Genomic DNA, 40,895 nt, shown 5'->3' with positions numbered 1-40,895 from the left:
CTTCATACACGCGGCATGGCTGCATCAGGCTTTCGCCCATTGTGCAATATTCCCCACTGCTGCCTCCCGTAGGAGTCTGGACCGTGTCTCAGTTCCAGTGTGGCTGATCATCCTCTCAGACCAGCTAGAGATCGTCGCCTTGGTGAGCTCTTACCCCACCAACTAGCTAATCTCACCTGGGCTAATCTTGACGCGAGAGGTCCGAAGATCCCCCTCTTTGGTCCGAAGACATTATGCGGTATTAGCTATCGTTTCCAATAGTTATCCCCCACATCAAGGCATATTCCCAGGCATTACTCACCCGTCCGCCGCTCGTCAGCAAATTAGCAAGCTAATTTCTGTTACCGCTCGACTTGCATGTGTTAGGCCTGCCGCCAGCGTTCAATCTGAGCCATGATCAAACTCTTCAATTAAAGTTTTTTGATACCTTTCAGCAGAAAGGATATCGACTCAATGATTAATACTGATTGTTACATAAAAGTAATTTTGTGTAGTCACTCAGTTCATTGATTATTTTGTTTGTATTCACTTCGAAAAGTAAAAGCAAACTAGTGATTATCAACTCACAAGTGCCCACACAGATTAATAGGTTCAAATTGTTAAAGAGCTTTTCTTCTACTTTCAAAGCGTTTTCGCTTTTCTGTGAAGAGGACGGTCATTTTATCGAATCAAGTCTCAGTGTCAAGCACTTATTTGAAACTTAATTTCTAAACCATCTTACTAACTCTGATTGCTAATCCCTTATGGGATGGGCTCTCCGTGTCAGTGAGGTCGCATTATAGAGAGTTCGATCACATTGGCAAGCTCTTTTTTAAGATTATTTGATATTTATGTTTTTATGGTTAAAGTACGTACAAATCAATGCTAAATTAGCTTTTTAGGCTCATTCTATTAACAGTAACTTATCATTTTTAAGTGAGATCATATGAAATCGTCATTACGTCGCTATAAATCGACCTTTCCTGCTATTAGTTCTAATGTTTATATAGATTCATCGAGTGTTTTAATTGGTGACATTACCATTGGTGAAGACTCAAGTGTTTGGCCGTTAGTTGTCGCTAGAGGAGATGTTAATCATATTTCAATTGGTGAGAGAACAAATATTCAAGATGGCTCTATTCTTCACGTTACTCACAAAAATACAGACAATCCAAAAGGTGCGCCTTTAATCATTGGCAATGATGTCACTATCGGTCACAAGGTTATGCTTCATGGCTGCATCATTGAAGATCGCGTACTAGTAGGTATGGGAAGTATCATTTTAGACAACGCACGAATTGAAGAAGATGTCATGATTGGGGCCGGTAGCTTAGTTCCGCCAAATAAAACATTAAAAAAAGGCTACCTTTATATAGGTAGCCCAGTAAAACAGGTTCGTCCTCTATCTATAGAGGAAATAGCATCACTTAAAAAATCAGCAATGAATTATGTCTCATTTAAGAATGACTATATAGAAGAAGAAACTATCTGATATCTATACCACCAGAAGCATTGAACTCTTCATCTTCAATCAATGCTTCTGCTTTATCTTCTATATCAAAACGCAATTGAAGAAATGCCTCTTCTGCTTGCTGACTTGTACTTACTGTCTCTCCACTTTCTTCCGTTAACCACAAGAAGGATACCGAGCACTTAATTAGACTTCCCATTTGCTGAGCAGAAAAAACCACTTGTTGCTTTTCTTTCTCTACCAATAAGTCATCAGAGAAAATAATAGATTGATTCATTACATACCTTCTAAGTTCTTTCTTAATTCTCGTAAGATTTGCTTACTTCCAGGGCGCAATCCTCTCCAAACAGTAAAGCTCTCCGCAGCTTGGCCAACTAACATACCTAAACCGTCATAAGCCTGATAAGCATTATTGTCCAATGCCCACTGACTAAAGACCGTTTTCCCTGAACCATACATCATGTCATAACTAATCGTATTATTAGAAAAGATACTTGAACTGATTAGAGGAAGCTGACCAGTAAGGCTCGCTGATGTCGAATTAATAACGATATCAAATGAGCGATTAACCTCACTCATCATCATCGCTTCTATCTCACCATATGGAGAGAATAATTCAACAAGCTCTTGAGCTTTTTCATAAGTACGGTTAACGATAGTAATAGATGCAGGGTTTTGCTTTAATAAAGGATGAATGACACCTCGAGCCGCTCCACCAGCACCTAAAAGTAAAATTCGCTTATCTTTAAGTAATACTTGGTATTGCAGTAAGTCTTGAACTAACCCTTCGCCATCGGTGTTATCTCCCAGAATAATTCCATCATCCAGTTTTTTTAGCGTATTAACAGCGCCTGCCAATTTTGCTCTTTCTGTAAGCTGATCTGCAAAACGAAATGCCTCTTCTTTAAAAGGCACAGTGACATTGCATCCTTTCCCTTGGTGGCTGAAAAAGGCAGTTACTGTCTCAATAAAGTTATCAACTGGTGCTTCAATCGCTTCATATTCTAAATTTTGCATTGTTTGACGAGCAAATAAGGTATGAATAAATGGAGATTTACTCTGCTTTATCGGGTTACCAAAAACCGCATACTTATCCATGTTGCAATTCCCTCTAAAAATAATGACGAAAGTAAAAATTAATCTCACCTTACCTCAAAGAAAGAGTTGATGCATTAGCCTTGGCGTAAGGTATTACCTGTTCTAGCATCTCGAATTTCTGTTGGTTGAGTTCTATTACCAACCTCACCTTGAAAAATAACAACTCCGCTATCACCTAATTGATATTCCACTTCATCAACGCTGCGACAAGGCTCAAGTCCGGATAAATTTGCACTGGTTGATGTGATCGGTTTTCCAAAAGCAGAGCAAATCGCTTTCACTTGCGGATGATTTGTTACTCGCACAGCGATGCTATTAAATTGTCCCGTCACTAGAGGCAAAGTTTTAGAGCTAACAGGGACAATCCAAGTAACCGGTCCCGGCCATGATTCTTTAATTGCATTCACTTGCTCTAAACTAAGATCACCTAGCTCGATATATGGCTCAAGTTGCTCCATAGATCCTGCAATTAAAATCAACCCTTTTTCTTGTGGTCTCTTTTTTACCTCTAATAACTTTAAAAGAGCTTGCTCATTATCTGGATCACAACCGACCCCAAAAACCCCTTCGGTAGGATAAGCAATCACATCACCACGTTTTAGAGCTTCTACGACTTGATTTAGATTCTTCACATTTACACCACTCTTCTATCTATATAGCTTCTATTCTATTGATCTACTCAAATCACACAACTGCTTTCCTTTTTTGAATTGTCAACAATCGTGAATAACTTGTATTTTTACCGACGCAAACGTTTTCCTTAACAAAAAATAACCGTATAATGCCTGCAACTTTTTCTATATTGCCAATATCTTTATCCAAGGAGTTCACAATGAAAGTCGGTATTATCATGGGTTCAAAATCAGACTGGCCTACAATGAAACTAGCCGCAGAGATGCTTGAGCGCTTTAATGTTCCTTATGAAACAAAAGTGGTTTCGGCTCACAGAACTCCACAACTGCTTGCTGACTATGCTACACAAGCAAAAGATCGTGGTATTAAAGTAATTATTGCAGGTGCAGGCGGTGCGGCTCATCTTCCTGGAATGGCGGCTGCATTTACAAGTATTCCTGTTCTTGGTGTTCCAGTGCAATCTCGTGCTTTAAAAGGTATGGATTCACTTCTTTCAATTGTACAAATGCCAAAAGGTATTGCTGTTGGTACGCTTGCTATTGGTGAAGCGGGCGCTGCAAATGCCGGTATTCTTGCTGCTCAAATTCTTGGTACATACAATGAAGATGTCATGGCAGCAGTAGAAGCGTTCCGTAAAGAACAGACTGAAATGGTATTAGAAAATCCAGATCCATCAGAGGATTAATCATGAAAGTTCTTGTTTTAGGCTCAGGACAATTAGCTCGAATGATGTCACTGGCTAGCGCCCCATTAAATATTGATATTATTGCTTATGATGTGAATAACAAACAAATTGTTCACCCTCTAACTCAGCAGGTAATTGGTTTATCATTAGAACAAGCGATTAATGACGTTGATGTCATTACTGCTGAGTTCGAACACATCCCACATGATATTTTAAATACATGCAGTCAAAGTGGTAAGTTCCAACCAAACCCTAATGCAATTAAAGCAGGGGGAGATCGCCGATTAGAGAAGTCTCTGTTAGATAATGCTGAAGTAAGCAATGCGAAATACCACATCATAAATTCAAAACAAGATTTCCTAGATGCAATCGATACTGTTGGGATCCCAATGGTATTAAAAAGTGCACTCGGTGGTTACGATGGCAAAGGGCAATGGCGCTTAAAAGATAAATCTCAAATAGAACAAATTTGGGAAGAAATGAATGAATTAATCCAGAGCACACCAAATCAAGCCATGGTTGCCGAACAATTTATTCCTTTTAATCGTGAAGTGTCTCTCATTGGCGCACGCAATAAAAATGGGGAACTTGTAACTTATCCTCTTACTGAAAACGTTCATGTTGATGGCGTACTTGCACTCTCTACTGCATTAGAAGGCACGAGTGAGTTACAAGAACAAGCTGATCGCATGTTTTCAGCAATTGCTGGTGAGTTAGATTATATCGGTGTGCTGGCTATTGAGTTTTTCGACGTCGAAGGTAAGTTGCTGGTTAATGAAATTGCTCCACGCGTTCATAATTCAGGTCACTGGACACAACAAGGTGCAGATGTATGTCAATTCGAAATGCATATTCGTGCGGTTTGTAATCTTCCATTGATAGGCTCTACATTATTACGCTCTACGGCAATGATTAATATCTTAGGTGAAGATACTTTACCTTCTGAGCTATTAACCATGCCTAACTGCCATATTCATTGGTACGGAAAAGAAAAAAGAGCAGGTAGAAAAATGGGCCACATTAATGTGTGTGCCTCATCTCCTGAGGAGTTACAAAAAGAGCTAATCAAACTATCTAGCATATTAGATAGTGAGGTTTTTCGAGTTCTTTCGTAAGAGTTGTAAACTTAAAGAGTAACTCACTCTATTTTAATGAATCGAGTTCGAGTTACTCTTTATTCTCTTGCGTTGCGCCACATTTTTTATCCGCACAAACAATCTTAGTGCCTGAAGCCATTTCTTTTTTTAGTAATAAAGAAAAATTGCATTTCTGGCAGCTCCCTTTTACTGGTTCTTGATTAACAGCAAACCGGCAAATAGGGTAGCCATCACACGCATAAAAAACCTTTCCAAAACGTGATTTTTTCTCATGTAATAAGCCTTTTTTACAGCTAGGGCACTCAATTAATTCTTTCGATACGTCTTCTTTTTTTTGCTCTAAAGATTCAATATGTGAACATTCAGGGTAAGAGGAACAACCAATAAACATTCCATAACGACCTTGCCTTAGTACTAATTCATTTTCACACTCAGGACAAGGGATCCCTAATTCTTTAACAATGTGCCCGTCATTACTTTTTAATGGTCGAATATAATCGCATGCAGGATAATTTTGACAGCCTAAAAACGGACCTCTTTTGCCATAGCGAATAGTCAATTCACCACTGCATTGAGGACAGCTTTCATGTTCTAAAGCGTGCTCATGAGCTTTAAATAATTGTTTATCAATCTTTCCAGACATTCAATGAAACCTTAATGCGTTATACCAACATCTGCAGTATAAAGTAATTCTTCCATCTGCGTATAAGCACTCTCTTGACCAGGAACGTTAAATAACACCATCAGCACAACCCATTTCAGGTCATCTAATGATAATTCTTCCGTTTCTAAGGCCATCACTTGCTCGATAACCATTTCTCGAGTTTCACTCGTCAGTACTTTAATTTGCTCTAAGAAAAGTAAAAAACCACGACAATCTGTATCGATCCCATCAATTTCTTGTTGCGTATATACACGCATTGACGTTGATGTACTTTGCTCTACGTGCGTATAAGAATCATCTTCTTGTAAGCGTGCTAAATCTTCCAGCCAATCTAATGCTTTATATACTGCATCTTGATGAAAGCCAGCTTTAAGTAATTCGTCTTCTAATTTCTCTTGGTCTACACTCAGTTCAACATCACTATGGATATATGTTTCAAATAGATACATAAGAACATCCATCATGGCTAGCCCCTCCGCTTTTTAATGTAACCCCCTGGGACTGCAGCGATGAAACCTTGCAACTCTAATTCAAGCAATTGCATCATGATTTCATGTACAGGCGTCTGACATCGCTCTGCGATTATATCAACAGGCGTCGCCTCACTGCCTACGGTAGCGAACACTTCGGGAAATGGCAATTGTTCTGTGATAACTTCTTGCTCAAACAACGATGGTTGATGAGATATTGCACACTCCGTTAAGGCTCCAATTTCATCAAAAATATCATCAGGAGAAGAGACTAACTTTGCTCCCGCCTTTATTAACCCATTTGTTCCTTTCGCCGTCGGATTTTGTATCGAGCCAGGAAGCGCAAAAACTTCTCGCCCTTGTTCGTTTGCATATCTTGCTGTAATCAAAGAACCTGACCGCTCCGCCGCTTCGACCACAAGAACCCCGGTCGATAATCCACTAATAATACGATTTCTTCTTGGAAAGTTATCCGCTCTTGGCTGGGCATCTGGTCGAAACTCAGAAACCAAAGCACCGTTATCTATGACTCGATGAGCAAGAGTACGATGTTTGGCAGGATAGAGTTTCTCCAACCCGGAACCAAGCACTGCAATTGTTTTTCCTTTCGCTTCAATGGCTCCATGATGCGCATACCCATCAACACCTAATGCTAAACCACTCGTCACCACATAATTATGCTGAACAATCGCGCCTGCAAATTGCTTCGCACAATCAAGCGCTTCCAAACTGGCATTGCGACTACCAACAATGGCAACTTGAGGCTCTGATAACGTAAGCGGATCTCCTTTCACAAATAGTACCGGCGGTGGGGCGCTTATTTCTGAAAGTAGCTTGGGGTACAAAGAACTAGTTAGTGGCAAGATGACATTAATATCACTTTCATTTTGCCACTCTAAACACTTTTCAACCTCTGCATTCATTGGCTGTTGTAGATAAGAAATTTGGGCTAAAGACAAGCCAAGAGAGCGAAGTTTATCGTTGCTGTATTGCAGTATATTTTCAGGAGAATCAACAGCGAGTAGGCGGGTCATAATTTTCCCTCCAACTCGTGGGCAAAAACAGAGTGTTAGCCAAGCCGATAAATGCGCTTCAGAGTTATTCATAATCGATTCCTTTTCTTGGTGAGATCACCAACGTATTTTTATTTATTGGCCTTTCACCTCGAGTAATCAATGCCAAGCTAAATTGCTTATAAGGTCTAATAACAATCAGTTCCCCGATCTCTATTTTTGGTAATTGAAATCCTTCTTTCTCAATATTATTAGAATCATAGTAATACTCCCCCCGATGGCCATTAACCTCGCGTCCTTCTTCTTTTAAAAGATACCTACTTCCTTGCTGTAACCCATCATCACTTCCTCTATCAATAATCGTAACTTGATTAACCGCGAGATAATCTCCGCCATGAATAGAACCTAATATTGATATATTAATGTCTGCCGGCCCAGGCTGCGGATAGAATGTAGTTTTAAGCTTGCTGTTAACGTCATCAGCAGGAATAGGGAGCCCAACGTCATTCATTAATATTTCTTGTTGCTGTTTAGTCACTCTTAAACCACTTATTTTGTCATTATTTTCAGCAAGCTCAGCAACTGCTATCAATCGAAGTGCATGAGCATTTTTTTTATGGCCATGTCTAGAGAACACCTTCACGGACCGATAAATGCCCCATTCTTTATCTATTAATTTAGCATCCACATAGACGCGTTCATTGCGACTCAAAAACTGCCTACCATCACTCGTACCAAGCACCCGATATGCATGCAAATAATCCTCTTCGTCAATTAACCTATCTGATTGCAAATAATGAGCGACTAAACTAGCGGGGACTGCTGGGGCTGGTTCTTTAACGATAATATGGACTTTAGGCGACAGTTTTTTTAATGGTTTGAGATCATTATTGGTTGGGGAATCCTTTTTTAACATCAACTTATCATCAGATGAAAGAGACGCTGACGAATAGGTAATAAAACTCAATAACGAGCTAAACAAGAATAATTTTTTAAACACGGTCCGCTTTCCTTGTCAGACATTTAAACCGATGCTGTCATTTGCCTAATAAAATGTCTAGAATTGGAACTATTAGGTTCATGCCGTTTTCGGCGCAGTTCAACATTTAGAGTAATTATGGCTTTATTAGAAGTATTAACGTTCCCGGACGATCGTCTACGTACCGTAGCAAAACCGGTAGAAGCAGTAACACCTGAAATCCAAAAATTCATCGATGACATGATTGAAACCATGTACGACGAAGAAGGTATTGGCCTTGCTGCTACACAAGTTGATTTCCACCAGCGTATTGTTGTGATCGATGTTTCTGACACTCGTGACGAACCAATGGTATTAATCAACCCTGTTATCACACAAAAAAGTGGCGATGATGGCATTGAAGAAGGTTGTTTATCTGTTCCTGGCGCAAAAGGAATGGTTCCTCGTTCTGCTGAAGTATCAGTAACGGCTCTTGATCGCGATGGTAAAGAATTTAGCTTTGATGCTGATGACTTATTAGCTATCTGCGTTCAGCACGAATTAGATCACCTTGATGGCAAACTTTTTGTTGATTACTTATCGCCGTTAAAGCGTAAACGTATCAAAGAAAAGTTAGAGAAGATCAAAAAATTCAACGCTAAAAACTAGCCATAACAATCCAAATAATTACTACGCTACTTATTTGGATTGATATTAGAGATACCGAGGTCAACTTGAATAAACCATTACGCATTATTTTTGCGGGCACGCCCGATTTTGCCGCTCGCCATTTATCAGCACTTATCGACTCTCACCATGAAGTGATAGGCGTATATACTCAACCGGATCGTCCTGCGGGCCGTGGTAAAAAGCTGACGGCAAGCCCAGTAAAAGAGCTGGCTCTTGAACACAACATTCCCGTGTTCCAACCAGAAAACTTTAAAACTGACGAAGCAAAGCAAGAACTTGCCGATCAAAATGCAGATTTAATGGTTGTGGTTGCCTATGGGCTGCTATTACCACAAGCGGTACTTGATACACCTAAATTAGGTTGTATTAACGTTCATGGTTCAATTTTACCTCGCTGGCGTGGCGCTGCTCCAATTCAACGCTCAATCTGGGCTGGCGATGCCGAAACTGGCGTAACCATTATGCAAATGGATATCGGTTTAGATACTGGTGACATGCTAAGTATTGCAACGTTACCAATTGAAGCAACAGATACCAGCGCATCAATGTACAACAAGCTAGCTGAACTTGGTCCAGTTGCTTTAGTTGAATGTTTATCAACAATTGCGAATGGCACTGCGGTTGCACAAAAGCAAAACGATGAACTGGCTAATTACGCGAAGAAACTGAGCAAAGAAGAAGCTAAAATTGATTGGACTATGGATGCAGATGCTATTGAACGTTGTGTTCGAGCTTTTAATCCTTGGCCGATGAGCCATTTCTCTGTTGAAGATAAAGCGATTAAAGTATGGCAATCTCGTGTAGAAACCTACACAGGGAACGCAACGCCAGGCACTATTATTCAAGCAGATAAAACAGGGATCTATGTGGCAACTGGTTCAAACGCGATAGTATTTGAACAACTGCAAGTTCCTGGAAAAAAAGCGATGGGCGTTCAAGATATCTTGAATTCTCGTAAAGAATGGTTCGAAGTGGGTAATACACTTAACTAATTCTTCAAAACATAAAAAGGTGGCATAATTGCTACCGTTATTTTTTAAATGGCAAATATCATATTTGCCATTTTATTTTTGCCAATCATATTTTAGGTGATGACATGAACGTTCGTGCTGCGGCAGCAAAAGTTATTTATCAAGTTGTCGATCAGGGTCATTCTCTCTCTTCTGCACTTCCAAAAGCTCAAGCCGAGATAAAACCTCGTGATCAGGCTTTACTGCAAGAGATTTGTTATGGCGTATTGCGCTTTCTTCCTCGTTTGGAATCGGTTGCTCAATCTCTTATGGATAAACCGCTAAAAGGGAAGCAACGTGTTTTTCACCACCTGATCTTAGTCGGTATTTACCAATTAAGCTTCATGCGTATCCCTGCTCATGCCGCGGTTGGCGAAACGGTTGAAGGCACGAAAAACCTAAAGGGCCCAAAATTGCGTGGCTTAATTAATGGCGTTCTTCGTAGCTATCAACGTAATCAAGAAGAGTTGGATGCCAAATCTATCAGCCACGACTCTGGTAAATATGGTCACCCTGGTTGGTTACTAAAAATGCTAAAAGAAGCGTACCCAGACCAATGGGAATCGATTGTTGAAGCCAACAACAACAAAGCACCAATGTGGTTACGCGTAAACAGTCAGCACCATACTCGTGATGAATACATCGCTCTACTTGAAAAAGAAGAGATCGAAGTAACCCCACACAGCCAAGCAACCGACGCATTATTATTAGATAAAGCGCGTGATGTATTTACCTTGCCTGGTTTTGAGCAAGGTTGGGTGTCAGTTCAAGATGCTGCCGCTCAATTATCGGCTGAGTACTTACAGCCACAAGATGGCGAACTAATCCTTGATTGCTGTGCTGCTCCTGGTGGCAAAACTGCACATATTTTAGAGCGAACAAAAGACACAAACGTTGTTGCTATCGATTGTGATGAAACACGCTTAACTCGCGTGTACGAAAACTTAGAACGCCTTAACTTAACAGCAAAAGTTATTTGTGGTGATGCTCGTTATCCTGAACAATGGTGGAAAGGCGAACAGTTTGACCGCATTTTATTAGATGCACCTTGTTCTGCTACTGGTGTTATTCGTCGTCATCCAGACATCAAATGGTTGCGTCGTTCAGAAGATATTAAAGCGCTTGCTGAACTGCAAAGTGAAATCTTTGATGCAATGTGGCTACAGTTAAAATCTGGCGGCACCATGGTGTATGCGACGTGTTCAATCACACCGCAAGAAAACTGCGATCAAGTAAAAGCCTTTTTAGAGCGCACAGAAAATGCCTCTTTGGTAGATAATACTGATCCAGCAAAACCTGGGCGTCAAATTCTTCCTGGTGAAGAAAATATGGACGGCTTCTATTACGCTGTTCTACAAAAAGCATAATCTATATACGAGCGAGCAAGCGGTATGAAAATCATAATCTTAGGTGCAGGGCAGGTTGGCGGCACATTAGCTGAAAACTTGGTTGGCGAAAACAACGACATTACGGTTGTTGATAAGAGTTCAGAGCGACTGCGTGAGTTACAAGATAAATACGACTTACGCGTAGTTCAAGGATTTGCAAGTCACCCAGATACCTTAAGAGAGGCAGGAGCACAAGATGCTGATATGTTGGTTGCCGTAACCAACTCTGACGAAACCAATATGATTGCTTGTCAGATAGCCTTTACTATTTTTAATACTCCTAACCGTATTGCTCGTATTCGTTCACCTGAATACCTAAAAGAAAAAGAGCGTTTATTTCAATCAGATGCTATTCCTGTTGATCATCTCATCGCACCAGAAGAGTTAGTTACGGGCTATATCGAGCGTCTAATTGAATACCCTGGCGCACTCCAAGTGGCGAGTTTTGCTGAGAAAAAAGTTAGCTTGGTAGCAGTAAAAGCCTACTATGGCGGCCCACTTGTCGGAAACGCACTATCTGCACTTCGTGATCATATGCCTCATATTGATACTCGTGTTGCGGCAATTTTCCGTCAAGGTCGTCCTATTCGACCTCAAGGAACAACTGTTATTGAAGCCGATGATGAGGTTTTCTTTGTTGCAGCAAGTAATCACATTCGTTCAGTAATGAGTGAACTGCAACGTTTAGAGCGTCCATACAAACGAATTATGATTGTTGGTGGCGGTAATATCGGTGCAGGTCTTGCGAGACGTTTAGAGCAAAACTACAGCGTTAAGCTCATTGAACGTAACATGAAACGCGCAGAGCAATTATCAGAACTACTTGAAGAAAGTATTGTCTTCTGTGGCGATGCAGCCGATCAAGAGTTACTTAGTGAAGAGCATATCGATCAAGTTGATGTCTTCATTGCGGTAACCAACGAAGATGAAGCCAACATCATGTCGGCCATGCTTGCGAAACGCATGGGTGCCAAAAAGGTAATGGTACTGATCCAACGTGGTGCTTATGTCGATTTAGTTCAAGGAGGCGTGATTGATGTTGCTATTTCTCCGCAACAAGCAACGATCTCAGCACTATTAACTCATGTTCGCCGTGCTGATATCGTAAATGTCTCTTCTCTTCGTCGTGGCGCAGCTGAAGCGATTGAGGCAATTGCTCATGGTGATGAAACGACCTCTAAAGTGGTTGGTAAAGAAGTACAACACATCAAGCTACCACCAGGTACAACTATTGGTGCGATTGTTCGTGGTGAAGAGGTTCTCATCGCACACGATAAAACTGTGATCGAACAGGATGATCACGTTGTTATGTTCCTAGTGGATAAAAAATACGTTCAGGATGTTGAACGTTTATTCCAACCGAGTCCGTTCTTCTTGTAATTATGGTTAACTACAAACCGATCTTATTTGTTATAGGGCTTGTGCTGTCTAAGCTAGCCCTATTCATGTATATCCCAACCCTTGTTGCCTTATTTACTGGTACTGGTGGTTTTATCGAATTTGCACAAGCGGTTGCTATTACACACATAGTGGCATTTGCTTGTTTAACTTTGGGCCGCAGTAAGCAGTTTAAAATGAACGTACGGGATATGTTTCTTATCACTACACTCGTATGGACAATAGCCAGCGCCTTTGCTGCACTGCCTTTTGTGTTTATCAACCACATTAGCTTTACTGACGCTTACTTTGAAACCATGTCAGGGATAACAACGACAGGTTCAACGGTTCTCAGTGGCTTAGATGATATGGCACCAAGTATTCTACTGTGGCGCTCGACTCTGCAGTGGCTTGGTGGTGTCGGCTTTATCGTAATGGCAGTAGCTATTTTGCCGATGTTAAATGTAGGTGGCATGCGATTGTTCCAAACAGAATCCTCTGATTGGTCAGAAAAAAGCGCCCCAAGAACCAAATACGTAGCCAAATACATAGTCAGTGTCTATTTAAGCTTAACGCTCTTATGTTTTTTAAGTTACTTGGTTACAGGGATGACACCGTTTGAGGCAATAAACCACGCTTTTACCACGTTATCCACGGGGGGTTACTCAACATCAGACAGCTCTATGAATCGATTTTCCAATAGTACTCATTGGGTCGCTTCTTTCTTCATGTTTGCTGGTGGTTTGCCTTTCTTGTTATTTATTCAGGTTCTTAAAAAGCGCGATCCTAAAGTTCTATTTAAAGATGCTCAAGTCGTAGGCTATTTAAAGCTCGTTTTAATCACGAGTTTATTTGTGGCGACATGGTTAGTCATTCATAACGATTACGAGGTTATGGATGCATTACGAGTGTCTGTGTTTAATATTATTTCGGTAATCACGACCACTGGATTTGGCTTAGACGACTTCACCGCATGGGGCGCATTCCCAGCGATTATTTTTGCGTTTGTCATGATGGCAGGGGCTTGTTCAGGTTCAACTGCTGGTGGGATTAAAATCTTCCGTTTTCAAATTGCAGCAACCATGCTCAATAAACAGATGATGAAACTCATTCATCCATCAGGTATTTTTGTTCAGCGTTATAATGGCCGCCCAGTAACCGATGATATTGCACGTTCAGTGGTTGCTTTGGTGTTTACCTTTTTCTTAACCATCATCGTTATCTCTGCATTGCTAGGCAGTTTAGGTCTTGATCCTGTCACAAGCATTACCAGTGCAATAACAGCCGTCGCCAACGTAGGTCCGGGAATGGGTCACATTGTCGGGCCAACCGGAAACTTTGCCACATTACCTGATAGTGCTAAATGGATATTAAGTATTGGTATGTTGATGGGGCGCTTAGAAATACTGACGGTATTAGTTCTGTTCTTCCCTGCATTTTGGAAAGGGTAATACCTATTATCGTAATAGAAAAAATGGCCTAGTGTTTACGCACTAGGCCATTTTTTTGTGATCAGAAAATCGTATTTAAACGGGTTTTACGTAGTAATAGATAGATAAAAACTGGGTAACACAACCACCGAGTACAAACAGATGCCAAATTGCATGGTTATATGGGATCTTCTTCGCGACATAAAAAATAACCCCTAAAGAATAAATTACCCCACCAAGTCCTAACAAAATAACGCCATTAATATCAATATGTATCACTAATTGATAAACCGCAATCACCGACAACCATCCCATGATCAGATAAGTAATCAGCGACAATTTTTTAAATCGATACACAAAGATAATCTTGCCAATAATACCGATTAACGCAATCGCCCAAATAACCCCCATTAACCAATAAGCTAATGGTGTACGTAAACTAACAAGAAGATAGGGGGTGTAACTGCCAGCGATTAGCAAAAAAATGGCACAGTGATCAAGCGTTTTTAATACCCGTTTTGCTTTAGGTGCGGCAATTGAATGGTATAGCGTCGAAGCGAGAAACAGCAAAATAATACTGGCGCCATAAACAGACATACTTGTTATTGTTAACCAATCAGCATCAACCGAATTTGCTTTTACTAATAATAGTATTAAAGCAACGACACCAAAAATCATACCTAACGCATGACTTAAACTATTGGCTAATTCTTCTTTTTTTGAATATGTAGTAGAGGTAGACATCATTATCTCATAAAGTGATTACTCGATAAGGGAAGTATGCCACATTTAAGCGTACACTTGTAAGCTTAAATGTGAGGTTTTTTATTTACTCGTACTTAGCTATGTCGTTTGATTTAAAAAATCAATTACTTGCTGTCCAGCATCTTCAGGACTCAGTGTAGACGACAAAGAAAGAGTCCGCTTTAGTTCACCGCTTCCTAGCAAGTTTGATAGTAAACCAGAAATCCCTTTTTGCTGCCTATCAATCTCAAACCATAGCTGTAATTTCTCAGCATCTCGATAAGCAATAATTTCTAGCTCACGCCAACGACCATGGTAAGGGCCATCAAAAGGAACAAATTCAAACTCTTGCACGAAAGGGAGTTCAAAGTTTTTTGCATACTCACATTCAACTTGTCGAATTCGTAGCCCCTCAGTCTCTAATGCAGTTAATACTCCATCAAGTAACGGTTCAGGCCTTACCGTAATAGGGTCTTTATCTGTAGGGTCTAATCCAAGAGCAATATCTAGCCCAGTTTGAACCCAGACTTTTGCATCACCAATCGTAACTGGCGTGTTTAATGGCAGATCTAACTCAACCTCAAACTTTCTCTCTTGCCTAGGCTCTATCGTGAAGGCATAAGGCAAACTCCAATCCGCTAAGACATGAGTTTGTTTGATGACTTCAGTCCGGGAACCATTGTCACGATTACGCTTAACCTCTTTTTTATACTGGCAGCACAAAGTTAAATCGATATTATCTATGTTTTGCGCCGTGGCTCCACCTGTTACCTCTATAGTGACATTAACCTTTTGGCCTGGGATCAAAACTTCGTGATGAATAATCGTATCAACATTTGCAGAACCAATGCCTAATGATGCCAATGTTTTCTTAAAAAAAGACATTTTTACTCTCCTGAGTCATCCATGTTTCATCGTTATAGTATTGCTTAATAATTAAAATTACGCTGAGATGCACCTCGACTAATTGACAGTTTATGATACTCTTAATGGGTGTTTTATGAACACATCCCCTGACTATTTATTTGGATTGGCGAAAGCTAAAAAGAGTCTCATCTCGATGTAACTCATAGATAGTTAGGTCATTAATTTGGCCAAGGAAGTGCCTGACTATAGAGATAACCAATGCGTCCTATGACTGTCAGGTTTTCACGCTCTGCTTCAACGCATAGTGTGGATCGTCGTCGCAGCCACTTTGTAAAAGTAGCCGTAGCGAAAAAAAACGTACCAGAAATGACTCTAGTAGTTTCAGAAAAAACTGAAGCCCCAGCTGAAGTTTCTTGTGCGGCATAATTTAAAAGCGTGGCCTTTGGGTTGCGCTTTTTCTTTTAATATCCGATATAACTTCGATATACTTGCCCTTAATAATAATAGGGAGAATGCTCAATGAAATGCCATCGCGTTAATGAACTTATCGAATTAATCCATCCAGAATGGAAAAAAGAACCTGAACTTAATCTTATGCAGTTCATAGTGAAACTTGCAGAAGAGACCAAGTATGAAGGTAAATTAGAAGATCTTACGGATGATGTTCTTATCTATCATCTAAAAATGCGCAACAGCGAAAAAGATGAAATGATCCCTGGTTTAGCAAAGGATCAAGAAAACGATTTTAAAACCGCTATTCTAAAAGCACGCGGACTTCTATAAAAATCAACAATAGCGATCTGATTTATAATGAATCAGATCGATTTACCCTCAAATAAAACACACTTTTTTAACTAACTTTGAACCTTCCTACGTATTCTAACGACTCATCAAGCTATAATTCAGCCGACAATGTCTTATATTACCAACCACTAAATGGTTCAGCTCAATAAAACCATCGTTGGGATACCTCATAAAAATAATTAGGAAGAATAATGAGTCAGGATAAGATCGACATCAAAGATGTGACTCCAAAACAATTTAACCCAAAAACACACAAATCCAGCAGTGATCGTTTTAATCCGAACTCAGGAATTTATGTTCGTCAAAGCAAAGGAACGTTCCAAAAACTACGCCGCTATGGTGGGTGGTTTTTATTAGCGTTATTTGTTCTTACCCCATGGATTTCATTTGGCGACAGACAAGCGATTTTATTAGATATTGGTAGTCAGCAATTTAATTTCTTTGCCACCACTTTATTTCCTCAAGATCTCACCTTATTGGCACTTCTTTTTGTCATCGCCGCATTCGGACTCTTTTTTATTACGACCTTTTTAGGCCGAGTATGGTGTGGTTATCTTTGCCCTCAAACCGTTTGGACATTTATGTACATCTGGTTTGAAGAAAAACTAGAAGGTCCGGCAAACAAACGTCGCAAGCAAGATCAGCTAAAGATGACATCAAACTTACTTGCCAGAAAAGCCTTAAAACATCTCGCTTGGGTTGCGATTGCCATTGCTACAGGCCTCACCTTTGTTGGTTATTTTGTCCCAGTGAAAGAATTAGTGGTCGATGTCTTCACTTTTAATAGTGAGTTCTTACCTGCATTTTGGGTGCTATTTTTTGCTGGCTGTACTTATGCGAATGCTGGATGGATGCGATCTATTGTTTGTTTGCATATGTGCCCTTATGCTCGCTTCCAATCTGCGATGTTTGATAAAGATACCTACATTGTTGGCTATGACACAAAACGAGGAGAGTCTCGCGGTCCAAGATCTCGCAAAAAAGATCCTAAAGAGCTCGGATTAGGCGACTGTATTGACTGTAATTTATGTGTTCAAGTGTGTCCAACAGGGATTGATATTCGTGATGGCCTACAATACGAATGTATTAACTGTGGTGCTTGTATTGATGCTTGTAATGAAACCATGGACAAAATGGGCTATGAAAAGAATTTAATCAGTTACACAACAGAGCATAAATTAGCGGGTCATAAAACTCATATCATGCGCCCTAAACTCATCGGTTATGGCATTGTAATGGTCTTAATGATAGGTCTGTTCATTGCTCAAATAGCCACAGTTGAACCAATGGGACTTGATGTACTACGAGATAGAAACCAATTATCACGTATCAACAATACTGGCCTTATTGAAAATACGTACACTTTGAAAATCATCAATAAAACACAACAAGAGCAAAACTACCTATTATCGGTAACTGGCCTTGAAGAGGTTACTTGGTATGGCGCTCAAGATGTAAATGTAGATCCTGGTGAAGTATTAAGTTTACCAATTAGCCTAGGCGCAAATGGTGATGAGTTATCCGCACCAATTACCACCATTACTTTTGAAATTAAAAATAATGACCAACAAGTGATAAAAGCAGAAAGCCGTTTCTTTAAACCGCTATAATCACTCTATTATTGACTCAAAGGGCTCATAATGAGCCCTTTTTATTTGAGAAAACATTATGTCTGAATACGCCTTTAACTTCAGTACGCTTACCCCTGACTTATTGTGGCATGCCCTTGCTGAGATAGGCGTAAGAGCAGAGTCTGGATTTCTAGCGCTAAATAGCTATGAGAACCGTGTTTATCAATTCAGTGACGAAGAAAAACGCCGCTATGTTGTGAAGTTCTATCGTCCTCAACGTTGGTCTGAGGTTCAAATCTTAGAAGAGCACTTATTTGCTAAACAGCTTGTACAACAAGATATCCCAGTAGCTGCGCCAGTAGAAATAAACGGTAAAACACTTCACTTTGCTAAAGGCTATTGGTTTGCGCTGTTTGACAGTTTAGGTGGCCGCACATTTGAAGTAGATAATTTTGATCAACTTGAATGGGTCGGGCGCTACTTAGGTAGAATACATAAGGTCGGGGAGTCTGAGTTATTCACTCATCGTCCAACTGTCGGACTGGACGAATACTTATATCAACCAAGAAAACTATTAGAAAACAGTTCATTCATCCCGTCTTATTTAGAGAATAGTTTTTTCTCTGATCTTGATATGTTGATTGGAAAAATCGAGCAGCACTGGCAGCCAAGTAAAGCGATTCGTTTACATGGCGATTGTCATCCAAGTAATATTTTATGGCGTGATGGCCCATTATTCGTCGATTTAGATGACGCGAGAAACGGTCCTGCAGCGCAAGATATCTGGATGCTTTTGAATGGTGACCGTCAAGATAAGTTGGTTCAACTCGATATTCTGGTTGAAGCTTATTCTGAATATTGCGATTTTGACCACAATCAACTGAAACTAATTGAGCCATTGCGTGGTCTACGAATGGTACACTACATGGCATGGCTAGCAAAACGTTGGCAAGATCCTGCGTTTCCTATTGCATTCCCATGGTTTGCCGACGCAAAATACTGGGAAAGCCAAGTGCTTGGGTTTAAAGAACAAATAGCCGCTTTAAACGAAGCACCTTTAGAATTAATGCCTCAATGGTAATAACAATAAAACAAACACAAATGGATTGGAGAAAGTTACACATGATGAAGAAAATGATGGCACTGTTTGGTGCTTTAGTTCTAAGTTTTTCTGTCAACGCAGCAAACTTTACGGAAGGGGATTACTATAAAGTTTTAAACCTTCCTGAATCAAAAACACCAACAGTAAACGAGTTCTTCTCTTTCTACTGCCCACACTGTAATAGCTTTGAACCTCTAATTCAGGGCTTAAAGAAAACATTACCTGAGAATGCAACCTTTAAGAAAACACACGTTTCATTCATGGGCGGAAAAATGGGCCTATCAATGAGTAAAGCTTACGCTACGATGGTGTCTCTTGGTGTTGAAGATAAACTGGTTCCTGTTTTTTTCAATCGTATTCATACCATGAACAAGCCACCACGTAATGAGCAAGAAATTCGTCAAATCTTCCTAGATGAAGGCGTTAACGCTGATGAATTTGATGGTACTTACAATAGTTTTGCGATTAACTCTATGGTTAACCGCTTTGATAAAGCATTCCAAGACAGCGGCCTAACAGGCGTTCCTGCTCTTATCGTTAATAACAAATATCTTGTTGAAACAGGTAAGATTCAAAGTGCTGAAGAGTACTACGAACTCGTTAACTGGTTACTTAAGAAGTAATAAAACGGTCTCGCTTTAAAAGCAATAGATACTAAAAGGGAGCGATTATTCGCTCCCTTTTTATATCACTTATTTAATATGCCTTGCAGATATTCATCTTTCTCTTTCCACAAATCATTTATCCATTTATGAAAACCACGCTTAAAGGCTTTATCACCAAAATAGTCGCCATTAACCTGCTCATCATTAGGATGAAGGTTTATCCGTACCACTACCTTAGTTAACTTACCCTGTAGCATATCGATAAATGGCGATGTTTGATTCTCAGGATATGCCAAAGTCACATCAACAATCCCATCAAACAATTCACCCATCGCAGACAACGTAAAAGCAATACCACCAATCTTTGGTTTAAACAGGTGCTGATAAGGTGTGCGAGCTTCTTTTAGTTTTTCAGGCGTTGCACGAGTACCTTCAACGAAGTTAACCACGGTTGTTGGCACTGCTCGAAAGTTTTCACACGATTTTTGAATCGCTTTAAAATCATCATCACGACGCTCAGGATCTCGGCGCATGAATGGCATATCAGCGCCCCAACAGGCTAAACCGACAAAGGGAACGAAAAGTAACTCATACTTCAAAAAGAACTTCGTCATTGGTATTTTATCTTTCATTACCGAAGATAAAATAACAATATCAGCCCAACTTACGTGGTTAGAAAGCAGCAAATACCAATTCTCTTGAGAAAGCTCATCTCCCCCCTCAATTTCCCATTCAATGCTGTTATTTAGGTTTAACATCCAAAGGTTCAGCGTTGCCCATCCCCATAGTGTTTTATTTGCCATTGAAACGGTGATCTTTTTTATCACCGCAAAAGGGAGAATAAGCTTAATTACAGCAAAAAAACTGATAATTAAAGAGGTCAATGCCGTATTGAGCATCACAAGCAAAACGCTAGCAACCAGTCGGATATTCGCAAACATAGGGGGTCTTCATTCGTTAACAGGGTGAAAATTGCCCATATAATAACAAGCCTGACCTTTTTTTGTTAAGAAACTTTATTTCCGTCTATATAAAAAGACACTAAATCGCTTGAGCGGTTAATTGCTTTAAGAGACGATCCATTGCCCTATAACCCACGGCTTCTGCTAGATGAATGCGTTGGATGTTATCTTCACCATTCAGATCAGCAATGGTTCTTGCGACCTTAATAATCCGATGATAAGCCCGAATAGAAAGACCTAGTTGATGAAGCGTGTTCTCCAAGAAAGCAGCATCTTCTTTCGCTAACGGACAATACTTATCTATTTCTCTGCTGCCTAACAATGCATTAATTTTGCCATTTCTTTCCAGCATCCGTGAGCGAGCTAATAAGACTCTTTCTTTTACTTCTTGGGTTGATTCCCCTCTATCTCCTCCTTCCGTTAGAGTACCTTTGGGCAGTAAGGGGATCTCTAAAGACATATCAAATCGATCCAACAATGGCCCTGAAATTCGGCTCAAATACCGCAGAATCAGTTGAGGATTGGTTCTGGTATTATTACCTTCGTAATATCCAGTAGGGCTTGGGTTTAAGGCACCAACCAATTGGAAACGAGCTGGGAATCGAGTTTTACTCGCTGCTCTAGAAATGACAATTTCTCCTGACTCTAATGGCTCTCGTAGTGAATCGAGTACTTTTCTTTCAAACTCAGGCATTTCATCTAAAAAAAGAATGCCATTATGAGCAAGAGAAATCTCTCCGGGTCTAGGTATCGAACCACCACCGACTAATGCAGCCATAGAGCTAGAATGGTGAGGTGAACGAAAAGGGCGAGAGCGCCAATTAGATTCATCTATATGCTGATGGGTTAGGGAAGCGACTGCCGCGGTTTCAAGCGCTTCATCGTTCGTCATTTTGGGTAATAAATCACTCATACGAGAGGCCAGCATAGTCTTTCCTGTTCCAGGGGGACCTAGATACAATAAATTGTGTCCACCAGCCGCAGCTATTTCTAACGCACGCTTACCTTGTTGCTGACCAATAATGTCTTGCAGATCTCGCTCGATTGAAACAACGTCTTGCTCTACTTTTTTCGACGTTAATAACCCCAGTTGCTGCTGGCCACATAAAAACCCGCACACCGCCAACAAGTGAGGTGCGGATTTATGAATATCTTTGCCTACTAATGCCGCTTGATCGCCATTTTCATCAGGCACCACTAAGCATCGATTAGACTTTAATGAGGCTAATGCTGCGGGTAACACACCTTTCACTTTGCGAAGCTCTCCCGAAAGGGCAAGCTCTCCCACAAACTCATGCCCTGACAATTTTATTTCTGGGATCTGATCAGATGCAGCCAAAATACCAAGAGCGATTGGTAGATCAAAACGGCCTCCTTCTTTAGGTAAATCCGCCGGAGCTAGATTCACAGTGATCCGCTTTGATGGAAATTCAAAGTTCGCATTAATAATGGCGCTTCTTACTCTATCTTTAGCTTCTTTAACTGTGGTTTCTGGTAACCCAACAAGACTAAACCCCGGCATCCCATTGCTGATATGAACCTCAACGGTTACTTCTGGTGCCTCAACTCCTACGCACGCTCGACTGTGTATGATTGCTAATCCCATTTCCCTACCCAATGATTTATAAAGCGACTATTTCTGCGCTTTTTATTGATTTGTTATATATAAGCGCTAAATGAACGAGAATTGTGAATAAAATGAGAGTTTTTTCTTGTCATGAGAGCCATGTCTGTGTTACCACTAAGTTAATGTAACGAATTATCAAAAAAAACACGATTACGGACAGATTAAATGACCTTGCTTGCTCAACTGAATATTCTAATTATTAACATTCTCGTGGTGATTCTAGTCACCGCGCGGGGATGAGTGAGCAAAAAGTCGCAATAGCAACGCACACTTAAAACCCCCAAGCTCATCAGCAAGGGGGTTTTTTTATGAATTCAGGAAGAAATGGGAGCGCATGATGTGCAAGAATAGACAAATAATCACTCACGCAGGGAGCGACAGTGTATGAATGGCTCACAGTTAGTAGTTAAAGCCTTAAGAGATGAAGGAATTAAAACTGTTTTTGGTTATCCTGGCGGGGCAATCATGCCTATCTATGATGCCTTGTATGATGGTGGTGTTGAGCATATCCTCTGCCGCCACGAACAAGGTGCAGCCATGGCCGCTATCGGGATGGCCCGAGCAAGTAAAGATGTTGCCGTTTGTCTTGCAACATCAGGTCCTGGAGCAACCAATCTAATTACTGGTCTTGCTGATGCCATGCTTGATTCCATTCCTCTTGTTGCTATCACAGGTCAAGTCGCAAGTCATTTAATCGGTACTGATGCCTTCCAGGAAATGGATGTCATTGGTATGTCTCTCTCTTGTACTAAACACAGCTACCTTGTTACTGACATCAACGAACTTGCTCCAGTGATTGCTGAAGCTTTTGAAGTAGCAAAATCAGGTCGTCCAGGCCCTGTATTAATTGATATAGCTAAAGACGTACAAGTTGCTGAAGCACCAGTAACGACCCTCCCATACTTTGAACCACCAGCTATTCCTGTAGCCTCTCAAGAAAGTATTGAAGCCGCTGAGGCCATTCTAAAAAACAGCGCTAAACCTGTTCTATATGTCGGTGGTGGTGTGCAGCTTGCCCATGCTACGGATTCAGTTCGTGAGTTTTTACGTAATAATCCAATGCCGTCAGTAAGTACACTTAAAGGCCTAGGTTCGATAGAAAGGCACGACCCACATTATTTAGGCATGGTCGGGATGCACGGTACTAAGGCCGCCAACCTTATCGTTCAAGAGTCAGATCTATTGATTGTGGTTGGTGCTCGTTTTGATGATCGTGTAACAGGAAAGCTAGAAAGTTTCGCCCCACATGCCAAAGTCATTCATATCGATATTGATGCTGCTGAGTTCAATAAGCTTCGTCATGCTCACTCGACATTGCGTGGTGATATCAATTTTATTTTACCGCAACTGAATACCACTCAAGACCTAACACCTTGGTTAGAACATGTGTCAGCACTACGTACTGAATTTAAATGGCGTTATGACCATCCTGGAGATCTAATCTATGCTCCTCTGCTACTAAAGCAATTATCAGACATGATGCCAGACAGCTCCATTGTTGCGACTGACGTTGGTCAACATCAAATGTGGGCAGCTCAGCATATTCAACCTCGCGCGCCAGAAAATTATTTAACCTCTGCAGGTCTTGGCACGATGGGCTTTGGTTTGCCTGCTGCAATAGGAGCTAAAGTTGCTCGCCCTGATGATGAATCGGTTCTTATTACTGGTGATGGCTCATTTATGATGAACGTTCAGGAGCTGGGCACAATAAAGCGTAAACAAATTCCTGTAAAAATGGTGCTACTTAATAACCAGCGTTTAGGTATGGTTCGTCAATGGCAATCTCTATTCTTTGATGGTCGCCACAGCGAAACGATTTTAGACGACAACCCTGATTTTGTTGCATTGGCTGCTGCCTTTAACATTCCAGGAAAAACCATTACTCGTAAAGAAGAAGTTCAGCCAGCATTACAAGAGATGTTAGAAAGCAAAACCGCTTATATGCTGCATGTACTTATTTCTGAAGAAGAAAACGTATGGCCACTTGTTCCACCAGGGGCTGCAAACCAAGACATGGTGGAGGGTGAATAATGCAACGTTATATTTTAGAAATTGAAGCAACTGACAAACCGGTATTATTAGAACGCGTATTACGAGTGATCCGTCACCGCGGTTTTGCCATCAAACAGGTACTTGCGACTCAAAACCAAGCAAGTGGTATCGCTGCGGTTGAGATTATCGTCGAAAGTGATCGTCCTATCAGCCTGCTTACGAATCAAATTGAAAAACTTTGGGATATTACCGCCGTTCATGTCTCTACATTGAATCGCGCATAAGATTAAAATTTAAAGGATTAATAACAATGCCTACAGCACCTAAAAACAGATACCGTTCAGCCACCACAACTCATGGTCGTAACATGGCTGGAGCTCGCGCACTATGGCGCGCAACTGGCGTAAAAGAAGAAGATTTTGGTAAACCTATCATTGCCGTGGTTAACTCATTTACCCAATTTGTTCCGGGTCATGTTCATCTAAAAGACATGGGACAATTGGTTGCTGGTGAAATTGAAAAAGCAGGCGGTATCGCTAAAGAATTTAATACCATTGCGGTTGATGATGGTATTGCAATGGGTCACGGTGGCATGCTTTATTCTCTACCATCACGTGAACTTATTGCTGATTCAGTTGAATACATGGTTAATGCTCACTGTGCCGATGCAATGGTATGTATCTCTAACTGTGACAAAATCACTCCGGGAATGATGATGGCAGCAATGCGCCTTAACATTCCGGTGATCTTTGTTTCTGGTGGCCCAATGGAAGCAGGTAAGACTAAGCTTTCAGATCAAATCATCAAGCTTGATCTAGTCGATGCGATGATCCAAGGCGCCGATCCAACGATTTCAGATGAACAAAGTGAACAAGTAGAGCGTTCTGCGTGTCCAACCTGTGGTTCATGTTCAGGTATGTTTACTGCTAACTCAATGAACTGTTTAACCGAGGCACTAGGATTATCTCAACCAGGTAACGGCTCAATGCTTGCTACTCACGCCGATCGAGAGGAACTGTTTATCAATGCAGGTAGACGTATCGTGACTCTAACTAAACGCTATTACGAGCAAGGTGATGATTCCGCTCTGCCACGCAATATTGCCAACAAAGCAGCATTTGAAAATGCAATGGCGCTAGATATTGCGATGGGTGGTTCAAGTAATACGGTTCTTCACCTAATCGCATCCGCTCAAGAAGGCGAAATAGATTTTGATATGGATGATATTGATGAGATGTCTCGTCGAGTACCTCATCTATGTAAAGTAGCCCCTTCAACACCAAAATATCACATGGAAGACGTTCACCGTGCAGGTGGAGTAATGGCTATCCTTGGCGAGCTAGATCGAGCAAATCTACTTAATAGTGATACCAATACCGTGCTTGGCTTAACGATGAAAGAGCAACTGGCTCAATACGACATCATGCAAACCGAAGATGAAGCGGTACTTAAATTTTTCCGTGCTGGTCCTGCTGGCATTCGAACCACTAAAGCTTTCTCACAAGATTGTCGTTGGGATCGTCTTGATGATGACCGTGAAAATGGCTGTATTCGCACCAAAGAAAATGCCTTTAGCCAAGAGGGTGGTCTAGCCGTTCTTTCTGGTAATATCGCTGTTGATGGATGTATTGTAAAAACAGCTGGTGTTGATGAAGATAACCTTAAATTCCAAGGTCCAGCCATTGTATTTGAAAGCCAAGACAGTGCAGTAGAAAGCATCTTAGGTGGCAAAGTAAAAGCCGGTGATGTTGTCGTTATTCGCTATGAAGGCCCTAAAGGTGGTCCGGGAATGCAAGAAATGCTGTACCCAACCACTTATTTAAAATCCATGGGATTAGGCAAAGCTTGTGCACTTCTTACTGATGGCCGATTCTCTGGTGGCACATCAGGTCTCTCTATTGGTCACGCCTCACCAGAAGCAGCCAGTGGTGGTACTATTGGTTTAGTAAATACTGGCGACATCATTACCATCGATATCCCAAGTCGCTCTATTACTCTTGATGTTTCAGAATCTGAACTGGCTGATCGTCGAGTGAAACAAGACCAATTAGGCTGGAAACCAGTAAATCGCCAACGTGAAGTTTCTTTTGCACTAAAAGCGTACGCAAGTATGGCAACCAGTGCAGACAAAGGCGCAGTACGTGATAAATCTAAGTTAGAAGGATAAGGCTTATGACAACACCTTCTAATCAAACTGGCGCAGAATATCTGCGTCAGATCTTACGAGCCCCCATCTATGAAGTTGCCACTGTTACGCCACTTCAAGGGATGCCACGTTTATCGGAACGACTTAATAATCACGTACAGTTAAAGCGAGAGGATCGCCAACCGGTTCACTCATTTAAGCTTCGTGGTGCTTACAATATGGTGGCAAACTTAACTGAAGAACAGAAGCAAGCTGGCGTTATTGCAGCTTCTGCAGGTAATCATGCTCAAGGTATGGCGCTTTCAGGCACTAAGCTTGGGATCCAAACCACCATCGTTATGCCAAAAACAACCCCTGACATCAAAGTAGAAGCGGTGAAAGGGTTTGGTGGCCGAGTCATTCTTCACGGCCGTAACTTCGATGAAGCAAAAGCCGAAGCAGAGCGTTTATCTGAGCTTCACGGCTATACCTTTGTTCCTCCATTTGATCATCCTTTAGTGATTGCAGGGCAGGGAACGATAGGAATGGAAATGCTGCAACAAAATGGGCATTTAGATTATATTTTTGTTCCTGTCGGTGGTGGTGGCTTAGCCGCTGGTGTTGCCGTTCTTATCAAACAATTAATGCCAGAAATTAAAGTAATCGCCGTTGAACCTGAAGACTCAGCCTGCTTAAAAGCCGCATTAGATGCAGGAGAACCAGTAATACTGGATCAAGTAAGTATGTTCGCCGATGGTGTTGCCGTTAAACGTATTGGTGATGAAACCTTCCGTTTATGCCAAAAATATCTTGATGGCCATATCACCGTTTCTAGCGATGAAATCTGTGCCGCCGTCAAAGATATTTTTGAAGACACTCGTGCGATTGCTGAACCATCAGGTGCATTAGCATTAGCAGGTTTGAAAAAATTTGCTGATAAAAACCAACTTAACAACAAGCAACTTGGGGCTGTACTTTCTGGTGCAAACACTAACTTCCATGGCTTACGCTACGTTTCTGAACGTTGTGAACTTGGTGAGAAAAGAGAAGGTTTATTAGCTGTCACGATCCCTGAACGCCAAGGTGCTTTTTTTGAATTCTGCAATTTAATTGGTGGCCGAGCCGTTACTGAGTTTAACTATCGATACAACGACAATAAACTAGCAAACATCTTTGTTGGTGTCCGCTTACAAGAGGGACAAGAAGAGCTCAATAACATTATTAATGACTTACAACAGAATGAATACCCTGTTGTTGATCTCTCTGATAATGAAATGGCAAAGCTTCATATTCGCTACATGATAGGAGGTAAACCCTCTAAGCCATTGAAAGAACGATTATACAGTTTTGAATTTCCAGAATATCCTGGTGCCCTAGTCAAATTTCTCAGTACATTAGGCACTCATTGGAATATCAGTTTATTCAATTACCGAAATCACGGGGCTGATTATGGACGTGTTTTGTGTGGCTTTGAATTAGATGATTCTGATCTCCTTGTTTTCTCTAAACATCTAGAGGAATTAGGTTATCGATGCAAAGATGAAACTGATAATCCAGCTTATAAGTTCTTTTTATCTTAATAGCGTATGGCATTTGTAAGGCTACTATTTTTTTAGCCTTATTTTCATTCATTTTTGAAATTCTGCTATACAATCGTTTAAAAAATGCTATTATTTTTCTCGGCCTGTAAACAGACCTATTTATCTGTAATATTATGCTTTTGAAACCTTCGTTATACTGCTTTACCAGTTATGCTTGAAGCTTTTTATACATATGTTTTACCTCAATAAATAATTCTTTATGGCTACAACTTCGCATTATGCGAATTATTTAATTAAAAAAAATTAGGATTTATTATGTCTAAATCAACTGGTATCGTTAAGTGGTTCAACGAAGAGAAAGGTTTCGGTTTCATTACTCAAGATAACGGCGGCGCTGACGTATTCGTTCACTTCCGTGCTATCGCAACTGAAGGTTTCAAAACTCTGAAAGAAGGCCAAGCGGTAACTTTCACTGTTGAACAAGGTCAAAAAGGCCCACAAGCTGCAGACGTTACTCCAGCTTAATTCGAATTTTCGAATAAAATTTTTAAATGCTGACTTCGGTCGGCATTTTTTTTGCCTGTCATTTGTAGTATCAAATTTCAGATACAAAAAAAGAAGCTATAATCGCTTCTTTTTTTATGAATAAATCCCTATAAAAATAGGAATAAGCATTTAAATATTAACTATTTTTTTGTTGGACGCTGCCAATTAGCAATACGACGATCTTTAGCTCGGCTAATGTAAAGTTCATTTTCAGCCACATCTTTCGTCACTGTAGAGCCCGCGCCAACCGTCGCGCCATTCGCTATCGAAATTGGAGCAATAAGCTGGCTATCAGAGCCAACAAACACATCATCACCAATTACAGTCTTGAACTTATTTGCACCATCGTAATTACACGTAATCACACCAGCGCCTACATTGACACGCTTACCAATCTCAGCATCACCAAGGTAAGTTAAATGATTCGCTTTAGACCCTTCCCCAAGGCGAACATTCTTCACTTCAACAAAGTTACCTACGTGAGCATCATTGCAAAGCTCAGCGCCTGGGCGTAAGCGAGTAAATGGACCAACCGTACAATCTTCACCTACAGTAGCCCCTTCAATCACACTGTAAGGACGAATAATCGTGTTATCATCAATCTCACAGTCTTTCAGTACACAACCAGCTCCGATAACGACGTTATCACCAATCGTTACATTACCTTCAATGATCACGTTTACGTCGATCTCAATATCCATACCACACTGCAGAGATCCTCTAAGATCAAAGCGGCTTGGATCACGAAGCATTACACCTTGCTCTAATAGTTTTTGTGCTTGTGCTGATTGATAAGCTCTTTCTAAACGAGCTAATTGAGCGCGATCATTCACACCTTCAACTTCAATCGGACTAACAGGATGTACCGCTTCTACAGCACGACCTTCATCATGTGCAGCTGCGATGATATCTGTTAGATAATATTCACCTTGTGCATTTTCATTCTTTAATGCAGCTAACCAACGCTTTAAATCACCACCAGTAGCAACCATTACGCCGGTGTTTATTTCTTTAATAAGCTTCTGCTCTTCCGTTGCATCTTTCTGCTCTACAATCGCGATTACAGGGCCATTACGACGGATAATACGGCCATAACCCATAGGGTTATCAAGAACAACGGTCAGTAGTGCAATACCACCTGTTGGTTGAGAGTCTAGTAAATTTTCGACCGTTTCAGCACTGATCAAAGGTACGTCACCATATAGAACTAGCACTTTCTCATCATCAGAAAATTCAGGTGCTGCTTGGTTAACCGCATGGCCTGTACCTAGTTGATCGGCTTGAAGTACCCAAGTTACTCGCTCTTCACCTAGTTCAGCTTTCATTTGATCACCACCGTGACCATAAACTAGGTGGATATTTTGAGCACCAAGACCTTCGCATGTATCAATTACATGCTTTGCCATTGGCTTGCCCGCTAAAGTATGAAGCACTTTAGGTTTGTTTGAGTACATACGGGTGCCTTTACCCGCTGCTAAAATTACTGCACTGAATTTCATGAAAAGCCCATTCTATTATTATGCTAACTGATATCGACTCTGCATCGATAGCATTTACCTAGCTAGTGGAAATCAAAATATTAAATCCATTACTTACTACTGAGTTACATACAAAGTAATGATTAATGGGATTAATATGCGGATTAAATTATAAGCTAAAAACAGCCCCTTTGGGTAAGAGATAAGTAAGAATACTTAGATAAAAAAGAAAAGGCGACCCAAATAGGTCGCCTTCTTTCTAATGGTGCTTGATTAACGCGAACGTCTTGTCAGTTCGATAACTCGAAGCTGTGCGATCGCTTTAGCCAAATCACTGGCCGCTTGAGCGAAGTTAATGTCGCCATGCTGATTCTTAATATTTTCCTCAGCCTTGCGTTTAGCTTCTTCTGCCTTAGCTGCGTCTAGGTCTTCACCACGGATTCCGGTATCTGCCAAAACAGTTGCCGAACCAGGTTGAACCTCAACCATGCCACCCGAGACATAAATGTACTCTTCGTGACCGTGTTGTTTAACAATACGCACCATACCAGGCGTGATAGCGGTCAGCAGCGGTGCGTGACCATGGAAAATACCAAGTTCACCTTCGCTTCCGCTCACCTGCATCGTTTCAACAAGTCCTGAGAATAATTTTTTCTCAGCACTTACAACGTCCAGGTGAAAGGTCATTGCTGCCATATCGCCTCCTAATCAGCCTTATAGCTTCTTCGCATTCTCAAGCGCATCTTCAATCTTACCGCAGTACATGAAGGCTTGCTCAGGAACGTCATCGTAATCACCAGCTAATAACCCTTTAAAGCCAGCTAATGTGTCTTTAAGTGGTACGTAAATACCTGGGTCGCCTGTGAATACTTCAGCTACGTGGTAAGGTTGAGTTAAGAACTTCTCAATCTTACGGGCACGAGATACAACTTGCTTATCTTCTTCAGATAGCTCGTCCATACCTAGGATAGCAATGATGTCTTTTAGCTCTTTATAACGCTGTAATGTAGATTGTACATTACGTGCGATATCATAGTGCTCTTGACCAACAACAAGTGGATCAAGTTGACGAGATGTTGAATCTAACGGGTCAATCGCAGGGTATAAACCCATTGATGCGATATTACGGTTAAGTACAACTGTCGCATCTAAGTGAGCAAACGTTGTTGCTGGAGATGGATCCGTTAAGTCATCCGCAGGTACATATACCGCTTGAACTGAAGTGATAGAACCACTACGAGTTGAAGTGATACGTTCCTGAAGAACACCCATCTCTTCAGCTAGTGTAGGTTGGTAACCTACCGCTGATGGCATACGACCTAGTAGAGCTGATACTTCAGTTCCGGCTAGTGTATAACGATAGATGTTATCAATGAATAGTAAAACGTCACGACCTTCGTCACGGAAACGCTCTGCCATTGTTAGACCAGTCAAAGCAACACGTAAACGGTTACCTGGTGGCTCATTCATTTGACCGTAAACCATCGCTACTTTTGATTCTTCAGGTTTTTCGATGTTTACAACACCAGCTTCCTGCATTTCAAAGTAGAAATCATTACCTTCACGAGTACGCTCACCTACACCTGCAAATACAGATAGGCCTGAGTGTTGTAGTGCGATGTTGTTGATAAGTTCCATCATGTTGACAGTCTTACCTACACCAGCACCACCGAATAGACCTATTTTACCACCCTTAGCGAATGGACAAATTAAATCGATTACTTTAACACCCGTTTCTAGAAGTTCAGTCGAGTTAGACTGCTCTTCGTAGCTAGGCGCTTCGCGGTGAATTGAATAATGCTCTTCAGCACCAATATCACCACACTCATCAATCGCGTCACCAAGAACGTTCATGATACGGCCTAATGTTTTAGTACCCACTGGAACTGTAATTGGCGCGCCAGTATTTTCTACTGCTAAGCCACGACGTAAACCATCTGAGCTACCCATAACGATTGCGCGTACAACGCCACCGCCGATTTGTTGTTGAACTTCAAGAACAAGACGTTCTTTTGCATCAACAACATTCAGAGCATCGTATACACGAGGTACACTGCCTTGTGGGAACTCTACATCGACTACCGCACCGATGATCTGTACGATCTTACCTGTAGTCATCGTTAATCCTCTAAACTGTTTAAATACCTATGCTTAAACCGCTGATGCGCCTGAAACAATTTCTGAAAGCTCTTGTGTAATCGCCGTTTGACGGGCTTTGTTATACACAAGTTGCAGTTCATCAATAATGTCACCAGCGTTATCAGTTGCCGCTTTCATCGCAATCATTCGCGCTACGTGTTCGCAGGCTAAATTCTCAACCACACCTTGATACACTTGTGATTCGACATATCGAACCAATAAGGCATCTAGTAATGGTTTTGGCTCGGGCTCATAAATATAGTCCCAAGAATGAGTGCGTTTCATTGCTTCATCTTCAGATTTAGGCAAAGGAAGTAATTGGTCAATTGTTGGCTCTTGTACCATTGTATTAATGAACTTATTACTCACTACATACAGGCGATCCAACTGGCCTTCATCATATTTCTTAAGCATCACACCAACAGTACCGATCAATTCTTCTAAACTAGGTTTATCACCTAGACCAGAGTTTTGAGCAATAACGTTGCCGCCATAACTATTAAAGAATGCTGTTGCTTTAGAACCGATAACGGCTAAATCAATTTCAACACCATCTTCTGACCATGTTTTCATTTCTGCCATGACTTTTTTAAACAAGTTAATGTTTAAGCCACCACACAAACCACGATCACTAGAAATAATAATGTAACCAACGCGCTTAGCTTCGCGCTCCTCAAGGTATGGATGTTTATACTCAAGGCTACCAAGCGCTAAATGACCGATTACTTTACGTATTGTCTCAGCATATGGACGAGACGCTGACATCGACTCTTGCGAGCGACGCATTTTAGAAGCGGCTACCATTTCCATTGCTTTCGTGATCTTTTGAGTGCTTTTTACACTCCCGATCTTGTTACGAATTTCTTTCGCACCGGCCATCGTTACTCTCCGTTTTCGGGTGACCCATTACAGGCCACCAACGAATTACCAGGTCTGGGTTGCTTTAAAGTCTTCAACCAGTTTAACAAACTGAGCTTCAACTTCTTTGTTCCAAGCACCCGATGAGTCGATCTCTGTTGCTAGATCGGCAAATTGACCACGAGCATACGACAGCAATGCTTCTTCGAAATCAGCAAGCTTAGAAAGCTCAACATCATTCAAATAGCCTTTCTCAGCTGTAAAGATAACTAAAGCTTGATCAAAAACAGACATTGGAGCGTACTGCTTTTGTTTCATTAGCTCAGTTACTTTCTCACCATGATCAAGTTGCTTTTTAGTCGCTTCATCAAGATCAGATGAGAACTGAGCAAACGCTGCAAGTTCACGGTACTGTGCAAGAGCAGTACGAATACCACCAGACAGTTTCTTAATGATCTTAGTTTGCGCAGCACCACCTACACGAGATACAGAGATACCTGGATCTACTGCAGGACGAACACCAGCGGTGAACAGTTCTGCTTGTAGGAAGATCTGACCATCAGTAATCGAGATTACGTTGGTTGGTACGAATGCAGATACGTCACCAGCTTGAGTTTCGATGATAGGTAGAGCAGTTAAAGAACCAGTTTTACCTTTCACTTCACCATTAGTGAATTTCTCAACATACGCTTCGCTTACACGAGCAGCACGCTCTAGTAGACGAGAGTGTAAATAGAAAACATCACCAGGGAACGCTTCACGACCCGGTGGACGTTTCAATAGTAGAGAAATCTGACGATAAGCTACCGCTTGTTTAGATAAGTCATCATAAACAATCAGAGCATCTTCACCGCGGTCACGGAAGTATTCACCCATCGCACAACCTGAATACGGAGCAAGATATTGCAGCGCAGCAGATTCAGAAGCAGATGCAACAACAACGATAGTGTTAGCTAGCGCACCATGCTCTTCTAATTTGCGAACTACGTTAGCAATTGTTGATGCCTTTTGGCCAATCGCAACATAGATAGAGAAAATACCAGAATTTTTCTGGTTAATGATCGCATCAATCGCCATTGCTGTTTTACCAGTCTGACGGTCACCGATGATTAGCTCACGCTGACCACGGCCGATAGGGATCATTGAATCCACTGACTTATAGCCAGTTTGTACAGGTTGGTCTACTGATTTACGATCGATTACACCAGGTGCAATCACTTCTACTGGAGAAGTCAATTTCGTATCAATAGGGCCTTTACCATCAATTGGTTCACCAAGTGTGTTTACAACACGACCTAGCATTTCAGGGCCTACTGGTACTTCAAGGATACGACCAGTACCTGTTACTTTCATGCCTTCCTGTAGGTTAGCATATGGGCCCATTACAACAGCACCAACTGAGTCACGCTCAAGGTTAAGTGCTAGCGCGTAACGGCCACCCGGTAATTCAATCATTTCGCCTTGCATAACGTCTGCAAGGCCGTGGATACGAATGATACCGTCGCTTACCGAAACGATTGTACCTTCGTTGCGAGCTTCACTTACAACGTTGAATTTTTCAATACGTTGTTTGATTAGATCGCTAATTTCCGTGGAATTAAGTTGCATGCTCCATTCCCCATCAAGACTGCAATGTTTCACTCAGGCGGTTCAAACGACCACGTGCTGAGTTATCAATGACTAGGTCTCCGGCTCGAATTATGACCCCAGCTAGTAGGGCCTCATCTACGCTACAATTCAGCTTCACTTTACGCTCTAAACGAGCTTCAAGTTTGGCACTAATGTCAGCTTTTTGCTGTTCTGTTAGTTCAACTGCTGAAATGACTTCAGCATCAATCATTTTTTCAAACTCATGTTTTAAAAAGATATATTGATCTAACACATCAGGTAGAACCTTCAAACGACCGTTTTCAGCCATTACATGAATCAGGTTCTGTCCAAACTCGTTCAATTGTTCACCACAAATTGAAATAAAGATTTCTGCCAGTTTCTCTGGAGCAATAGCACCATCAAGTAACTGAGCAACGTCTTCATTCTTTGTGACTTCTGAACAAAAAGTTAGCATTTGAACCCATTGGTCCAATTCATTCTTTTCGACCGCAAAGTCAAAAGCTGCTTTCGCGTAGGGGCGTGCGATGGTTGTCATTGTCGACATATCTTGGCCCCTTTTACTTACAATTTCGCAGTGATGTTATCAAGAATATCTTTCTGAGCTTCTACATCAATAGAACGCTCCAAGATTTTCTCGGCACCAATCACAGCCAGAGTTGCAACTTGTTTACGCAGTTCATCGCGAGCGCGTTTGCGTTCAGATTCAAGTTCAGCTTCACCTTGTGTAAGAATCTTCTGACGTTCTGTCAGAGCTTCTTCACGAGCTTCGTCTAAAATTTGACCTTTACGTTTGTTCGCTTGTTCGATGATCTCAGTTGCAGCGCGCTTTGCTTCTTTCAGTTGATCAGAAGCATTGGCTTGTGCCAAATCAAGGTCTTTAGCTGCGCGTTCAGCGGCAGATAAACCGTCAGCAATTAACTTCTGACGTGCCTCGATCGCTTCCATGATTGGTGGCCATACATATTTCATGCAGAACCAAACAAACAGTGCGAAAGCGATTGCTTGACCAAGCAGAGTTGCGTTCATATTCACAACAGCTACCCCTCGTTAAGAATCAGCTACAAAAATTCAATTAGCAAAAGGCTAGATTAGCCTGCTAGTTGACCAACAAATGGGTTAGCAAATGTGAATAGTAGCGCGATTACGATACCGATCATTGGAACCGCATCCAATAGACCAGCGATGATGAACATCTTAACTTGTAGCATTGGAGCCATTTCAGGTTGACGAGCTGCGCCTTCCAGAAACTTACCACCAAGAATAGCAAAACCAATTGCTGTACCTACAGCACAAAGACCAACAATAATAGCTACTGCGATAGCTGAAAAACTAAGAACGGTTTCCATTTATATTCTCCAATTGAATAGATAGAGTTGTATTAAAAATTTAAGATTAATGATCGCCATCTTCATGAGCCATTGACATATAAACTATCGTCAACATCATGAAAACAAATGCTTGGATTAAGATAACCAAAATATGGAAAATAGCCCAAGGTAACGCACCGACCCATTGTAAATACCAAGGTAACATTGCAGCGATTAGAATAAACACCACTTCACCAGCGAACATGTTACCAAACAGACGCATGCCTAAAGAAAGAGGTTTAGCAAGTAGCGAAACAACTTCAATAAGTAGGTTGAAAGGGATCATAATCCAGTGGTTAAACGGGTGTAATGCTAATTCTTTTGCAAAACCACCTAGTCCTTTTACTTTAATGCTGTAATAAATCATTAAAGCGAACACACCAAGAGCCATTGCCATTGTAATGTTTACATCAGCAGTAGGAACCACCTTAAGATAAGGAAGGCCTAACAACTGTTCAGCTGAGTAAGGTAAGAAGTCAATTGGAACTAAATCCATGACGTTCATAATTATTACCCAACAAAATATGGTTAAAGCTAGTGGAGCAACTAGAGGGTTTCGACCATGGAAAGTCTCTTTTACGTTGGTATCAACGAATTCAACTACCATTTCAACGAAACACTGTAATTTACCTGGTACTCCAGTTGTTGATTTCTTAGCTACAGAGCGAAATACCCAAAGGAATAACATCCCTGTTAGCACAGAAAAAAACAAGCTGTCTATATGCACATTCCAAAAACTTAATTCATCAACAATGCCAAATTTCCCTAATGAGAGATTTTGCAGGTGATGATTAATATATTCAGTAGGCGTTGACGCAGACATAACTTTTCCTATTTCCTGTTGTTAATAAAGAAAACTGGTGCAAAGATATTACTACCCAGTACCAGCAAATAGGTTAGTTTGAGGGGAACAAGTTCCACCTCCGTATACACGTAAACAATAGAAAATAAGACAATTGTTATAAGAATTTTAAGCACTTCACCCAGATAGAAAAAAGCAGCAACCATTTTAGCGGCTCTTGCCCCACTGAACATAAATGCACATTTTGAAAACACTGAATTAGCGATAATAAAAATACTACCACCAACTAATGCTGACATTCCCCAACTAGCACTAACGGCTATGCTCATCCCTATTGCCATAACTGTAGTGACACTAAGCTGAATCAATAACAATCGCTTTGCAAGCAAACGCCCTGGTTTCGCTAGCGTAACTACCATGTATTCTTCCTTTAAAGCATCTTTGCCTTGATATAAATCAACACAAGACGAAGATTTTGCAAAAATTATACGTTGCACCCATATGAATGCAATCAAATAGCATTAAAAAGTTACATTTATGAGAACAATGCAGTAACTTTTACGACGTAAAATACGATTTCACTTTGAAACACTGTTTTATATCACACTTCGCTTTCTAGCTTTGCGATTAGTAGCTCTAATTTGTGAGCCTCGTCAAAGGTAATCGTTACCTTGCCTTTACCTGATGAATTTCGGCTTATCATTACTTTTGAGCCAAGTGTTGATGATAGTTTATCTGAAATCGCCATCATTTCGGTATCAATAGCTTTAGGTTGCTCTTCTTTTTCTGGCGCAAGTAACTCTTTTACTTTTTGCTCAGTTTGACGAACCGTCAGCTTTTTCTCAATGACCAAATGAGCAAGTTCGATCTGTTGTTCGCTCTCTAATGCTAATAACGCACGAGCATGGCCCATCTCTAGTAATTTCTGTTCAACCAGTTTTTTAACTTCACTTGTAAGTGCATTAAGGCGCAACAAGTTGGTTACCGTTGTACGAGACTTACCAATGACTTCTGAGATTTGTTGATGAGTTAATTCAAACTCTTGCTGTAAGCGCTCTAGTGCTTGCGCTTCCTCAATCACGTTCAAATCTTCACGCTGAATATTTTCAATTAATGCCATCGCAATAACCGCTTTATCTTCAACAGATTTAACAACACAAGGAACCTGTTTTAAGCCGGCTTTCTTTGCGGCACGAAAACGTCTTTCGCCAGCAATGATCTCATATTGTTGTTCAGCAACTTGGCGGACAACAATCGGTTGAATAATTCCTTGAGAACGAATGGAAGCTGAAAGTTCTTCTAATGCGTCTTCTTCCATTGTTTTTCTTGGTTGATATTGTCCAGCACTAAGCTGATGAATACCCAGCTCAACCAATTGAGTATCTTTTGAAAGTGTTTCACTTTTTTCGGCACTCGCTTGTTTCTCACGAGCCAGTGAACTTGTTGCTAATAGCGCATCTAATCCTTTGCCTAAACCACGTTTATTACCCATGAATTTCTGTTTCCCTTTCTTTTTCCATTTCGTCACGGCGAATTATCTCTCCGGCAAGAGCTAAGTAAGCTTTTGCACCATTTGAGTATTTATCATAATACATTGCAGGTTTACCATGACTAGGCGCTTCTGCTAAACGCACATTTCGAGGGATGACAGTCCGATACACTTTATCACCAAAATGCTTTTTTAATTGATCAGAGACATCATTGGCTAAACGATTGCGAGGATCGAACATGGTTCTTAATAATCCTTCGATCTTTAAATCGGCATTCACAACAGCGGCCAATTTACCAATAGTGTCAATTAAAGCGGTTAGCCCTTCGAGTGCATAATATTCGCACTGCATAGGAACTAATACAGAATCCGATGCTGCCATGGCGTTAATTGTAAGGAGATTTAGAGCAGGAGGGCAATCAATAAAGATGAAATCATAGTTACCACGAATTGGGTAGATCATGTTGCGCAAGCGAACCTCTCGCGCAAACACTTCCATTAATTTGATTTCAGCAGCGGTGATATCACCATTTGCTGCTATCAAATCATAACCGCCAGAGGTCTCCTCAATTACGACCTTTTCAAAAGGAACTTCGTCAACCAACAACTCATACGCAGTTGCATCCACATCGTATTTATCAACACCACTAGCCATAGTGGCGTTACCTTGAGCATCAAGGTCAATAAGTAACACTTTTCGATGTGTTGCAGCCATAGATGCAGCTAAATTTACAGCTGTTGTTGTCTTACCTACGCCACCTTTTTGGTTCGCAATCGAGATAACTCTTCCCACACTAACCTCTTATTCCATTATTTTTTTCCGATTAGAGTCACTAAATGCCTTTCGCCCTCTAACTCGGGAACAATTAAAGCGGCAACGTCTTTGACTGAGCACCATTCAGGAAGATCATTTGCTTCATCTTCTGAGTAGATCCCTTTTAATGCCAAAAACACACCATCTTCTTCTTTTGGAAGATGATGACACCAATTCACCATGTCTGTCATTGATGCAAACGCACGACTTAGGACTGCATCAAATTTTTCTTCAGGTTGAAACTCTTCAACACGACTTTGGATTGGCGTAACGTTGGTAATTTTTAATTCGTGAATCACTTGTTTAATAAAACGAATTCGCTTACCCAAGCTATCTAGCAAAGTAAATGATTTCTCAGGATTCATAATCGCTAATGGGATCCCAGGTAAACCAGGACCCGTACCAACATCAATAAAACGCTCACCAGATAGTTTTGGACTAACCACAATACTATCTAAGATATGTTTAATAACCATTTCACTTGGGTTTCTAACCGACGTTAAGTTATACGCTTTATTCCATTTATGAAGTAGAGCAACATAGCCAAGTAATTGTTCTTTTTGCAATTCAGAGACAGTTAGCTCTGTTTGAGCAATTAATAGATCGAATTGTTGTGATAAATCGGTCATGTTATGCCCCTTTCTTTAATAAACCGTGTTTCTTTAAATGAACCAATAAAATAGAAATTGCAGCCGGTGTGATGCCTGAAATACGAGAAGCAATACCAAGCGTTTCTGGTTTTGCATCACTTAATTTAGCAACAACTTCATTCGACAACCCTTTCACTTTACTGTATTCCAAATCAAGTGGCAGTTTTGTATTTTCATGGCGTAATGATTTTTCAATTTCATCACGTTGACGCTGAATATAACCCGCATATTTTACTTGGATTTCAACTTGCTCAGACGCTTGAGAATCTTCAATTGCAGGTGCAAAGTTTTCCAGTGAAACCAATGTTGAATACGTTACTTCAGGACGGCGAAGAAGATCCTCTCCACTTGCTTCACGTACGATCGGTGTTTTCAGGATCGAATTCACTTGATCAATGTTTTCTGATTTAGGGTTGATCCAAATATCTTTTAAGCGTTGACGCTCTTTTTCAATATTTTCCACTTTTTCATTAAATCGAGCCCAACGAGCATCATCAACTAAGCCAAGTTCACGACCTTGTTCTGTTAAACGTAGATCCGCATTATCTTCACGTAAAGACAAACGATATTCGGCACGCGATGTGAACATACGGTAGGGTTCTTTAGTACCAAGCGTTGATAAATCATCAATTAATACTCCCATGTACGCTTCATCACGACGTGGGCTCCAGCCTTCTTTGCCTTGAGCAAACAAACTTGCATTAAGACCGGCCATTAAACCTTGAGCAGCTGCTTCTTCGTAACCGGTTGTACCATTGATTTGGCCAGCAAAGAATAAACCTTCAATAAATTTGGTTTCGTAAGTTGATTTTAAATCACGAGGATCAAAGAAATCATACTCAATTGCGTAACCTGGACGCACGATGTGTGCATTTTCAAACCCTTTCATTGAGCGAACAATTTGTAATTGAACATCGAATGGTAAGCTGGTTGAAATGCCATTTGGGTATAATTCGTGAGTCGTTAAACCTTCTGGTTCAATAAAAATTTGGTGACTGTCTTTGTCTGCAAAGCGCATCACTTTATCTTCAATTGAAGGGCAATAACGAGGACCAATACCCTCGATAACGCCAGCATACATAGGGCTGCGATCAAGGTTTTTACGAATTACATCGTGTGTTTTTTCATTGGTATGAGTGATAAAACAGTTGATCTGTTTTGGCTGTTGCTCACGGCTACCCATAAATGAAAATACAGGGGTAGGGTTGTCACCTGGCTGTGCTTCTAAATTTGAAAAA

43 protein-coding genes and 1 rRNA gene (1 of these 44 running past the window's edge) are annotated in these 40,895 nt (G+C 41.0%); 18 read left to right on the top strand and 26 right to left on the bottom strand.

Annotated elements, in window-relative coordinates; genetic code table 11:
- Positions 1-413, bottom strand: a 16S ribosomal RNA gene (locus tag ED622_RS08610); the annotation flags it as partial.
- Between the two features lie 512 nt (positions 414-925).
- Between ED622_RS08610 and ED622_RS08605 the strand changes: the two genes are divergently transcribed.
- On the top strand, positions 926-1,471 hold the full coding sequence (locus tag ED622_RS08605; RefSeq protein WP_122033480.1) for a gamma carbonic anhydrase family protein: 546 nt from the start codon (positions 926-928) through the stop codon (positions 1,469-1,471).
- On the opposite strand, the gene ED622_RS08600 is transcribed toward ED622_RS08605, so the two are convergent.
- The 3 genes from ED622_RS08600 to ED622_RS08590 form a co-directional block, all read right to left on the bottom strand.
- Complete coding sequence (locus ED622_RS08600) at positions 1,464-1,727, bottom strand: DUF1488 domain-containing protein (protein WP_122033479.1); 264 nt, start codon at positions 1,725-1,727, stop codon at positions 1,464-1,466. The genes ED622_RS08605 and ED622_RS08600 overlap by 8 nt on opposite strands.
- On the bottom strand, positions 1,727-2,548 hold the full coding sequence (gene aroE, locus ED622_RS08595; protein WP_122033478.1) for a shikimate dehydrogenase: 822 nt from the start codon (positions 2,546-2,548) through the stop codon (positions 1,727-1,729). Before aroE ends, ED622_RS08600 begins: the two co-directional genes overlap by 1 nt.
- A gap of 74 nt (positions 2,549-2,622) precedes the next feature.
- On the bottom strand, positions 2,623-3,180 hold the full coding sequence (locus ED622_RS08590; RefSeq protein ID WP_122033477.1) for a Sua5/YciO/YrdC/YwlC family protein: 558 nt from the start codon (positions 3,178-3,180) through the stop codon (positions 2,623-2,625).
- A 200-nt stretch (positions 3,181-3,380) separates the two neighbouring features.
- Between ED622_RS08590 and purE the strand changes: the two genes are divergently transcribed.
- Both purE and ED622_RS08580 read left to right on the top strand, forming a co-directional pair.
- Positions 3,381-3,866 carry a 5-(carboxyamino)imidazole ribonucleotide mutase gene (gene purE, locus ED622_RS08585; RefSeq protein ID WP_045103202.1) on the top strand — a complete coding sequence of 162 codons (486 nt, stop codon included), beginning with the start codon at positions 3,381-3,383 and terminating at the stop codon, positions 3,864-3,866.
- 2 nt (positions 3,867-3,868) lie between these two features.
- Positions 3,869-4,981, top strand: a complete 1,113-nt coding sequence (locus ED622_RS08580) for a 5-(carboxyamino)imidazole ribonucleotide synthase (RefSeq protein ID WP_122033476.1) — start codon at positions 3,869-3,871, stop codon at positions 4,979-4,981.
- A 52-nt stretch (positions 4,982-5,033) separates the two neighbouring features.
- On the opposite strand, the gene ED622_RS08575 is transcribed toward ED622_RS08580, so the two are convergent.
- From ED622_RS08575 to ED622_RS08560, 4 genes are read right to left on the bottom strand one after another with little or no spacing between them, the layout of a single operon-like run.
- On the bottom strand, positions 5,034-5,606 hold the full coding sequence (locus ED622_RS08575) for a type I DNA topoisomerase (RefSeq protein ID WP_122033475.1): 573 nt from the start codon (positions 5,604-5,606) through the stop codon (positions 5,034-5,036).
- Between the two features lie 11 nt (positions 5,607-5,617).
- A complete protein-coding gene (locus ED622_RS08570) occupies positions 5,618-6,091 on the bottom strand; it encodes a DUF494 family protein (protein WP_045103205.1) in 474 nt (157 codons plus the stop codon).
- A 2-nt stretch (positions 6,092-6,093) separates the two neighbouring features.
- On the bottom strand, positions 6,094-7,203 hold the full coding sequence (gene dprA, locus ED622_RS08565) for a DNA-processing protein DprA (RefSeq protein ID WP_122033474.1): 1,110 nt from the start codon (positions 7,201-7,203) through the stop codon (positions 6,094-6,096).
- The gene (locus ED622_RS08560; RefSeq protein ID WP_122033473.1) at positions 7,196-8,110 is read right to left on the bottom strand and encodes a peptidoglycan-binding protein; all 915 of its coding nucleotides are present in this window, start codon (positions 8,108-8,110) and stop codon (positions 7,196-7,198) included. Before ED622_RS08560 ends, dprA begins: the two co-directional genes overlap by 8 nt.
- A 117-nt stretch (positions 8,111-8,227) precedes the next feature.
- Between ED622_RS08560 and def the strand changes: the two genes are divergently transcribed.
- The 5 genes from def to ED622_RS08535 all read left to right on the top strand — a co-directional run bounded on the left by def (position 8,228) and on the right by ED622_RS08535 (position 13,984).
- Complete coding sequence (gene def / locus ED622_RS08555) at positions 8,228-8,737, top strand: peptide deformylase (RefSeq protein ID WP_122033472.1); 510 nt, start codon at positions 8,228-8,230, stop codon at positions 8,735-8,737.
- 65 nt (positions 8,738-8,802) lie between these two features.
- Positions 8,803-9,750, top strand: coding sequence for a methionyl-tRNA formyltransferase (gene fmt, locus ED622_RS08550; protein WP_122033471.1), 948 nt, complete (start codon positions 8,803-8,805; stop codon positions 9,748-9,750).
- 104 nt (positions 9,751-9,854) lie between these two features.
- Complete coding sequence (rsmB, locus tag ED622_RS08545; protein WP_045103210.1) at positions 9,855-11,135, top strand: 16S rRNA (cytosine(967)-C(5))-methyltransferase RsmB; 1,281 nt, start codon at positions 9,855-9,857, stop codon at positions 11,133-11,135.
- Between the two features lie 24 nt (positions 11,136-11,159).
- Entirely contained in the window at positions 11,160-12,536 is a 1,377-nt protein-coding gene (gene trkA, locus ED622_RS08540) for a Trk system potassium transporter TrkA (protein ID WP_060993495.1), read from the top strand.
- A 2-nt stretch (positions 12,537-12,538) separates the two neighbouring features.
- Positions 12,539-13,984 carry a TrkH family potassium uptake protein gene (locus ED622_RS08535; protein ID WP_122033470.1) on the top strand — a complete coding sequence of 482 codons (1,446 nt, stop codon included), beginning with the start codon at positions 12,539-12,541 and terminating at the stop codon, positions 13,982-13,984.
- Between the two features lie 75 nt (positions 13,985-14,059).
- On the opposite strand, the gene ED622_RS08530 is transcribed toward ED622_RS08535, so the two are convergent.
- Positions 14,060-14,707 (bottom strand): hemolysin III family protein, encoded by a 648-nt coding sequence (locus tag ED622_RS08530; RefSeq protein WP_122033469.1) that lies wholly within the window; start codon positions 14,705-14,707, stop codon positions 14,060-14,062.
- A gap of 99 nt (positions 14,708-14,806) precedes the next feature.
- A complete protein-coding gene (locus tag ED622_RS08525; protein ID WP_122033468.1) occupies positions 14,807-15,592 on the bottom strand; it encodes a sporulation protein in 786 nt (261 codons plus the stop codon).
- A 240-nt stretch (positions 15,593-15,832) separates the two neighbouring features.
- On the opposite strand from ED622_RS08525, the gene ED622_RS08520 reads away from it, so the two are divergent.
- The 5 genes from ED622_RS08520 to ED622_RS08500 all read left to right on the top strand — a co-directional run bounded on the left by ED622_RS08520 (position 15,833) and on the right by ED622_RS08500 (position 19,674).
- The gene (locus ED622_RS08520) at positions 15,833-16,000 is read left to right on the top strand and encodes a hypothetical protein (RefSeq protein WP_122033467.1); all 168 of its coding nucleotides are present in this window, start codon (positions 15,833-15,835) and stop codon (positions 15,998-16,000) included.
- Between the two features lie 93 nt (positions 16,001-16,093).
- A complete protein-coding gene (locus tag ED622_RS08515) occupies positions 16,094-16,357 on the top strand; it encodes a YihD family protein (protein WP_122033466.1) in 264 nt (87 codons plus the stop codon).
- Positions 16,358-16,569: 212 nt separating this feature from the next.
- The gene (gene ccoG, locus ED622_RS08510; RefSeq protein WP_122033465.1) at positions 16,570-17,988 is read left to right on the top strand and encodes a cytochrome c oxidase accessory protein CcoG; all 1,419 of its coding nucleotides are present in this window, start codon (positions 16,570-16,572) and stop codon (positions 17,986-17,988) included.
- 58 nt (positions 17,989-18,046) lie between these two features.
- The gene (locus ED622_RS08505; RefSeq protein WP_122033464.1) at positions 18,047-19,030 is read left to right on the top strand and encodes a serine/threonine protein kinase; all 984 of its coding nucleotides are present in this window, start codon (positions 18,047-18,049) and stop codon (positions 19,028-19,030) included.
- Between the two features lie 44 nt (positions 19,031-19,074).
- Entirely contained in the window at positions 19,075-19,674 is a 600-nt protein-coding gene (locus ED622_RS08500; RefSeq protein ID WP_174213440.1) for a thiol:disulfide interchange protein DsbA/DsbL, read from the top strand.
- A 65-nt stretch (positions 19,675-19,739) separates the two neighbouring features.
- On the opposite strand, the gene ED622_RS08495 is transcribed toward ED622_RS08500, so the two are convergent.
- On the bottom strand, positions 19,740-20,597 hold the full coding sequence (locus ED622_RS08495) for an acyltransferase (RefSeq protein WP_122033462.1): 858 nt from the start codon (positions 20,595-20,597) through the stop codon (positions 19,740-19,742).
- A gap of 100 nt (positions 20,598-20,697) precedes the next feature.
- Positions 20,698-22,224, bottom strand: coding sequence for a YifB family Mg chelatase-like AAA ATPase (locus ED622_RS08490; RefSeq protein WP_122033461.1), 1,527 nt, complete (start codon positions 22,222-22,224; stop codon positions 20,698-20,700).
- 405 nt (positions 22,225-22,629) lie between these two features.
- On the opposite strand from ED622_RS08490, the gene ilvG reads away from it, so the two are divergent.
- From ilvG to ED622_RS08460, 5 genes are all read left to right on the top strand, one after another.
- The gene (gene ilvG, locus ED622_RS08480; protein ID WP_122033460.1) at positions 22,630-24,276 is read left to right on the top strand and encodes an acetolactate synthase 2 catalytic subunit; all 1,647 of its coding nucleotides are present in this window, start codon (positions 22,630-22,632) and stop codon (positions 24,274-24,276) included.
- Positions 24,276-24,521, top strand: a complete 246-nt coding sequence (gene ilvM / locus ED622_RS08475; protein WP_045103221.1) for an acetolactate synthase 2 small subunit — start codon at positions 24,276-24,278, stop codon at positions 24,519-24,521. The genes ilvG and ilvM overlap by 1 nt, the downstream gene beginning before the upstream one ends.
- A gap of 26 nt (positions 24,522-24,547) precedes the next feature.
- Complete coding sequence (ilvD, locus tag ED622_RS08470; protein ID WP_122033459.1) at positions 24,548-26,404, top strand: dihydroxy-acid dehydratase; 1,857 nt, start codon at positions 24,548-24,550, stop codon at positions 26,402-26,404.
- A 5-nt stretch (positions 26,405-26,409) separates the two neighbouring features.
- Entirely contained in the window at positions 26,410-27,942 is a 1,533-nt protein-coding gene (ilvA, locus tag ED622_RS08465; protein WP_122033458.1) for a threonine ammonia-lyase, biosynthetic, read from the top strand.
- 276 nt (positions 27,943-28,218) lie between these two features.
- Positions 28,219-28,428 carry a cold-shock protein gene (locus ED622_RS08460; protein WP_005421580.1) on the top strand — a complete coding sequence of 70 codons (210 nt, stop codon included), beginning with the start codon at positions 28,219-28,221 and terminating at the stop codon, positions 28,426-28,428.
- A gap of 161 nt (positions 28,429-28,589) precedes the next feature.
- On the opposite strand, the gene glmU is transcribed toward ED622_RS08460, so the two are convergent.
- From glmU to mnmG, 14 genes are all read right to left on the bottom strand, one after another.
- Positions 28,590-29,948: a bifunctional UDP-N-acetylglucosamine diphosphorylase/glucosamine-1-phosphate N-acetyltransferase GlmU gene (glmU, locus tag ED622_RS08455; RefSeq protein WP_122033457.1), complete on the bottom strand. Its 1,359-nt coding sequence runs from the start codon at positions 29,946-29,948 to the stop codon at positions 28,590-28,592.
- Between the two features lie 252 nt (positions 29,949-30,200).
- Positions 30,201-30,623: a F0F1 ATP synthase subunit epsilon gene (locus ED622_RS08450; protein WP_122033456.1), complete on the bottom strand. Its 423-nt coding sequence runs from the start codon at positions 30,621-30,623 to the stop codon at positions 30,201-30,203.
- A gap of 18 nt (positions 30,624-30,641) precedes the next feature.
- Positions 30,642-32,045 (bottom strand): F0F1 ATP synthase subunit beta, encoded by a 1,404-nt coding sequence (gene atpD, locus ED622_RS08445; protein ID WP_122033455.1) that lies wholly within the window; start codon positions 32,043-32,045, stop codon positions 30,642-30,644.
- A gap of 33 nt (positions 32,046-32,078) precedes the next feature.
- Positions 32,079-32,945, bottom strand: coding sequence for a F0F1 ATP synthase subunit gamma (gene atpG, locus ED622_RS08440; RefSeq protein WP_122033454.1), 867 nt, complete (start codon positions 32,943-32,945; stop codon positions 32,079-32,081).
- A 45-nt stretch (positions 32,946-32,990) separates the two neighbouring features.
- On the bottom strand, positions 32,991-34,532 hold the full coding sequence (atpA, locus tag ED622_RS08435) for a F0F1 ATP synthase subunit alpha (RefSeq protein WP_122033453.1): 1,542 nt from the start codon (positions 34,530-34,532) through the stop codon (positions 32,991-32,993).
- A 13-nt stretch (positions 34,533-34,545) separates the two neighbouring features.
- Complete coding sequence (gene atpH / locus ED622_RS08430) at positions 34,546-35,079, bottom strand: F0F1 ATP synthase subunit delta (protein WP_122033452.1); 534 nt, start codon at positions 35,077-35,079, stop codon at positions 34,546-34,548.
- A gap of 17 nt (positions 35,080-35,096) precedes the next feature.
- On the bottom strand, positions 35,097-35,567 hold the full coding sequence (gene atpF, locus ED622_RS08425) for a F0F1 ATP synthase subunit B (RefSeq protein WP_162922486.1): 471 nt from the start codon (positions 35,565-35,567) through the stop codon (positions 35,097-35,099).
- A gap of 56 nt (positions 35,568-35,623) precedes the next feature.
- Positions 35,624-35,881, bottom strand: coding sequence for a F0F1 ATP synthase subunit C (gene atpE, locus ED622_RS08420; RefSeq protein WP_004411110.1), 258 nt, complete (start codon positions 35,879-35,881; stop codon positions 35,624-35,626).
- 46 nt (positions 35,882-35,927) lie between these two features.
- On the bottom strand, positions 35,928-36,725 hold the full coding sequence (gene atpB, locus ED622_RS08415) for a F0F1 ATP synthase subunit A (RefSeq protein ID WP_122033450.1): 798 nt from the start codon (positions 36,723-36,725) through the stop codon (positions 35,928-35,930).
- Between the two features lie 8 nt (positions 36,726-36,733).
- The gene (locus ED622_RS08410; protein WP_122033449.1) at positions 36,734-37,123 is read right to left on the bottom strand and encodes a F0F1 ATP synthase subunit I; all 390 of its coding nucleotides are present in this window, start codon (positions 37,121-37,123) and stop codon (positions 36,734-36,736) included.
- A gap of 182 nt (positions 37,124-37,305) precedes the next feature.
- Positions 37,306-38,196 carry a ParB/RepB/Spo0J family partition protein gene (locus ED622_RS08405; RefSeq protein ID WP_122033448.1) on the bottom strand — a complete coding sequence of 297 codons (891 nt, stop codon included), beginning with the start codon at positions 38,194-38,196 and terminating at the stop codon, positions 37,306-37,308.
- Positions 38,189-38,986: a ParA family protein gene (locus ED622_RS08400; protein WP_122033447.1), complete on the bottom strand. Its 798-nt coding sequence runs from the start codon at positions 38,984-38,986 to the stop codon at positions 38,189-38,191. Before ED622_RS08400 ends, ED622_RS08405 begins: the two co-directional genes overlap by 8 nt.
- Before the next feature lie 17 nt (positions 38,987-39,003).
- Positions 39,004-39,636, bottom strand: a complete 633-nt coding sequence (gene rsmG, locus ED622_RS08395; RefSeq protein WP_122033446.1) for a 16S rRNA (guanine(527)-N(7))-methyltransferase RsmG — start codon at positions 39,634-39,636, stop codon at positions 39,004-39,006.
- A 1-nt stretch (position 39,637) separates the two neighbouring features.
- Positions 39,638-40,895 carry the 3' portion of a tRNA uridine-5-carboxymethylaminomethyl(34) synthesis enzyme MnmG gene (gene mnmG / locus ED622_RS08390; protein WP_122033445.1) on the bottom strand. 632 nt of this gene lie beyond the right edge of the window, so 1,258 of the gene's 1,890 nt are visible here — the last part of the coding sequence; its start codon lies beyond the right edge, outside the window; its stop codon occupies positions 39,638-39,640.

The sequence above is a fragment of the Aliivibrio sp. EL58 genome, from assembly GCF_900312675.1.
In the GTDB taxonomy this organism is placed as follows: domain Bacteria; phylum Pseudomonadota; class Gammaproteobacteria; order Enterobacterales; family Vibrionaceae; genus Aliivibrio.
The sequence above is the reverse complement of the archived record's forward strand: the minus strand, read 5'-3'. Positions and strand labels throughout refer to the sequence as shown.

Excerpts from the sequence above, each read along its gene's own strand:
- ED622_RS08530 (WP_122033469.1), bottom strand. The coding sequence starts at position 14,707 with ATGTCTACCTCTACTACATATTCAAAAAAAGAAGAATTAGCCAATAGT.
- atpD (WP_122033455.1), bottom strand. The coding sequence starts at position 32,045 with ATGACTACAGGTAAGATCGTACAGATCATCGGTGCGGTAGTCGATGTA.
- aroE (WP_122033478.1), bottom strand. The coding sequence starts at position 2,548 with ATGGATAAGTATGCGGTTTTTGGTAACCCGATAAAGCAGAGTAAATCT.
- ED622_RS08405 (WP_122033448.1), bottom strand. The coding sequence starts at position 38,196 with ATGGGTAATAAACGTGGTTTAGGCAAAGGATTAGATGCGCTATTAGCA.
- glmU (WP_122033457.1), bottom strand. The coding sequence starts at position 29,948 with ATGAAATTCAGTGCAGTAATTTTAGCAGCGGGTAAAGGCACCCGTATG.
- ED622_RS08490 (WP_122033461.1), bottom strand. The coding sequence starts at position 22,224 with ATGGGATTAGCAATCATACACAGTCGAGCGTGCGTAGGAGTTGAGGCA.
- ED622_RS08450 (WP_122033456.1), bottom strand. The coding sequence starts at position 30,623 with ATGGCAGCAATGACCTTTCACCTGGACGTTGTAAGTGCTGAGAAAAAA.
- def (WP_122033472.1), top strand. The coding sequence starts at position 8,228 with ATGGCTTTATTAGAAGTATTAACGTTCCCGGACGATCGTCTACGTACC.
- ED622_RS08460 (WP_005421580.1), top strand. The coding sequence starts at position 28,219 with ATGTCTAAATCAACTGGTATCGTTAAGTGGTTCAACGAAGAGAAAGGT.
- dprA (WP_122033474.1), bottom strand. The coding sequence starts at position 7,203 with ATGAATAACTCTGAAGCGCATTTATCGGCTTGGCTAACACTCTGTTTT.
- purE (WP_045103202.1), top strand. The coding sequence starts at position 3,381 with ATGAAAGTCGGTATTATCATGGGTTCAAAATCAGACTGGCCTACAATG.
- ED622_RS08515 (WP_122033466.1), top strand. The coding sequence starts at position 16,094 with ATGAAATGCCATCGCGTTAATGAACTTATCGAATTAATCCATCCAGAA.
- ED622_RS08575 (WP_122033475.1), bottom strand. The coding sequence starts at position 5,606 with ATGTCTGGAAAGATTGATAAACAATTATTTAAAGCTCATGAGCACGCT.
- ED622_RS08495 (WP_122033462.1), bottom strand. The coding sequence starts at position 20,597 with ATGTTTGCGAATATCCGACTGGTTGCTAGCGTTTTGCTTGTGATGCTC.
- ED622_RS08410 (WP_122033449.1), bottom strand. The coding sequence starts at position 37,123 with ATGGTAGTTACGCTAGCGAAACCAGGGCGTTTGCTTGCAAAGCGATTG.
- ED622_RS08520 (WP_122033467.1), top strand. The coding sequence starts at position 15,833 with ATGCGTCCTATGACTGTCAGGTTTTCACGCTCTGCTTCAACGCATAGT.
- atpB (WP_122033450.1), bottom strand. The coding sequence starts at position 36,725 with ATGTCTGCGTCAACGCCTACTGAATATATTAATCATCACCTGCAAAAT.
- trkA (WP_060993495.1), top strand. The coding sequence starts at position 11,160 with ATGAAAATCATAATCTTAGGTGCAGGGCAGGTTGGCGGCACATTAGCT.
- atpG (WP_122033454.1), bottom strand. The coding sequence starts at position 32,945 with ATGGCCGGTGCGAAAGAAATTCGTAACAAGATCGGGAGTGTAAAAAGC.
- ED622_RS08535 (WP_122033470.1), top strand. The coding sequence starts at position 12,539 with ATGGTTAACTACAAACCGATCTTATTTGTTATAGGGCTTGTGCTGTCT.
- atpE (WP_004411110.1), bottom strand. The coding sequence starts at position 35,881 with ATGGAAACCGTTCTTAGTTTTTCAGCTATCGCAGTAGCTATTATTGTT.
- ED622_RS08500 (WP_174213440.1), top strand. The coding sequence starts at position 19,075 with ATGAAGAAAATGATGGCACTGTTTGGTGCTTTAGTTCTAAGTTTTTCT.
- rsmB (WP_045103210.1), top strand. The coding sequence starts at position 9,855 with ATGAACGTTCGTGCTGCGGCAGCAAAAGTTATTTATCAAGTTGTCGAT.
- ilvG (WP_122033460.1), top strand. The coding sequence starts at position 22,630 with ATGAATGGCTCACAGTTAGTAGTTAAAGCCTTAAGAGATGAAGGAATT.
- ED622_RS08570 (WP_045103205.1), bottom strand. The coding sequence starts at position 6,091 with ATGATGGATGTTCTTATGTATCTATTTGAAACATATATCCATAGTGAT.
- atpH (WP_122033452.1), bottom strand. The coding sequence starts at position 35,079 with ATGTCGACAATGACAACCATCGCACGCCCCTACGCGAAAGCAGCTTTT.
- ccoG (WP_122033465.1), top strand. The coding sequence starts at position 16,570 with ATGAGTCAGGATAAGATCGACATCAAAGATGTGACTCCAAAACAATTT.
- ilvA (WP_122033458.1), top strand. The coding sequence starts at position 26,410 with ATGACAACACCTTCTAATCAAACTGGCGCAGAATATCTGCGTCAGATC.
- ilvD (WP_122033459.1), top strand. The coding sequence starts at position 24,548 with ATGCCTACAGCACCTAAAAACAGATACCGTTCAGCCACCACAACTCAT.
- ED622_RS08600 (WP_122033479.1), bottom strand. The coding sequence starts at position 1,727 with ATGAATCAATCTATTATTTTCTCTGATGACTTATTGGTAGAGAAAGAA.
- ED622_RS08505 (WP_122033464.1), top strand. The coding sequence starts at position 18,047 with ATGTCTGAATACGCCTTTAACTTCAGTACGCTTACCCCTGACTTATTG.
- ED622_RS08605 (WP_122033480.1), top strand. The coding sequence starts at position 926 with ATGAAATCGTCATTACGTCGCTATAAATCGACCTTTCCTGCTATTAGT.
- atpA (WP_122033453.1), bottom strand. The coding sequence starts at position 34,532 with ATGCAACTTAATTCCACGGAAATTAGCGATCTAATCAAACAACGTATT.
- rsmG (WP_122033446.1), bottom strand. The coding sequence starts at position 39,636 with ATGACCGATTTATCACAACAATTCGATCTATTAATTGCTCAAACAGAG.
- ilvM (WP_045103221.1), top strand. The coding sequence starts at position 24,276 with ATGCAACGTTATATTTTAGAAATTGAAGCAACTGACAAACCGGTATTA.
- ED622_RS08525 (WP_122033468.1), bottom strand. The coding sequence starts at position 15,592 with ATGTCTTTTTTTAAGAAAACATTGGCATCATTAGGCATTGGTTCTGCA.
- ED622_RS08580 (WP_122033476.1), top strand. The coding sequence starts at position 3,869 with ATGAAAGTTCTTGTTTTAGGCTCAGGACAATTAGCTCGAATGATGTCA.